43 protein-coding genes (2 of these 43 cut by a window edge) are annotated in these 57,671 nt (G+C 71.8%); 28 read left to right on the top strand and 15 right to left on the bottom strand.

The genetic code is table 11. The features are described from left to right. The 5 genes from IPG72_11210 to IPG72_11230 all read right to left on the bottom strand — a co-directional run. On the bottom strand, positions 1-680 hold the 5' end (the start) of the coding sequence (locus IPG72_11210; protein ID MBK6769552.1) for a VWA domain-containing protein. 2,578 nt of this gene lie to the left of the window's left edge; only the first 680 of its 3,258 coding nucleotides appear in the window; the start codon lies at positions 678-680; its stop codon lies beyond the left edge, outside the window. Beyond that, entirely contained in the window at positions 677-3,196 is a 2,520-nt protein-coding gene (locus IPG72_11215) for a VWA domain-containing protein (protein ID MBK6769553.1), read from the bottom strand. Before IPG72_11215 ends, IPG72_11210 begins: the two co-directional genes overlap by 4 nt. A gap of 244 nt (positions 3,197-3,440) precedes the next feature. Further along, positions 3,441-4,163 (bottom strand): cyclase family protein, encoded by a 723-nt coding sequence (locus IPG72_11220; protein MBK6769554.1) that lies wholly within the window; start codon positions 4,161-4,163, stop codon positions 3,441-3,443. Then, positions 4,160-5,680 (bottom strand): PD40 domain-containing protein, encoded by a 1,521-nt coding sequence (locus IPG72_11225; GenBank protein MBK6769555.1) that lies wholly within the window; start codon positions 5,678-5,680, stop codon positions 4,160-4,162. Before IPG72_11225 ends, IPG72_11220 begins: the two co-directional genes overlap by 4 nt. Positions 5,681-5,892: 212 nt before the next feature. Then, complete coding sequence (locus IPG72_11230; protein ID MBK6769556.1) at positions 5,893-6,069, bottom strand: hypothetical protein; 177 nt, start codon at positions 6,067-6,069, stop codon at positions 5,893-5,895. Here IPG72_11230 and IPG72_11235 point away from each other — a divergent pair. The 6 genes from IPG72_11235 to IPG72_11260 all read left to right on the top strand — a co-directional run bounded on the left by IPG72_11235 (position 6,056) and on the right by IPG72_11260 (position 14,111). Then, complete coding sequence (locus tag IPG72_11235) at positions 6,056-9,364, top strand: O-antigen ligase family protein (protein ID MBK6769557.1); 3,309 nt, start codon at positions 6,056-6,058, stop codon at positions 9,362-9,364. The genes IPG72_11230 and IPG72_11235 overlap by 14 nt on opposite strands. 19 nt (positions 9,365-9,383) lie before the next feature. Beyond that, positions 9,384-10,424, top strand: coding sequence for an undecaprenyl/decaprenyl-phosphate alpha-N-acetylglucosaminyl 1-phosphate transferase (locus IPG72_11240; GenBank protein MBK6769558.1), 1,041 nt, complete (start codon positions 9,384-9,386; stop codon positions 10,422-10,424). A gap of 41 nt (positions 10,425-10,465) precedes the next feature. Further along, entirely contained in the window at positions 10,466-11,851 is a 1,386-nt protein-coding gene (locus tag IPG72_11245) for a nucleotide sugar dehydrogenase (GenBank protein MBK6769559.1), read from the top strand. Positions 11,852-11,988: 137 nt separating this feature from the next. Beyond that, positions 11,989-12,399, top strand: coding sequence for a hypothetical protein (locus tag IPG72_11250; protein MBK6769560.1), 411 nt, complete (start codon positions 11,989-11,991; stop codon positions 12,397-12,399). Positions 12,400-12,536: 137 nt separating this feature from the next. Further along, positions 12,537-13,142: a peptidylprolyl isomerase gene (locus IPG72_11255; GenBank protein MBK6769561.1), complete on the top strand. Its 606-nt coding sequence runs from the start codon at positions 12,537-12,539 to the stop codon at positions 13,140-13,142. Between the two features lie 33 nt (positions 13,143-13,175). After that, positions 13,176-14,111, top strand: coding sequence for a calcium/sodium antiporter (locus tag IPG72_11260; protein ID MBK6769562.1), 936 nt, complete (start codon positions 13,176-13,178; stop codon positions 14,109-14,111). A gap of 58 nt (positions 14,112-14,169) precedes the next feature. Here IPG72_11260 and IPG72_11265 read toward each other — a convergent pair whose 3' ends face one another. From IPG72_11265 to IPG72_11285, 5 genes are all read right to left on the bottom strand, one after another. After that, on the bottom strand, positions 14,170-15,006 hold the full coding sequence (locus IPG72_11265; protein MBK6769563.1) for a hypothetical protein: 837 nt from the start codon (positions 15,004-15,006) through the stop codon (positions 14,170-14,172). 1 nt (position 15,007) lies between these two features. Further along, on the bottom strand, positions 15,008-15,712 hold the full coding sequence (locus IPG72_11270) for an ABC transporter permease (protein MBK6769564.1): 705 nt from the start codon (positions 15,710-15,712) through the stop codon (positions 15,008-15,010). Further along, positions 15,709-16,569, bottom strand: coding sequence for an ABC transporter ATP-binding protein (locus IPG72_11275; protein MBK6769565.1), 861 nt, complete (start codon positions 16,567-16,569; stop codon positions 15,709-15,711). Before IPG72_11275 ends, IPG72_11270 begins: the two co-directional genes overlap by 4 nt. A 199-nt stretch (positions 16,570-16,768) precedes the next feature. After that, positions 16,769-17,221 (bottom strand): PIN domain-containing protein, encoded by a 453-nt coding sequence (locus tag IPG72_11280; GenBank protein MBK6769566.1) that lies wholly within the window; start codon positions 17,219-17,221, stop codon positions 16,769-16,771. Beyond that, positions 17,190-17,465 carry a hypothetical protein gene (locus IPG72_11285; GenBank protein ID MBK6769567.1) on the bottom strand — a complete coding sequence of 92 codons (276 nt, stop codon included), beginning with the start codon at positions 17,463-17,465 and terminating at the stop codon, positions 17,190-17,192. The genes IPG72_11280 and IPG72_11285 overlap by 32 nt, the downstream gene beginning before the upstream one ends. A 226-nt stretch (positions 17,466-17,691) precedes the next feature. Between IPG72_11285 and IPG72_11290 the strand changes: the two genes are divergently transcribed. Beyond that, the gene (locus IPG72_11290) at positions 17,692-20,403 is read left to right on the top strand and encodes a valine--tRNA ligase (GenBank protein MBK6769568.1); all 2,712 of its coding nucleotides are present in this window, start codon (positions 17,692-17,694) and stop codon (positions 20,401-20,403) included. A 35-nt stretch (positions 20,404-20,438) separates the two neighbouring features. Here the strand turns inward: IPG72_11290 and IPG72_11295 are convergent, their stop codons facing one another. Further along, a complete protein-coding gene (locus IPG72_11295; GenBank protein ID MBK6769569.1) occupies positions 20,439-22,121 on the bottom strand; it encodes a cation:proton antiporter in 1,683 nt (560 codons plus the stop codon). A gap of 350 nt (positions 22,122-22,471) precedes the next feature. Here IPG72_11295 and IPG72_11300 point away from each other — a divergent pair, with 350 nt between their 5' ends. The 4 genes from IPG72_11300 to IPG72_11315 all read left to right on the top strand — a co-directional run bounded on the left by IPG72_11300 (position 22,472) and on the right by IPG72_11315 (position 29,896). After that, positions 22,472-23,332, top strand: a complete 861-nt coding sequence (locus IPG72_11300; protein MBK6769570.1) for a hypothetical protein — start codon at positions 22,472-22,474, stop codon at positions 23,330-23,332. Between the two features lie 261 nt (positions 23,333-23,593). Beyond that, positions 23,594-24,235 (top strand): hypothetical protein, encoded by a 642-nt coding sequence (locus IPG72_11305; GenBank protein ID MBK6769571.1) that lies wholly within the window; start codon positions 23,594-23,596, stop codon positions 24,233-24,235. 243 nt (positions 24,236-24,478) lie between these two features. After that, positions 24,479-27,826 (top strand): tetratricopeptide repeat protein, encoded by a 3,348-nt coding sequence (locus IPG72_11310; GenBank protein MBK6769572.1) that lies wholly within the window; start codon positions 24,479-24,481, stop codon positions 27,824-27,826. A gap of 108 nt (positions 27,827-27,934) precedes the next feature. Then, a complete protein-coding gene (locus IPG72_11315) occupies positions 27,935-29,896 on the top strand; it encodes a hypothetical protein (GenBank protein MBK6769573.1) in 1,962 nt (653 codons plus the stop codon). Between the two features lie 12 nt (positions 29,897-29,908). Here IPG72_11315 and IPG72_11320 read toward each other — a convergent pair whose 3' ends face one another. Beyond that, the gene (locus IPG72_11320; protein MBK6769574.1) at positions 29,909-30,856 is read right to left on the bottom strand and encodes an MBL fold metallo-hydrolase; all 948 of its coding nucleotides are present in this window, start codon (positions 30,854-30,856) and stop codon (positions 29,909-29,911) included. A gap of 233 nt (positions 30,857-31,089) precedes the next feature. Between IPG72_11320 and IPG72_11325 the strand changes: the two genes are divergently transcribed. The 12 genes from IPG72_11325 to IPG72_11380 all read left to right on the top strand — a co-directional run bounded on the left by IPG72_11325 (position 31,090) and on the right by IPG72_11380 (position 47,301). Further along, entirely contained in the window at positions 31,090-32,778 is a 1,689-nt protein-coding gene (locus tag IPG72_11325) for a hypothetical protein (GenBank protein MBK6769575.1), read from the top strand. A gap of 8 nt (positions 32,779-32,786) precedes the next feature. After that, positions 32,787-33,608, top strand: coding sequence for a dienelactone hydrolase family protein (locus IPG72_11330; protein MBK6769576.1), 822 nt, complete (start codon positions 32,787-32,789; stop codon positions 33,606-33,608). A 434-nt stretch (positions 33,609-34,042) separates the two neighbouring features. After that, complete coding sequence (locus IPG72_11335) at positions 34,043-34,738, top strand: hypothetical protein (protein MBK6769577.1); 696 nt, start codon at positions 34,043-34,045, stop codon at positions 34,736-34,738. 1,233 nt (positions 34,739-35,971) lie between these two features. Further along, positions 35,972-36,838, top strand: coding sequence for a VWA domain-containing protein (locus IPG72_11340; protein ID MBK6769578.1), 867 nt, complete (start codon positions 35,972-35,974; stop codon positions 36,836-36,838). A 496-nt stretch (positions 36,839-37,334) separates the two neighbouring features. After that, entirely contained in the window at positions 37,335-39,902 is a 2,568-nt protein-coding gene (locus tag IPG72_11345) for a hypothetical protein (GenBank protein MBK6769579.1), read from the top strand. After that, positions 39,902-40,528: a signal peptidase I gene (lepB, locus tag IPG72_11350; protein ID MBK6769580.1), complete on the top strand. Its 627-nt coding sequence runs from the start codon at positions 39,902-39,904 to the stop codon at positions 40,526-40,528. Before IPG72_11345 ends, lepB begins: the two co-directional genes overlap by 1 nt. After that, positions 40,525-42,024 carry a magnesium transporter gene (gene mgtE / locus IPG72_11355; protein ID MBK6769581.1) on the top strand — a complete coding sequence of 500 codons (1,500 nt, stop codon included), beginning with the start codon at positions 40,525-40,527 and terminating at the stop codon, positions 42,022-42,024. Before lepB ends, mgtE begins: the two co-directional genes overlap by 4 nt. A 27-nt stretch (positions 42,025-42,051) precedes the next feature. After that, positions 42,052-42,897: a hypothetical protein gene (locus IPG72_11360; GenBank protein ID MBK6769582.1), complete on the top strand. Its 846-nt coding sequence runs from the start codon at positions 42,052-42,054 to the stop codon at positions 42,895-42,897. 114 nt (positions 42,898-43,011) lie between these two features. Next, positions 43,012-43,380 (top strand): hypothetical protein, encoded by a 369-nt coding sequence (locus tag IPG72_11365; protein ID MBK6769583.1) that lies wholly within the window; start codon positions 43,012-43,014, stop codon positions 43,378-43,380. 3 nt (positions 43,381-43,383) lie between these two features. Beyond that, positions 43,384-44,928, top strand: a complete 1,545-nt coding sequence (locus IPG72_11370) for a DUF4147 domain-containing protein (protein MBK6769584.1) — start codon at positions 43,384-43,386, stop codon at positions 44,926-44,928. After that, on the top strand, positions 44,925-46,118 hold the full coding sequence (locus tag IPG72_11375) for a glycosyltransferase family 4 protein (GenBank protein MBK6769585.1): 1,194 nt from the start codon (positions 44,925-44,927) through the stop codon (positions 46,116-46,118). The genes IPG72_11370 and IPG72_11375 overlap by 4 nt, the downstream gene beginning before the upstream one ends. A 49-nt stretch (positions 46,119-46,167) precedes the next feature. Then, positions 46,168-47,301, top strand: a complete 1,134-nt coding sequence (locus IPG72_11380) for a glycosyltransferase family 4 protein (GenBank protein ID MBK6769586.1) — start codon at positions 46,168-46,170, stop codon at positions 47,299-47,301. Here the strand turns inward: IPG72_11380 and IPG72_11385 are convergent. Continuing rightward, positions 47,285-48,034 carry a hypothetical protein gene (locus IPG72_11385; GenBank protein ID MBK6769587.1) on the bottom strand — a complete coding sequence of 250 codons (750 nt, stop codon included), beginning with the start codon at positions 48,032-48,034 and terminating at the stop codon, positions 47,285-47,287. The two genes, IPG72_11380 and IPG72_11385, sit on opposite strands and share 17 nt — an antisense overlap. Positions 48,035-48,099: 65 nt before the next feature. On the opposite strand from IPG72_11385, the gene IPG72_11390 reads away from it, so the two are divergent. The 4 genes from IPG72_11390 (at position 48,100) to IPG72_11405 (ending at position 53,546) form a co-directional block, all read left to right on the top strand. Next, positions 48,100-50,091 carry an AMP-binding protein gene (locus tag IPG72_11390; protein ID MBK6769588.1) on the top strand — a complete coding sequence of 664 codons (1,992 nt, stop codon included), beginning with the start codon at positions 48,100-48,102 and terminating at the stop codon, positions 50,089-50,091. Between the two features lie 53 nt (positions 50,092-50,144). Beyond that, entirely contained in the window at positions 50,145-51,464 is a 1,320-nt protein-coding gene (locus tag IPG72_11395; GenBank protein ID MBK6769589.1) for a glycosyltransferase family 4 protein, read from the top strand. Further along, positions 51,461-52,909, top strand: a complete 1,449-nt coding sequence (locus tag IPG72_11400) for a sugar transferase (protein ID MBK6769590.1) — start codon at positions 51,461-51,463, stop codon at positions 52,907-52,909. Before IPG72_11395 ends, IPG72_11400 begins: the two co-directional genes overlap by 4 nt. 145 nt (positions 52,910-53,054) lie before the next feature. Then, positions 53,055-53,546, top strand: coding sequence for a zinc ribbon domain-containing protein (locus IPG72_11405; GenBank protein MBK6769591.1), 492 nt, complete (start codon positions 53,055-53,057; stop codon positions 53,544-53,546). Here IPG72_11405 and IPG72_11410 read toward each other — a convergent pair. Then, the gene (locus IPG72_11410) at positions 53,503-53,808 is read right to left on the bottom strand and encodes a hypothetical protein (GenBank protein ID MBK6769592.1); all 306 of its coding nucleotides are present in this window, start codon (positions 53,806-53,808) and stop codon (positions 53,503-53,505) included. The genes IPG72_11405 and IPG72_11410 overlap by 44 nt on opposite strands. Positions 53,809-53,949: 141 nt before the next feature. Between IPG72_11410 and IPG72_11415 the strand changes: the two genes are divergently transcribed. After that, positions 53,950-56,730 (top strand): hypothetical protein, encoded by a 2,781-nt coding sequence (locus IPG72_11415; GenBank protein MBK6769593.1) that lies wholly within the window; start codon positions 53,950-53,952, stop codon positions 56,728-56,730. A gap of 195 nt (positions 56,731-56,925) precedes the next feature. On the opposite strand, the gene IPG72_11420 is transcribed toward IPG72_11415, so the two are convergent. Next, positions 56,926-57,671, bottom strand: partial view of a hypothetical protein gene (locus tag IPG72_11420; protein ID MBK6769594.1) — the 3' portion only. The gene runs 544 nt beyond the window's last position; only the last 746 of its 1,290 coding nucleotides appear in the window; its start codon lies off the right edge, out of view; it ends in the stop codon at positions 56,926-56,928.

Here is a 57,671-nt window from a genome sequence, read left to right on the forward strand (position 1 = left end):
ACACCCTGGAACGTCGAGGCCGTCGTGGCGAGCAACGTGCCGTCCGGGTCGAACGCCTTGACGGTGTAGCCGCCGATGCCGCCGCCGCCCGTGGCGACGTCCGCCACGTAGATCCGTTCGTCGCCCCCGGCTGCGACGCCGCGCGGCGCGCCGAGCCGGTCCGCGCCCCAGCGGTCGACGATGATGCCGGCCGTGTCGAGGACGACGATCTCATGGGGCGTCGCCAGCGAGACGTACAGCCGGCCCCCCCACTCGGCGATGCCCATCGGCGTGCCGGGCACGCTCCATGTGGCCCTGAGGGCGCCGCCGTCGTCGAGCAGATGGATCTGGTCGAGATCCGGTTCGGTGACGTACAACGTGCCGTTCGTCGCGGCGACGTCCTGCGGCGCGCCGATCCGGCCCGCCCCCCAGACGGCGCGCGGATCACCGGCCGCCGTGAGGACGTGGACGACGCCCTGGCCGCGGTCGGCGACGTAGATCGTGCCGTCCGGCCCGACGTCGATGCCCTCGGGTTGGCGGAATTGCCCGGGGCGGGCGGGCTGGACGGCGGAGCGCCACATCGCCACCTCGTGCCAGGCCTCCGTGAGGGGGGACTGCGCAAGGGCTGGGCGAGGGGCGGACGACGCGGTGAGCGATGTCGCCACCGTCAGCACGCACAGGAGGCATCGCTTTCCGTTCATCGACACGGCTCCAACGGCAGGCTTGGCTCGGTCGGCGCGGCCGCGGGTGTCGGGCGGCCGCAGCCGGCCCAGAGCGTGAAGCCGACGCGGACGTACCGGTCGGCGCCGACCTGGGCGCCCGTGACGAGGCGGTCGGGCGGGCTGTTCGGGCAGCTGACGTAGCCGAGGGGCATCTGCGCGAGGCGGACGTGCCACGGCGGGGGCGTGCACAGGACGACGTACGCCTGGCCGGGCGATGCGGGGGCGGCCTTCACCGCGCCCACCCAAAGGGTCGTGCCGCCCGCGTCCGTGACGACGACGGCGCCGGGCTGCTGCCAGGCATCGTGCTCCCAGCGATCGCCGGCCTGCCAGATGCCGTTGCAGCCGGGGCAAGCGTAGCCGCCGTAGCCGACCGCGTCCGGGAACACGTCGATCGCGAGCCGCCAGGACTGGCCGCGGGCGCACGAGGCGTCCGGCGGTGCGGCGGGGAGCGTGGCCGTGGGCGGCGGGCCGGCGGTGGGCGCGGGCGTCGGTGCGTTCGAAGTCGGGCCGGGGGTGGCGACCTCGCGGATCGATTCGAGTACGGGCTCGGGGAAGGCGGCCGTGCGGCGCGTGCCGTCGGCATCCGTGTAGAGGACACGGGCGCGGCCGATCGGCGCCTTGCCGGGCAGGTCCGCCTTGAGCGTCCACGTCAACGCCAGGCCGTCGACGGGCAGGAGCGGGCGGGTCCACTGCAGGCGGTCGCCGACAAGGAGGGGCGGTTCGCTGTTGGTTCCGGGTACGTAGCGGACGAAGGGCGACGCCGGGACGTCTTCGATCGTGAGATCCGTCACGCCGATGGACTGGACGACGCGCAGGATCACGGCGTAGATCCGGTCGAGGTCGACGGTGTTCGGCGAGTAGAAGAAGTCCGCTTTGGAGCTGGCGATGTTCTCCATGAGGAGCGAGTCGATCGTCCGGCCGAGGCCGATCGTCAGGACGTACGCCCGGCGGGCGCGGGCGCGCTCGGCCTGGGCGAGGGCGGCGGTGACGGGCTCCGGAACGTACGGCCGGTTGGGGGCGCCGTCCGTGAGGAGGACGACGACGGGCAGCGCGCCGGGGCGGCCGTCGGTCGTGAGGTGCTGCATGCCGACCGCGAGGGCGTCGGCGATGTTCGTGCCGCTCTCGCCCTGGTCGGGCTCGAGCGCGCCGACGATGTCGTCGAGCGCCTTGGCGTCGTCCGTCAGCGGCTGGCGGACGCGCGCCGCGGCGCTGAACGTCACGACGCTGGCGCGGTGGTGGCGCAGGTCGAGGCCGGACAGGAAGCGCCGGGCGGCGGCCTTGGCGCTCTCCATCCGCTTCTCCTGATACATCGAGGCGCTGGTGTCGATGATGATCGCGACGTCGGCGCCCGAGACGGCGTCCGGGGGACAGCTGGCGGACAGACGGAGCGTGACGACCGCGTTCGAGCACCGCGTGACGACGGGCGGGTCGACGGTCCGCTGGGCGGTGACGGTGCACGAGCCGCGTGCGCGGGGCGGGTCGGGCGGGACGGGCGTCGGCGCGGGCGGCGTGCCGGGCTCGTACACGCGGACGGAGCGGCTGTGCTCGTCGAGGACGTAGAGGATGCCGCCCTGGCCGACGGCGATGTCGGCCGGGTCGCCGGCGGCGAAGAAGCGCGCCAGCAGCGTGCCGTCCGGACGATGGACGCGCACGAGGCCGTCCGAGAAGAGGACGGCGACGACGACCTCACCGTCCGCCTGCAGCCCGGCGCCGATGCGGAACGGTCCGCTGGCCTCGAGCATCGACCACGTCTGGTAGTCGTTCGGCAGATAGGGCGGCGGCCAGGCGAAGACGCTGCCGCCCATGAGATCCGTGGCGAACAGCGTGCCGTCCGGGCTGGCGGTGACGTCGGCCGGGAAGCCGGCCTGCGCGGCGCGCGGGATCAGCTGACCCTCCACGCGGCCGTCGACGTTGCCGAGCCAGTGGAGGGCCTTCTTGGAGGGTTCGGTGAGCCAGATCCGGCCCGGCGACGCTGCCACGCCGCTGCCCGTCGCGCAGTCGCAGCGGCGCATCCAGACTTCCGTGCCGGCAGCATCGAGTCGGCCGGCGCTGAACATCGGCTGGCCGGCGCGGGGCAGTGGGTTGAAGCGGCCGAGGTAGAGGCTGGTGTCGTCACCGACGGCCAGGTCGAGGGCATCCGTCGGGACGGTGCGCTCCTCGGCACGGCTTCCGTCCGGCAGCAGGGCAACGGCTTTGCCGGACGGGCCGTCGAGCAGCCAGATCCGGCCATCGGGCGCCGCGGCCAGGTTGGCCGGCGCGGCGAGGCCGTGCGCGGAGGCCGGCCACTCGGCCGCCAGACGATAGCCCGGGATCGGGGCGGCGGGTGCGGGCGACGTGAAGACGGCCAGCGCGGCGGCGACGGCGCCGAGCGAGACGGCGGCGCGGGCGAGGCGGCCGGGGCGCGCGAAGCGGCCGATGTCCGCGAGGCGGAAGAGCATCGGGCGAGGATGTTGCATACGGCGAACGATGATGTCGTCGAACGGGTAGCGGTTCACGGCAGTGCTCGCTGGTGGGATGGATGGCGGCCCAATCGTACAGATTAAGTGTCCGACGCGCACTTGCGTCGCATTGCGCCGGTTGGGCAGTCGGGCGGCGGACGCAACACCGCCGTGCCCCTTCCTGACGCCGCCGACGCCTGCGATCGGCCCTCGCCGCAGCTGGGTGTACAGAACACCGAACGTTCGTCTGCGGCTGCCCGATGGAACGCCGCCGCCCGCTGGCTCGTGACGGCGGGCGAGATCAGCCGGGGGGATGGCGAGCGTCCGCACCGGTCGCCTCGGCCTCGACTGGAGCGCCGCCGTCGCCCCCACCGGCGAACCAGACGGCCCGCGCCGGCGCGCCCTCGACGCCTTCGATCCGCAACGGCAGGCAGACGAGCACGCCGTGCCCGGGTGGCGCCTCGGCCATCGCCAGCCCCTCGACGACGACGACACCGGCGCCGAGGAGGACGACGTGCGGTGTGTCCGTATCGTCCCACGGGGCGATGGATGGGCCGTCGATCCCGACAAGGCGCACGCCGAACGCCACGAGGAACCGCGCGCCGCCGGCGGTCACGGCCACGAAATCGCGCCGGAACGGCCCTTCGTCACGCCCATCGACGAGGTGGGCGGAGTTGCGGGTGCGGAAAAGTACGCGTGTTGTGCCGGCCGGCAGCCCGCCGGCGGCTGCCAGCCGCTCGAGCCACGGCGCGTCGATCGCCCCGACGTCGTCCGGCACGGCGACGACGAAGGCCGGGCCGATGAGCGCGGCGAGCGGGACGGCGTCGACGGTGGCGCCGTCCGGGATGAAGTGGCGCGGCGCGTCGATGTGCGTGCCGAGGTGGAGGGTGGCGGACAGGTGCGACAGTGCGTATCCGTCGCCGGCGGCATGAGACGCCACGGGGGTGACGACGGGCGGCAGGTCGCCGGGCCAGACCGGGAGGTCGGGGGTGATCCGGCGGGTGAGGTCGATGGGGCGGGTCATCGCGATGTGGGGGAGTGGGGGTGGATGCGGGAGCGGCCGGGGGAGGCTTCTGCCGTTGGCGTCGGCTCCGGCGCTCCCAACGGGAACGCCGACAACCCGATCGGCAGGAACACGCGCCCGTGCGGCGATACGGTCGGCACGTTCGACGTCGCGGTGGCGGGCGACGTGCGCGTGGCGCTGGGCGGGGTGGTCGCCGTCGGGCTTGGCGTGTGTGTCGCGGTCGGGAGCGGCCATGTCGGGGCGCTGGGCGGAAGGGTCGGTTCGAGGGGCGGGAGGGTCGGGAAGGGATTCAGGGTCGGGAACGGGGTGAGGCCGGGGATCGGTGGGGGAGTGGGCGTCGCGGGCGCGACGGAGGGGGATGGGGTGGGCGAGGTGGCGGGTGACGGGCCTTCGGTGGGTGTCGGGCTGTCGGATGTGGAGATGGCGGTGGGCGACGGGAGGAGGGGGCGGCGGGCCCAGTCGGGCTCGCGGCCGTTCGTGAGGGCGGCGCGGGGAGTGGGGGCGGCGACGTCGAGGACGAAGAGGCGCGAAACGTCGTTCAGCCATGGCCCCTCGACCACCAGCTGGCGGCCGTCGGGCGACCACTTCGGGCGGTAGAAGTCGAAGTCCTCGTTCGACTGCCAGAGGACGCCGGTTTGGCCGGTTGCAGGGTCGAGGAGCCAGATGCCCTCGCCGGGCAACGGCTTGAAGCCCGAGGTCCGCAGATGGATGCTGTCAAAGGCGATGTACCTGCCGTCCGGCGACCACGACGGGTTGAGGTCGTCCCAGCCGGGCCGCGCCAGCAGCCGCCGCGCGCCGCTGCCGTCGGCGTTCACGATGTAGAGCTCGCCGCCCTCGTTCGGACGGGACGGGTCGGCCGGCGCCTGCGGCCTGTCGACCCGCACGACGAACACGAGCCGCCGCCCGTCCGGCGACCAGCGGGGCTGTTGGATGATCGCGTACGGGCTGGCGAGCGGCGTCAGGAGGAGCTGCTGTTCCGCGCTGCCCGGCACGATGATGTTGATGGACGAGATCTGGCCAGGATTGCCCCGCTCGAGGATGCTGCTGAACGCGATCCGCGTGCCGTCCGGCGACCAGTCCGGGTTCGTGTCGTGCGGGCCGAATGTGAGCGGGATCCGGATCGGCGCGCCGGCCGCGTCGTTGGCGAGGACCCAGATCGCCTCGTCGGCACGTACGGGACCGTCGGACCGCGAGGCGACGAACGCCACCTGGGCACCGTCGGGGGACCAGTCGGGCAGGCGTTCGGTGAACCGCTCGGACGGCACGCCGGCGCCGCCGGTCAGCGAGCGGCGGCCGGTGCCGTCGGGGAGGATCGACCAGAGGTCGACGATCGGGTTGTCGTGGGCGAAGACGATCGCATCGGGCACCTCCAGCCCATCGGCGGGTGATTGGGCGGCTGGCGCGGCACCGGTGGGAGTGCTGAGGGCTGCGAGGGCGGCGACGGTGAAGGCAGCGAAGGCGCAAACGGCGGCGCACAGGACGGGGGGGGAAGAGCGGGGCGATGGGTGGGAGGGCATCAGGGCCTCACGGGGTGGGAAGGGCGGGGCGAAGCGAATGATACGGTTTCGCGGCGAGGTGCGCTTGGTGCGGTCGCCCGCATCCAAGTGCGATGTCCTGGAAATGTGGGGGCGAAGTCCGAGGACGAGGGAGTCCGATGGAGTGTCGGTCATTCTTTGCGCCTGCGAAGGCAGGCGCGTGGTGGCGCGCAGCGCCACCCTCAGCGACGGCTTCAGCCGTTGCTCCACTGGCCGTTGATCTTCTGGCCGCCGATCCACTGGCCGCCGATCCACCGGCCGCCGATCCAGTGGCCGGATGCGCCAACGCACGCCGATCCGCACCCCGGCGTATAATCGCACCCTGAAATTTCTGGACGGACGGAAAGGCCCTTCGACATGGGTTCGCGCATCGGAAACTTCGCCGCCCGGCTGGTCGAGACGGGCTGGTTGGCGGCCGTGATGGTCGTGCCGATCTTCTTCGACGTCTGGTCGAGCCGCGTGTTCGAACCGGACAAGCTGACGCTGCTGCGGTCGCTGGCGCTGCTCATCCTGGCGGCGGCGTTCGTCGTATGGGGGCAGTCCGGCATGCCCATGCCGACGTTGGCGCGCATCCGCGCCTGGCTGGCGACCCCCCTCGTCGCCCCGGTCGTGGCGATGACCGCCGCGATCGCGCTCTCGACGGCGCTCTCGCGGCTGCCGGCGCTCAGCGTGTGGGGCTCGTACAACCGACTGCAGGGGCTGTACACGTGGTCGGCGTACGTCGTGCTGTTCGGGGCGATCGTCCTCTTCCTGCGCGACCGGGCGCAGCTCGAGCGGCTCGTGCTGGCGATCATCCTGCCCAGCCTGCCGATCGCGCTCTACGCCGTCGTCCAGCGCTTCGGGCAGGATCCGATGCCGTGGCTCGGCAACGTCACGCGCCGCGTGGCGAGCACGATGGGCAACTCGATCTTCGTCGCGGCCTACCTGATCATGGTCGTCCCGCTCACCTGGGTCCGCCTGGTGCAGGCCTACCGCCGGCTCGAAGCGGACGAGAGCACGGCGGCGGTGCTGCGGCTGGCCGGCTACATCGTGATGGCCGTCGTCCAGATCCTGGCGATCGTCCTGTCGCAGAGCCGCGGGCCGTTCCTCGGGCTCTTGGCCGGCCTCGCGCTCACGCTGCTCCTCCTCCTCGGCACGCACCGCCGCGCGCTGCGCGCGCTCCTGGCGGTCGGCGCCGTGCTCGCTGCGTTCCTCATCGTCTTCAACCTGCCGGGCAGCCCGCTCGCCCCGCTGCGCGACGTGCCGTACATCGGCCGACTCGGGCAGATCCTCCAGACCGAGAGCGGCACCGGCAAGGTCCGCGTCCTGATCTGGGGCGGCGCCAAGGACCTCTTCCTGTCCGACCCGACGCGGATGATCATCGGCCACGGACCCGAGACGATGCACATCGTCTACAACCCGTTCTACCCGGCCGAGCTCGGCAGCCTCGAGTCGCGCAACGCCTCGCCCGACCGCTCGCACAACGAGACCTGGGACACCCTCGTCCAGACGGGCGCCCTGGGACTGCTGGCCTACCTCTTCCTGTACGCCAGCGTGTTTTATGTCGCGCTCCGTGCGCTCGGCCTCATCGCCGGCGCCGCGGACCGCAACCGCTTCCTCCTGGCGTGGTTCGGCGGCGGCGCGGCGCTGGCCGGCGCGTTCGTCGCGCTCGAGGGCGTGGCATGGTTCGGCGTGGCGCTGCCGCTCGGGATGGTCGTCGGCCTCGGGCTGTTCGTGGTCTACCGCGTCGTCTTCACCAGCTGGACCCCGCCGGACGATCCGACGCGCCGGCTCCTTCTGATCGGCATCCTCGGCGGCATCGTCGCGCACTTCGTCGAGATCCACTTCGGGATCGCGATCGCCGCGACGCGGACGTTGTTCTTCACGTTCCTCGGCCTGCTGGCGGTCGTCGGCACGATGGCGGATGCCCGTCCGGCGCTCCTGGCCGAGCCCGCGCCGGTCGGCGCCACGTCGGTGGCCGCGGCGCTGCGCGCGGGCCAGCGAGGGCGCGGGCGGATGGGTGGGGCGCGGCGGCCGGGCAGCGCGCCGACCGGCGGCGGCGGGGCATCCTCCCCGGCGCACGACTGGTTGGCGGCGGCGATGCTTCTCCTCGTCACGCTCTGCACGCTGGCCTTCGACTTCATCGTTCGCGCGCCGGCCGGCGACAAGATCTGGATCCTGCTCTGGCTCCTCTCGCTGTCGTGGCTCCTCGGCGGGCTCGTCGTCGGCAGCGAGGCGGCGACGCTCCGTGGCGCCGGAGGGCGCGGGATGTGGTCGTTCATCGGCGTGACGCTGGCGGTCTATCTCGGCTACATCTTCGTTCATCGGAGCGTCCTCGGGAGCGCCGCCACCGCCGCGCCGGGCATGAACACGAGCGTCGTGCTGCTCCTGCTCTACTACGGCATGCTGCTCGCCCTTCTCGTCGCCTGGGCGGCGATCCTCAGCCGCGAGCTGCCCGTCGAGGACGAGCGCCAGGCCGCCACGCACCGCCATCGCCCGGTCTACCTCTATCCGCTGGCCGCCATCGCGGCGCTCATCCTCGTCTTCCGCACGAACGTCGACGTCGTCCGGGCCGACATCTGGTACAAGAACGCTTTCCAGGGCGAGCACGAGCGCGCCACGGGCCAGGTGAACGGCGGCCAGTGGGACGAGGCCGACCAGAGCTTCCAGTCCGCCGTCGCGATCTACGACCGGGCGATCGACCTCGCGCCGCACGAGGACTACTACTTTCTCTTCAAGGGCAAGGCGCTCCTCGAGCGGGCGGACGCCAAGGCGAACCGCGTCGCGAACCAGATGGCGCTCGAGGGACGCGGCCCCGGCGACGACGAGTACGCCGATCCCGAGATCGGCCTGGACGCCCAGGGTCGCGACCAGGCGTTCGAGGAGGCGCTGGACGTCCTGCTGACGGCATACAGGATGTCGCCGTTGAACACGGACCACTCCGCCAACCTCGGCCGCGCCTATCAGATCTGGGGCGATCGCACGTTCAAGCCGGACCTGCGCTCGCAGCGGCTGGCGGAGAGCGTGAAGTGGTTCGAGGGCGACGGCGCCGACATCCCGGGGGCGATCAAGCTCACGCCGACGAACGCCGGCCTGCTGCGCGAGCTGGCGACGACGTACTACCTGGACGGTCAGGACGAGAAGGCGCTGGCCACGATCGACCGCGCGATCGCTGTCGATCCGAGCTACACGGCGCCGCTGCGCCTCCGCGCCACGATCGCGGTCGAGCGCGCCACCGCCAAGGTCCGCACGGACAAGGCGGCCGCCAGGCCCGACTTCGAGGCGGCGCAGAAGGACTACGAGGCCTACCTCGAAAGCCGCGACGGACGCGGCGACCCGACGGCGTGGTCCGGGCTCGCCCTCGTCCGCGCCCAACTGGGCGACGCGGACGGCGCGCGCGAAGCGAACCTCAAGGTGCTCGAGCTCGCCCCCGGCGACCTCGACACGCTGCGCAACCTGGCGATCCTCGAACGCGACGCCGGGAACATCCCGGCCGCGTGCGAGTTCGCGACACAGGGTCTGGCGTCCAACCCGTCCGACGGCGGCCTGCAACAGCTCGCCGCCACGCTCGGCTGCCCGATGGAGGGGGATGACGCCGGCGGCGCCGGTTCCGACGGTGCAGCCGGCGAAGGGGCAGGTCTCGGCGACAGCAGCGGCGTGACGGAGACCGCGCCGGCAGCTCCCTGACCGGCGCACACACCCCACGATGCTCACCCCGACGCTGCTCGTCTTCGCCCTGGCGCTCGGCGTCTCGTCCATCGCGACGCCGGCGCTCCGCCGCGCCGCGCCGCGGATGGGCTGGATCGATGTGCCGGCCGGCCGGAAGGCGCACGGCGAGCCGACGCCGCTGCTCGGCGGCCTGGCGATCATCGCCGCCGTCATCGGCGCGCTGGCGCTGACGGGCGATCCGGGCGCCGCGACGCAGCTCGCAGGCATCCTGGCCGGCGCGACGATCGTCGGCGTCGTCGGCGCGGCGGACGATCGGCGGCCGCTGCCGCCCGCGGTCAAGCTGGCGGGGCAGGCGATCGCCGTTGGCGTGCTCGTCACCAGCGGCGTCCGGACGCAGCTCGTCGGCGTGACGGCGGGCGATCTGGCGCTGACGGCGGTGTGGATGCTCGTCGTGACGAACGCGATGAACTTCCAAGACAACATGGACGGGCTCGCCGGCGGCCTGGCGTGCATCGCGGCGGCGTGGTTCGTGCTCCTGGCGGTGGCGAACGGCCAGTTCCTCGTGGCGCCGCTGGCTGCCGCGATCGTCGGCGCGTCCCTCGGGTTCCTGCTCTACAACTTCAACCCGGCGACGATCTTCATGGGCGACGCCGGCAGCCAGTTCCTGGGCTTCACGCTGGCCGCGCTCGGTCTCAAGCTCCGCTTCCCGGACCAGATCCCGTCCGTGACGTGGCTCGTCCCGCCGCTCGTGCTGGCGCCGATGCTGTTCGATCTGGCCCTCGTGACGGTCTCCCGGATCCGCCGGCGCGTGAACCCGTTCACGACCGCCGGCCGCGACCACCTGTCCCACCGCCTGCTGGCGCTCGGCGCGACGACGCGCGAGGTGGCGCTGGCGCTCTACCTTGTGGCGTGCGCCGCCGGCGGCCTGGCGCTGCTCACGAGCTACGCCTCACGCGCCGAAGCGATGGCCATGCTGCTGGCCGTCGTCGCCGTGGCATCGTACGCGCTGTGGTGGCTCGAGCTGCGCCGCGGTGCGCCGCGCGCCGCGGGAATGGCCGATGGGAGACCAGCCGAGTGAACGCCGCTTCCAACGAGAGGGCCGGCGACGCCGGCGACGCGATCGCCCGCTCGGCTTCCGGTGAAGAGGCGACCGCGGCGCACGCGGCGCTGCTGCTGGCCCGCATCGCCGACCGGACGGCGCGGATCGGGGTCGTCGGCCAGGGCTACGTCGGGCTGCCGCTGGCGGTGGCGCTGGCCGAGCAGGGCTTCCCGGTCCTCGGCATCGACGTCAGCGAGGCGCGTGTGGCGACGATCAACACCGGCCGGAGCCCGATCGGCGACGTGTCGGACGCGCGGCTCAGCGCCCTCGTCGCCGCCGGCCGCTTCCGCGCGACGACGGACGCCCAGGGTGCGGCGGACTGCGATGTCCGGTTCGTGTGCGTCCCGACGCCGTTCGACCGGAACAAGACGCCCGACCTGACCTACGTCCACGCTGCGGCCGACGGGATCGCCGCCACGCTCCGGCCCGGCCAGCTCGTCGTCCTGCAGAGCACGACGTACCCCGGCACGACGGACGAGGCGGTGCGGCCGCGGCTGGAGCAGGGCGGGCTGGCCGCCGGGCGCGACTTCTTCCTGGCCTTCGTCCCGGAACGGATCGATCCGGGCGATCCAGAGCACACGGTCGAGACGACGCCGAAGGTCGTCGGCGGGATGACGGCGCACTGCACGGCGGTGACCACGGCCGTCCTGGCGACGCTCGGGGCCACGGTGATGGCGGTGTCCTCGCCGCGCGTGGCCGAGCTGACGAAGCTGCTCGAGAACGTCTTCCGCGCCGTGAACATCGCCCTCGTGAACGAGCTGGCGGTGCTGTGCGAGCAGATGGGGATCGACGTCTGGGAGGTCATCGGCGCGGCCGCCACCAAGCCGTTCGGGTTCATGCCGTTCTGGCCGGGCCCGGGCGTCGGCGGGCACTGCATCCCGGTCGACCCGTGGTACCTCAGCTGGAAGGCGCGCGAGTACGACTTCCCGACGCGCTTCATCGAGCTGGCGGCCGAGGTGAACCAGCGGATGCCGGCGCACGTCGTCGATCTCGTCGTGGGGGCGCTCAGCGGCGACGGGAAGCCGCTCGCCGGCGCCGACGTCCTCGTCATCGGCGTCGCCTTCAAGCCGAACGTCGCCGACCCGCGCCTGGCGCCGGCCGAGCGCGTGATCGCCCTCCTCCTGGCCGGCGGCGCGCGTGTCCGCTACCACGATCCCCACATCGCCCGCTTCCACGTGGGCGGCGACGTCTTCCTGCCCGAGCCGACAACCCTCGATTCCGAGCCGCTCACGGACGACGGCCTCGCCGCCGCCGACACCGTCGTCCTCCTCGTCGCCCACCGCGCCGTCGACATCGGCCGGATCACGCGCCATGCACGGCTGGTGGTGGACGCGTGCAATGCCACGGCGGGGCACGTCGGGGGGGCGCGGGTGGTGCGGCTGGGGGCGCCGGCACCGGGTCCTTGACGGCGTTCGATTGAGGAAGGACGGCCACGGGGGGCCGCCCTTACACTTGCGCCGGGCGGGCCCGGTTCATATCATCGCCCCCTGTTGTCGTCCCGCCCATCGTGCGCCCGCCGCCGGGGCATCCCAGGAGCTTCGCCATGCCAAGGCCCACCCGCCGCACCCGCTTCACCGAACGCGCGCGGCCGTCCCGCGAGGCGGCGCGCCGCGACGAGGGCGAGGCGGCCGAGATCGGCGGCTGGACGAACCCGGCGGTGGTGCTGGCGCTGTTCGGTCTGGTGATGAGCGCCATCTTCACGATCCACATGATCAGCACGGCTGAACCGGCGACGCCGGCGACGGCCGCCGACGCGGCGGCGACGGCGGCGGCCGAGGCAGCGGCGATCACCGACACGCTGGGCATCACGGACACGCTCGGCCTCGACGACACCGCCGGCCTGACGAACACGCTGAGCCTCACGGACACGTTGGGGCTGACGGACACCGTCGGGATCACGAGCACGCTGCCCCTGACGGGCACCGGCGCCCTCACCGACACGGGCGCGCCATAGCCGGCCGGGCGGCGCCCAACCGAACGCAGCGGCGCGCCGTTCGGGCGCGGCCGTCGTCGCGGGGTGTGCCGGGCGCGGCGGCGATCGTGACCGCGGCCTTGCTGGCCGCCGCGACGGCGTGCTCCGGCGGGGGCGGCTTGGCGCCGCTCGAGCGCACGGACACCGCGCCGGCGGCGCCGGCCGAGCGCGACGGATACTACGCGGCGGGGCCAAAGGACCAGCAGCTCGATCCCGCCAACCACAGCTACTTCGCGACGGTGGCGACAGCCGACGGCGACATCGAGTTCGAGCTCTGGCCGGCCCTCGCGCCGCAGAACGTGAACGCGTTCGTCTTCCTGGCCCGCGCCGGCTTCTACGACGGCCTGCCCTTCCACCGCGTCATCGCCGACTTCGTCGTACAGGGCGGCGATCCACTGGGCACCGGCCTCGGCGGCCCCGGTTTCGGCCTGCCCGCCGAGCTGCACGCCGACGACCCCGTCCCGATGCGCGCCGGCGCCGTGGCGATGGCGCGCGTCAGCTCGCTGCCCAACTCGGCCGGCAGCCAGTTCTTCATCGTCACCGGCGACGGCCAGCCGGTGCAGAATCTGACCGGCTTGTACACCGTCATCGGCTGGGTGACGGACGGGCTGGAGGCGGCGCGCGCGGTGGCGCAGGGAGACGTGATGCGGTCGGTGACGGTGACCGCAAAGGGAGTGGGGGCGAGCGAGGTGTCGGCGGATGGGGTGCGGGGGGACGTCCGCTAGCGGCCGAAGTACCCTCCGGATGAGGAGCACGCCATGTCGGACTGGCTCACCCTTGGCCTAGGCGTCGTCGCGGCCGGCATCGGCGGCGAGCTGTTCGTGCGCGGGTCCGTCGGGATCGCGGCGTGGTGGCGCGTGCCGGCCGGGATCATTGGGCTGACGATCGCCGCGTTCGCCACCTCCAGCCCGGAGCTCGCCGTCTCCGTCATCGCCACCTTGAACGGCGATGCGTCCGTTGCGCTGGGCAACGCGCTCGGCAGCAACGTGGTGAACATCGGCCTCGTCCTCGGCATTGCCGCCTACCTCGCGCCGATCGGCGTGCCGGCCGATATCGTGCGGCGCGACTTCCCGCTGGCGGTGCTGGCACCGATCGTCACGGCGGCCCTGGCGCTCGACGGGCGGCTGTCGCGGTTGGACGGCGTCGTGCTGCTCGCGATGTTTGCCGCGTGGCTCTACTTCGCGGTCGTGACCGCGCTGCGCCACCGGGCCGACGCCACGTCGGCCGTGCTGGGCGAACGCCGGCACGGGCGCGCGCTGGCCGAGGCCGCCGCGGGCCTGGCGATCCTGTTCCTCGCCGGTCGCTGGATCGTGGCCGGCGCGGGCGGGATCGCCGCCGCCTTCGGCCTCCACCCGTTCGTCGTCGGGGCGACGATCGTGGCCGCCGGGACGTCCGTGCCGGAGCTGGCGACGGTCCTCGTCGCGCGCTGGCGGAAGCACGACGAGGTCGGGCTGGGCACGGTGCTCGGCAGCAACCTGTTCAACGGGCTGTTCATCATCGGGCTCACGATCCTGATCCGCCCGGTGGACGTGCGGCTGGCCGAGATCGGGTCGAGCGTGATCTTCGGCGCCCTGCTCGTCGGCCTCGTCCGGCCCGGCCGCGGCGGCGCGCTCGACCGGCGCCGCGGCGCGCTCCTGCTCGTGCTCTACGCGGCGTACGTCCTCGTCGTCGCGCAGGCCGCCGGCGCCCCGTAGCGCGAGCTGCCCCGGCGGGGTCGATGGCGAGCGGTGCCCGCTGACATCGCAGCGCAACTCACGACGTCATCGCGCGCCGGAAGCGTCCGAGCAGCCACGCGATCACGAGCGCCTGCCAAGCGACGCCCACGATCAGGACGACGGCGAACGGCGCCCAGCCGGACGACGAGCCGATCGGCACGCCGGTCGATGCGCCCGCCACGCCCGCCCGGAGCCACAGCGCCTTCACGGGCCAGAACGTCGGCATCACGCCGAACGCCCACTGCCACGGCGCGTGCACGAAGTACGCGAACACCGGCGGCAGGAACAGGATGCCCGCCGCCTTCGTCAGCGCGAACCCCTCGACCTTGTTGCGCGCGAACGCCGCCAGGAACAGCGCGAACAGGGGCGCGAGCGGCGCCGCACCGAGCGCGACGGCGACGAGGGTCACCGGATGCACGTCCGCCAGGCCGACGAGGGGCACGCTCACGAGCGTCATCGCCACGCTGAGCGCCATCGGCGCCGCCAGCCGGTAGGCCAGGAACCCGCCGAGCGTCAGCGGCGTGACCTGGAGCGCGGCCAGCGTGCCGTCGTCGCGCGCGTCCAGCAGCAGGAAGCCGACGACCATGCCGCACAGGACGGGCAGGAGCTCGAACACGAAGCTCACGATGAGGACGCCGTAATCGGACAAGGCGAAGCCGAAGCGCGCCTGCACCGGCACGTCGAGCGCCGCCACACCGAACCGCAGCAGCAGCGCCAGGACGATCGGGTAAGCGACGAGCCAGCGCAGGAGCGGGTCGCGCGCGACGCTGCGCGCGTCGATCGGCGCCAGTGCGCGCACGGTGCGTAGCGCCCGCTGGACGATCCGCGCGGGGGCGGATCCCGCGGTCGGCGTCACGCCGGATGTGCCCGCCACGTCAGGCGTCCCCACCGCGGGCAACGACGTGCCGTTCGTACGCGCGCAGGGCGAACCAGCCGAGGGCGACGGACGACAGGGCGCCGTAGCCGATGGCGTAGCCGATCCGCCACGCCGGTTCCGGACGGAAGGCCGCTTCCAGCAGGACGAGCGGCGCGCGGACGGGGTGCAGCAACCAGGCGGGGTGGGGCCAGATGCCGAGCACGTCGAACACGGGCAGGCCGAGCACGGCGGTGTAGACGAGGGACGGGAACAGGAAGGCGTTGATCGAGCTGTAGCGGGCGACGGCAACGAAGCCGTAGAGCGCGAACAGCACCGCCGTCAAGCCGACGCCGGCGGCAAAGAACAAGGCGTCGAACCGCGGTCCGTGGGTGGCGAGAACGATCGCCCCGGCCTCGAGCGTGCTGAGGAGCGCGAGCGAGGCGACCTTGGCGGCGATGTACTCCCACGGACGGAGCGGCGAGACGGCCAGCGCCTGCAGCGAGCCCTCCGCCTTCTCGAGGAGGACGAGCCCGCCGATGAAGTAGAACGTGTTCACCTGCATGTTGAGGAGTACGAGCGATGGGAGCACGGTGGTGAGCGTCGCGGCGGGCAGGAGGCGCAGGAGCGGGATCATGCACAGCGCCACGAACGCCGCCGCCGCGTAGAACCCACCCCGCACCTGCAGCCGGACGTCGTGGCGCGTTGCGGCGAGGAGGCGCCTCATGCCAGTGAGCGACCGGTCGTCGCGAGGAAGACGTCCTCGAGCGTCGCCTCCTGGCTGTGGATCGCGCGCACGTGCCCGCGGCGCAGCGCGGCGTGGAAGGCGGCGTCGTCGGCCAGGCCGTCGAGCGGGAAGTCGGCGGCCGTCGCATCGCCGGCCTCGTCCTCGCCCTCGACGCGCACGACGCGCCGCCCGTGGCGCAGCTTGAGGGCGCGCGGCGTGTCGAGGGCGGCGATCCGGCCGTCGACGAGGAGGGCGACGCGGTCGCACAGCGCGTCGGCCAGCATCATGTCGTGCGTCGTGAGGAAGATCGTCTGGCCGGCGGCCTGCTCGGCGCGGGCCAGGTCCTTCATCCGGCGCGCGTTCACCGGGTCGAGGCCGGCCGTCGGCTCGTCCCAGAACAGGAGCTCCGGATTGTGCAGCAGGCTGCGCGCGACGCTCAGCCGGGCCTTCATGCCCTTGGAGTACTGCGCCACGCGGACGTCGGCGTCGTCCGCGAGCGCCACGGCGGCCAGGAGGGCGTCGGGGTCGCGCGTCGGGCCGCCGTAGAGCGCGGCGAACGCGTGGAGGTTCTCGCGCGCGGTGAGCTTCAGGAAGTGGTTCGGGAACTCGAACGAGACGCCGATCCGCTCGTAATAGTCCGCGCCCCACGCCTTCGGCGGCCGGCCGAACACCCGGACATCGCCCGTGTAGCCCTGCAGGAGCCCGATGAGGATCCGCTGCGTCGTCGACTTCCCGGCGCCGCTCGGGCCGAGGAAGCCGAAGATCTCGCCCGGCGCGATCGAGACGTCGATCCCGTCCAGGGCGGGCCGATCGCTGCGCGGGTAGGTGAACGAAACGCCCTCGACGTTGACAACCATCGGTCTGCAACCACCTCGTCGCTCGGCCGGCCGTCGGGCCGGCATCGTACCCGAGCCGCAGCACCTGCACCGTACGTCGGATGATACAGCGGGTCGCCCGCGACGTGCCGAACGCACGATGTCGCATGGTCGCCGTATCGAATTCGGCGGTCGGGCCATCGAGCCCGATCGGGCCTTCGCACGCGCGCCCGCAACGGCGCTACACGTCGAGTTGCAGCAGGTCCAGTCCGTCGAAGCGGGTGAAATCTCGGTCGAAGGACACCAGCCTGTGTCCGCCAGCCCTGGCGAACGCGGCGAGGTAGGCATCGGTCCAGAGCCGAGGCGTGACGATCCCGCGGCCGGCCCAGTCCGCGAGGAGCACGTCGCAGCCATCGGGCTCGCTGGCGACCCACACATCGTCGAGTTTGCGCCACGCACTGTAGGCTGCCCACGCCTCTGCGGCGGTGAGCGGCAGCCCGCCCATGACGGTAGCGTTGGTGGTCAGGCGGAGGAAGCCGAGCACGGTGACCCGGCAGAACGCGAGCCGTTCACCCGACTCGACTTGCCAGAAGTGCTGGGCGCGCGCGTGATGCGGATGCTCGCTCGTGCTCAGCGCCACCCACACGTTGACGTCGAGCAGGTCAACCTGTGCGGCCAAGCCCGGCCTCGGCATCCTCGGCGTCGAGAAGGGCCTGAATCGCGGCGTTGGACAGCACCGGTATCCTTCGACCACGCGGTGGGATGATCTCGGGGAGATCCCCGCGGCGGGGTCGCTCGGCCGGCGTCGGCTGGTCACTCAGTTGCAGACCGCGCTCCACGAAGCGCGCAATCAAATCCTTGAGGCTCACGCCAGACGCCGCGGCTCGCACTTTCACCTTGCGGAACAGCTCGTCGGGGAGATCGATCGTCGTTCTCATAAAAGCATTTTGATGTCTTTGTGCGAAAGCGTCAAGGCTGAATCGATTGGGAGAGCGAGGAGAGGTTCGTCGGTCGTCACGGCCGACCGCGCCATGCGCTCGCCCTCTATAATCCTCTGCCCACCGCCCCGCGTGCGGCGTGGTGGACGATTCGGCGCGGCTCGATGGTCGCGCGACGAGCCGAGGGAACACGATGCCCCCCAAGAGCCCCATCCACCGCGGCCCCATGGCCAAAGCCTACGACCCCCACGCCTTCGAGGCCGCCGTCTACGACTGGTGGGAGCAAAGCGGCTACTTCCGCCCGGAGGCGCAGGCAGCGCTCGGGCAGACCGAGCCGGACGCCAAGCCGTTCGTCATCTCCATGCCGCCCCCCAACGTCACCGGCCAGCTCCACACCGGCCACGCGCTGACGGCGTCGATGGAGGACCTGATGGTCCGCCACCACCGGCTGCGCGGCCGGCCGACGCTCTGGGTCCCGGGCACGGACCACGCCGGCATCGCCACGCAGAGCGTGGTGGAGCGCGTGCTGCGGCAGAACGGCGAGACGCGCCAATCCCTCGGCCGTGAGGCGTTCGTCGAGCTGGTGTGGGACTACAAGGCCGAATTCGGCGACATCATCAACCGCCAGCACCGCCGCCTTGGCGTGAGCTGCGACTGGACGCGCGAGCGATTCACGCTCGATGACGGGCTCAGCCGCGCCGTGGCGGAGTGCTTCGTGCGGCTGTACGACGACGGGCTGATCTATCGCGGCCTCTACCTCGTGAACTGGGACTGCCAGTTGCAGAGCGTCGTCAGCGACATCGAGGTCGAGTACCACGAGACGACGGGCACGCTCTACACGTTCACGTATCCGCTCGAGGGCGGCGGGTCGATTCCGGTGGCGACGTCGCGCCCCGAGACGATCCTCGGCGACACCGCCGTGGCGGTCCACCCGGACGACCCGCGCTACGCCGCCGTCATCGGCCGCACCGCGCTCGTGCCGATGCTCGATCGCCCGATTCCGGTGATCGCCGACCCGTACGTCGACATCGCGTTCGGCACGGGTGCGCTGAAGGTGACGCCGGGCCACGACCCGAACGACTACGTACTCGGGCAGAAGCACGCCCTGGCGCAGATCAACATCCTGAACCCCGACGGCACGCTGAACGCGAACGCCGGGCCGTACGCGGGGCTCGATCGCCTCGAGGCGCGCAAGCGGATCTGGGCCGATATGGATGCCGCGGGGCTCGTCGTCGGGACGAAGCCGCTGCAGCACGCCGTCGGCCACAGCCAGCGCTCCGGGACGATCGTCGAGCCGATGCTCTCGACGCAGTGGTTCGTGAAGATGGGCCCGCTGGCCGAGGCGGCGATCGCATCCGTGAACCGCGGCGAGGTGCAGTTCGTGCCGGAGCGGTTCACGAAGGAATTCCACCACTGGATGGAGAACATCCGCGACTGGGTGATCAGCCGCCAGCTCTGGTGGGGCCACCGGATCCCGGTGTGGTACGGCCTCGACGGCGTCGCCTTCGCGGGCCGGGACGAGGCCGAGGCGCGCGCGCGGGCGGCGGCGCACTACGGCGTGGCGGGCAGCGACATCGTCCTGACCCAGGATTCCGACGTGCTGGACACGTGGTTCAGCTCCGGACTGTGGCCGTTCAGCACGCTCGGCTGGCCGGACGAGACGGACGATCTGAAGAAGTGGTATCCGACGACGGTCCTCGAGACCGGGTACGACATCCTGTTCTTCTGGGTGGCGCGGATGGTGATGATGGGCCTGGCGATGACGGGCAAGGCACCGTTCGAGGTCGTCTACCTGCACGGCCTCGTGCGGGACGCGTCGGGCCGCAAGATGTCCAAGAGCCTCGGCAACGCGCGCGACCCGCTCGAGCTGATCGACCAGTTCGGCTGCGACGCGCTGCGCTTCACGCTGGCCACGGGCTCGACGCCGGGCGTCGACATGAAGCTGACGGACGAGCGCCTGACGGACAGCCGGAACTTCGCGAACAAGCTCTGGAACGTCGGCCGGTTCATCCAGGGCATCCTGGGCCAGGACGCTTCGGGCACCGACTTCGCCCCGCTGTCGCTCGGCGACCTCGAGACGCGCTGGAGCGAACTGTCCCTGGCCGACCGCTGGATCCTCTCACGCGCCAGCGACGTGACGGTCAGCGTGACGCGCCTGTTCGACGCCTACCAGTTCGGCGAGGCCGGCCGCCAGCTGTACGAGTTCGCGTGGCACGAGCTGGCGGACTGGTATCTCGAAGCGGCGAAGGTGCGGCTGTACGGCGGGGACGACGCGGCGGCCGCGGCGACGCGCCAGGTGATCTGGCACGTCTTCGACCGCGCGCTCACGCTCCTCCACCCGTTCATGCCGTACGTGACCGAGGTGATCTGGGGCCACCTGCCCCGCCTGGACGGCAGCGCGCCGGCCCTCATGATCAGCCGCTGGCCGACGCACGGCGCGCGCGACGACGACGCCGAGGCGGACTTCGGCCTCGTGCAGGCGATCGTCAAGGGCATCCGCAACGTGCGCGCCGAGCACGACGTCGAACCGGGGCACAAGGTGGCGGCGACGATCCAGGCCGGGAAGCATGCCGCGATGCTGGCGACGCAGTCGGCCGAGATCGTCAGCCTGGCGCGCATCGACGCGGCGCAGCTCGTGATCGGCGCGGGCTTGGAGGTCGACGGGACGGCCGCCGAGCCCGCCGAAGCGCACGCCACCGTCGTCGCCGCCGAGGGCGTGACGGTCTGGCTGCCGATGGCGGGCCTCGTGGACGCCGACAAGGAGCGCGAGCGCCTGACGGCCGAGCTGGCGCAAGCCGAGGCGGACGTGGCGCGCCTGACGGCGATGCTGGCGAACGCGTCGTTCGTCGAGCGCGCGCCGGTGGAAGTGGTGCGGCGGGAGCGGGAGCGACTGGCGGAGGCGGAGGGGCGGGTGGGGGCGCTCAGGGGGCGGGCGTAGCGGATGTGGGGTAACGGCGGCGCCCCTCGCCGCCGTTACCCCTCGCCCCCCCCATACAGCGCCTCATGCACCTCGTCCGCCTGCTCGTCCACGACGGCGTCCGGCACATCGAGGATCTCCAGCGCCGCGCGCACCATCGCCACGCTGCCCTCGTACTCGGGCTGGACGACGTGGTCGACGCCCAGCAGGCGCAGGTCGTCGAGTTCCTGCACACCCATCGCGCGGGCGACGACCGGCAGGCCGGGGTGCTTGGCCAGGACGGTGCTGGCGATCGAGCGCACCGCGGCGGCGGACGCGAGGGCGGCGACGACGACGCGCGCGTCTGCGATCCCGGCTGCCGCAAGCACGGTCGGTGAGGCGGCGTCGCCGAAGATCGCGCGGCGGCCGGCGGCGTGGGCGGCGGCGACGCGGTCGGGGTCGATGTCGACCGCCACGTACGGCACTTGAAGCGAGTCGAGGACATCGGCGATGTGGCCGCCGACGCGCCCGAGGCCGAGCACGACGACGTGGGGCGGTGCGCCGGCCGGCGGCGGTGCGGCCAGCTTGTCGCGCTTCGATTGGGCACCGGCGTGCAGGCGCCGCACGAGCCGCGGCGCGATCCCCATCAGCTGCGGTGTGGCGACCATGCTCAGCACCGTCACGCTCAACGCCAGCGCGGCGTGCTCGGCCGTCAGCATGCCGTGGTGCACGCCCTCGCGCACGAAGACGAACGAGAACTCGCCCAAGCCGCACAGGCCGAGCGCGCACGGGATGGCGACGGCCGTGCGGTGGCCGGCACCGCGCACCGCCAGCCAGACCGCGAGCCCCTTGCCCACCATGATCGCCGCCGCCACCGCGACGATCGCACCGAGGTTGGACAGGACGAACGCGGGGTCGATGAGCATGCCGACCGAGACGAAGAACAGCATCCCGAAGATGTCGCGCAGCGGGAGGATGTCGCCGAGCGCCTGGTGGCTGTAGACGCTCTCGCCGATGACGAGGCCCGCCAGGAACGCCCCGAACGCAAACGACAGCCCGGCCCGCCACGTCCCGTACGCCACCCCGAGCCCGATGGCCGTCACGGCCACCAGGAACAGCTCGCGCGACTGCCAGCGCCCGATCTGCGCCATCAGCCGCGGGATGAACCGCCCGCCGACGAACACGAGGACCGCCACGAGAACGACGCCGCGCAGCGCGACGACGCCGAGGGCCGCGGCGCCGCCGGCCAAGTCGCCGAGGCGCGGCAGGAGGATGAGCATCGGCACGGCCAGCAGATCCTGCATGATCAGCATGCCGATCATGACGCGCCCCGGCCGCGTGTCCGTGTCGCCGCTTGCCGCCAGCACCTTGAGGACGACGAGCGTGCTCGAGAGCGCCGCCGCGCCGCCCAGCCACGCCGCTGCCGGCCCCGGCCAGCCGAGGAGGCGACCGATGGCGAAGCCGAGGAGGGCCGCCAGCGCGACCTGCAACGGCGTCCCGAGGAGGGCGACCCGACCGACGGCCACGAGCTCGCGCAGCGAAAACTCGAGGCCGAGCGCGAACAGGAGGAGCGCAACACCGATCTCCGCCAGGTGCTCGATCTGTTGCGGATCGGACAGCGTGACCCCGCCGGTGTACGGACCGATGGCGATGCCTGCCAGGATGTAGCCGAGGATGAGCGGCTGCCCGAGGCGCTGCGCCAGCCATCCGCCGGCGAACGCGGCGACGACGACGACGGCGATATCACCGGCAATGCCCATGGTCGGACTCCTCTCCGGGCTGGGCTGCGACGCGCCAAGGCGTCGCGTGCATTGTATGGTGTACATCTGCCGCCGGCCTCTTCGCCTGTCGTCCGCGCTCGCCCAGAGCGCTCCAACGCTGGCCCCGGTCGCCGTCCTCAACGTCACGCTGGGCCAGGTGGTCCGCTTCGACGGACGTGGCGGCGGGGTGGGCGGAGCGGTGGGGGGTGGCGGATCGGCGGTAGCGTGGGTGCGATGGGCGTCGCCCTGCGGTGTAACGCGCCCGTTATGGTCACGCAACGCCCGCGCCATAGGCTGCGGGCCCCGGCAAGCGGTCGGGGACACCGTTTCTGCTTGAAACGGCCTGATCGATGTTCACACCAAGCTCCAGCGTCCGCATCGGCCACCATTCGTCCCGCGTCAGGGCACGCCTGTGCTCAGGCATCGCGGTCCTCGCGGCCGCGTTCCTCCTCGGCCTTGCCAGCCAGCGCCCGACGCCGGTTGCGGCACAGCTCGCCAACGGCGGCGACTGCTGCAACCGGCTCGAACTCACGGTTCACACGAACGCTCTCAGGCCGGGGGCCAGCATCGTTCCGCCGGCACAGATCGCGTGGAAGTTCGACGGCGGCGAGTCCGTGCCGATCTTCTTCGAGGCGCTGTACCGCCGCGACGATGGCGGGGCCGGCGCGGACGTCAGGGTCATCGGCTTCGTCGACGTGTTCGGCGACGTGCACCAGCTGGGCTGGAAGATCGGCCAGGGCGTGCAGCACGCGGAGGACTGGCCGGAGCCGGACCCGAGCTGCTTGGACTGCGAGGGCCTGCCCGTCGTGACCCACAACGGCTTCCTGTCCAGGCTCGAGAACGAGTCGGCGCTGCAGTGCCAGACCGGACCGCTCGCGACGGCGCCGTGCTTCGCGGACGTCGACCACTACTTCAGCATCTGCCAGAAGCTGAGGGTGGACTACTCCGGCGGCGCGAACGCGTACCGCTTCAAGTCCTTCGTCTACTGGTTCGAGGGCGCGAACTCGAGCCAGGGTATCGTGGGCAGCGTCGACGGGTTGCTCGACCAGGTGAACCTGCCGTGCGCACCCGGCCCCGATGCGTACCGCCTCTTCAGCGATCCGACGGCGAAGAAGGTGATCCCGCTCTCGCGCTGGAGCCAGGAGCCGTGCGCATCGTTCCCGCCGATGGTGGAGGACTGCGCGAACATCATGTTCGTCCCGCTCTTCTGATGTCGGATCGAAGGGCGCGCCCGCACGCCGTGAGCCGTGCGGGCGCGCCCTTCGGGCTCCGTTCTCGACTCCCGCGGCGCCCCAGACGCCACCGCGACAGGCGAAGGCTCGACTTGTAACGTTTGCGCAACGGCCCGCTGGTAAACTGTGTCACACATCAGCTGTCGGGGCCGTCATCGCGGTCCCAACACTCCCAGGCCCCGGCAGCTGGCGTGGCCAATCTCGACCGCAATCCATGGACGAAACCGTAGGAGTTCCCCCGTGAAGAAGCACTTGCCCCTTGCTATCGCCCTCGGGGCCGGGTTGATGGCATTCGCAACCGTGGCCACCGTTCGGGCGGAGCCCGGCGCCCCGGATCTGCCGCGCTGCCAGTACTGCCCGATCTTCGTGTTCAAGGACACGGTCGTCGAAGGCGCCAACGACGGCATCTACGACACCCGCGTCGTCACCCCTCCGAATCCGGGCGCGCCGGATACGCAGACGGACTCGTACGGCCTGTGGCAGATCGGGTCCAACCTCCTGCCCGCCGAGGACCTCTACATCGTCATCCGACCGACGTTCGAAGTAGGCGACCTCCTGATCGGCGGCGACCTCAAGAAGAACGGCACGTATCCCGCCGGGACCGCGCTGAACGGCATTCCGACGAAGCTGTGGGAGGACACGAGCCTGCAGAAGGGGATCTTCGGCGACGCGGGCGACAACCAGTACGACAACGACATCAGCACGTGCTTCTGGCGCCCGGCCTTCTGCGGCGACTACCGCCTCTGGACCCGCACCACGGTGAACCCGAAGGCCATCGTGCTGCACGTCGACAACCGCAGCGCCGGGTTGAACAGCCTCTGGGGCTTCATCTGGCAGCAGAAGCCGATCGACAAGCAGCAGCCGAACCAGCCTGTCCCGTAGCGGACTGCACCGCGGCGGCGCGACGCTCGGGCAGATTGGATTCAGCCCGAAGCGGCGACGACATGCGGAGGAACCGATTTGCGGAGCGGGTCGCCCTTGCCGGGCGACCCGCTCTCTTGTTTGTGAGCAGCAAGAGGAGCGTGCCCGATCGCCTTCCGTCCCGGGCTGGGACGACTCGCTGGTTGGTGCTTGGAAGCACAACTAGAATGTTGGCGGTCGCCGTCTCCCCCGGGAATCGCCGCCATGCTGCAGGTTCGGCTTTTTGGTCGATTTGAAGCCCACACGGCCGCGGCTCCGGTGCCGCTTCCCGCGCGTCGGGATGCGCTTCGGTTGTGGCAATACCTTCTCGTGCACCGCTCTGTGCCGACGTCGCGCGACGTCGTCGCGTCCGCGCTCTGGCCGGACGCGCCCGCCGACAAGGCGCGCGGGTATCTCCGGATCAACCTGCACGCCCTGATGGCCGTGCTGTCCGACATTGATCCGGCGGCGACATGGCTGGTTCGAGATGCAAAGTCGCTGCGGTGGAACGAAGCGGCACCGGCATGGGTGGACCTGGACGAGTTCGAGTCTCTTGGGCGCCAGGTCGCGGTGATCGGCGGGCGGGACGGGGACAACCACGTTAACGTCCTGGCGCGGATGGTGGAACTGTACCAGGGCGATCTGCTGGGCGACGCGCAGGACGAATGGATTGCTCCCGCCCGCAGTCACGCCCGGGCCGAGGTCATCCGCGCGCTCGATCGACTGGCAGAAGTCCAGCGGGGTGCAGGAGAACTCGAGGCGAGCGCCACGTCGCTGGACCGGCTGCTGGCGTTCGATCCGCTCAACGAGTCCGCTGCGTGCCGGCGGATGGAGATCCATGCCGCAGCGGGGAATCAGTCGGCGGCCATGGCTGTATACCAGCGCCTGTCTGCGGCGCTGAGGTCCACGCTCGACATCGACCCGTCCGCAGAAACCGCCGCGGTGGTCGCCCGGATCGCCACCGACGCCCAGCGCACCGACCCGAGCCCGCAAGCAGCGCCACCTGTTACCCCGCGCCTTCCGACCCCGATCAGCCGCTTCATCGGTCGCCAGCGCGAGCTCCAGGCGATCCTCGGGCTCGTGCGGACGGAGCGGCTCGTCACAGTGCTCGGCACGGGCGGTGCGGGCAAGACACGGCTGGCGATCGAGGTCGCGCGGGGCGTGGGGATCGGGTTCGAGGACGGCGTGTGCTTCGTGGATCTCACCCGGCTCACCGTCGGCGACGATCCGTGGGCGGAAACGGCGCGGAGCCTCGGCATCTCGCTTTCCGGTGGCCGGTCCCCGGCAGAGCAAGTCTGCGCGCACCTTCATTCGCTGGGTATGCTGATCGTACTCGACAACTGCGAACACGTGCTCGTCGGCATTGCCCAGCTCGCGGCCCAGCTCTTGGTGACCGCTCCAAGCGTGCACATCTTGGCGACGTCGCGCTCGCCTCTCGGTGTCGACGGCGAGTTCCGGTGGCCGATCCCCCCACTTGGACTTCCGGGTGCCCGTCGATTGGGCAACGACGTGTCCGAGGGCCCGGCCGAAGCGGTGGAGCTTTTCGTCGAGCGCGTGCGCTCGATCCGTTCGCGCTTTACCCCTTCTGCGGAGGAGTTCCCCTTCATCGAGGCGATCTGTCATCGATTGGACGGGCTGCCGCTGGCGATCGAGCTCGCCGCCGCCCGCGCCAACGTCCTCTCCATCCGCGACCTGTCGCAACGGTTGGAGAGCGGGTTCCGGCTTCTCCGCCTCGACACGGCGAGCCTGCCCGAACGGCATCGAACAATCGACGCCTGCATCGACTGGAGCGTGCAACTGACGGGTGCCGGCGAGCAGGGACTTCTGGCCCGGCTGTCCGTGTTCCCATCCACGTTTACGTTGGAGGCCACAGAGGTCGTATGTGTTGACGACTCAGCCGCCAAGGGCTCCGTGCTCGACGGGCTGGCACGCCTCGTCGACGTCGGTCTGGTCAGTGTGATCGATGATCCGGTCAGCAGCCGGCGCTTCCGGTTGCTGCAACCGATCCGGGCCTACGCTGAGGTGACCGTGGAGGCAGAGGTTCGGCACCTCTCGCAAGAGCGACATGCCGCATATTTCCTCGAACGTGCGGAGCGCGTGGAACGTCACCTGCTCGAGCAACGGGACGAAGGGGTCGATCACGACCTCGACCTCGAAGTTCCGGACTTCAGAGCTGCGCTCGACACGCTGAGCCGCGCTGGGGACGCGGAACCCGCCCTCCGCCTGTGCGGTGCGATCTGGCGACTGTGGTACGAGCGCGGCAACTGCACCTATGAGCGCCGCCACCTCGACGATTTGCTGGCTGCGACGCCCGGGACCGTTTCTCGGCTCACCGAAGGGCGTGGGTGGATGGCGGCGGGCGCCCTCGCTTATGGCCAAGGCGACCAGGCGAGCGCCGAACATCACTTCGCGCGCGCGGTCGACGCGCTGTCGCAGGCATCCGACGTGAACTCGCTCGCGCGCTCCCTCGAATACCTCGGGATCGTACGCATGGTGAGAGGCGAGCCAGAGCAGGCCCAACGGTCCTTTCAGCGTTTGGTCGAAGTGCTCGGCGACCACGCCGAGCCCAGTCGCCTGGTCGGCGCACGCCATCGCGTGGCGCAGATCCAGGCATCGCAGGGCGACCTTCCCGCGGCGCATGCAACGTTGAACGAGTGCATGGCTACGACGGAAGTGCTTCCGTTCGAGTTGACGCTGGACATTCGGGAGAGCCTCGCTCGCGTCCTCTACCTCCTCGGGAACTTCGCTGTCGCCAAAGAGCAGGTGGAACAGGGTCTGCTGGATGCACGCGGAATCCACCGAAAGCGAAAGGTTCTGCTTTGGCAGATCCTCCAAGGGCTCGTCTCGTCGGCGTTGGGAGAGTACGAAGCGGCGAACACCACGCTGCGCGATGTTGCCGCCGCTTGGCGCGCCGACGGAGACTTGAGAGAAATCGCCCGCGCCTATCACAACCTGGCGGAGGTCGCGCTCGCCCAAGGCGACCACCCCACCGCTCGCACCTATCTCAACGAAAGCCGCCGCCGAAAGGTCGAAGCCAACGACCTATGGGGCCTCGTGTTCACCGACATCGGCCTCGCCACCCTTTCCCACGAAACCGGCGCCTTCGCCGAGGCCCTTGCCACTGCCACCGGCGCGACGGCCGACGCCCGCGAGCGCCAGGACAAGTGCCTCATCGCCTGGGCCCTTCAGACCGCCGCCCGCGCCGCCATCGCGCTCGACCGCATGGACGAGGCGGCCGCGGCGCTCGGCGAGTGCGCGGCGCTCCTGGCCATCACGTGCGAGCAGCGCCGGATCGCGATGGCCCTCGAGCGCGCCGCCTTGTTGGCCAATGCCCGCGGCGAACACGCCGCCGCCGCCCGCCTCCTCGGCGCGGCCGAGGGCATCCGCACCGCCATCGGCAGCCCGCCCACGCACGGCGAGGCGGCCGACCGGGAGGCGTGCGGCGCGGGCGTGCGCGAGGCCATCGGCGACGCGGCGTTCGACGGCGAGGCCGACGCCGGGCGGCTGATGTCGCAGCCGGAAGCGCTGGCGATGGTCGCGCAGCTGTGCGACGACCTCGCGCTCTCGGCATGAGGCGGTCGCAGCGCGAAGCGGGCGCGCCGCGATCCGACCAGGCGTTCATCCCGTCGCATCGCCCGCCTGCTGCCCGGTGCGCCGTCCGCACCCTGACCCGGCCGCGCCGTGCGCGCTGATCCTCGGCCGCTCGGCCGCCTCGTCGATCTGCCGGGCCCGCTGCCCCCGCCCCACCCCCTCGAAGCCGCGCGGCTCCGCATTCGCCTCTTCGGCCCGCTCGTCGCCACGTATGACGGCACGCCGGTGCGGCGTCCGTCCCGCATCGACACCGAGCGCCTCTGGATGCGGCTCCTCCTCGGCGGCGGCGTGCCGACCCCGCGCGCCACGATCGCCGCCGACCTCTGGCCGGACATCGACGCCGGGCCGGCGCGCTTCAACCTCCGCTTCAACCTCCACCACCTCCACTCCGCCCTCCCGCCGCACGACACCGTCCCGTGGATCGTCGCCGGCGACGACGCGCTCCACTGGAACGCGGACGCGCCCGCCTGGATCGACCTCTACGCCTGGGCCGACGCGCTCGCCCGAGCGGCGGCACTCGTCCGGGACGAGGGGCGCGTCCACGGCGCCGACGCCGCTCCGCTGCCCCCCGAGGCGGCCGACGCCCTCGCGCGTGCGATCGACCTCCAGACCGCCGTCCTGCTGCCCGACCACGACGGCCCGTGGGCTGCCGCCTGGCGCGACGCCGCGTCCTCCGCCCACCCCATCGCCGTCGATCGGCTCGTCGCCCACCTCGCGTCCGCCGGGGCGACGGACGCCGCCCTCGCCGTGTCCGCACGCGCCGTCGACCTCGACCCGCTCGACGAGGCCGCGCACCTCCGCCTGATCACCGCCCACGCCGCCGCCGGCAACCGCACCGCCGCGCTGCAGGCATACGCCCGCGCCGTCGACGTCCTGCGCGACGAGCTCGGCGACGAGCCCTCGGACGAGCTGACCGCCCTCGCGCTGTCGCTCCACCACGAGTCGGAGTCCGGGCTGGTCGAAGCCGCCTCGACGGGTGCCGACGGACCGGCGGCCCCATCGTCCGCCGGCGCGCGCGTCCGCTCCGCGGCCGACCGTCGGAACGCCGCCGCGCAGCTCCAGGGCCGTGCCTCGGACGTCGAGCACATCGTCGCCCGCCTCGCCACCCATCGCCTCGTCACGATCACCGGCCCGGCCGGCGTCGGCAAGTCCGCGGTGGCGGAGGCCGTCGCGGCGGCGCTCGAGGACGCGGGCCGCCCGATCGCGTGGCTCGACCTGGCGATGTTCGCCCCGGCCCATCCCCTCGACCGGGCGCTGGACGATGCGATCCGCGACACCGCGCCCGTCGCGGACGGTCCGTCCGCCGCCGAGGGCGCACCCGACCGCGTCCTCGTCCTCGACAACGCCGACCGGTTCGTCGAGGCGCTCGGCCGGCATGCGCCGGACGTGATCGCCCGCGCGCCGGACGTGCGGCTGCTCATCACGACCCGGCGCCCGCTCGCGTTGATCGGCGAGACGCGCTGGTCGCTCCGCCCGTTCGGCGGCCCTTCCGTCGACCGCGCATCGACGGACACCGACGACGTCACGCGCGCCGTCTTCTTGGCGGCGTGGTGGGAGGGCGCGGCCGCGACCGCTCGCCCCGCGCCGTCGCATGCGCAGCGCGCCGCGATCGACGCGATCGCCCAAGCCGTCGATGGCCTGCCGCTCGGACTTGTCGTCGCCGCCCACGCCGCACGCACCCTCGGGCTCGAAAGCGTCGCGGCCAGCATCGCGGCGGATCCCCTGGCCGTCGTCGACCCGGTCACGGACGACCCCCGCCACGGCAGCCTGGCCGCCGCCCTCGCCTGGACGATCGACCTGCTCGATGCGGGCGACCGCGGTTGGCTGCATCGGCTCGCCGCGCTCCACGGACCTCTCGCCGCGGCCGACATCGAGGCCGTCGCCGAAGCGGACGGTATGGACCCGATGGACGCCCTCGACGCCCTTGGCCGGCTGGTCGACGCCGGATGGCTGCTCCCGGACGGTGTGGGCGACACCGCCGCCGAGCGCGCGAAGGGTTACCGTGTACCGGCTATCGTGCGCCGTCTCTGCGCATCCACACCGACGTCCTGAGCACGCCGCCCCTCAGATCCCCCATCGCCACCCCTCCACCCCGATCCCAACCCCCCGCTCCCGCCCCCACCTCGCCGCCGCGCCCGCATCGTCCAGCAACCCGTTCGTGTGGTTGAAATGGATCAACCACGCCTCGCCCCCCCATCCCGCCGCGCGCGCCGCCCCCACCGCCGCCACCGTGTCGCCCGCCAGCGGGTGCGGCACGTCGCGCATGTCCCGCCCGCCCAGCTCGCCCGCGTCCAGGAACGTGGCGTCCAGGCACGCGAGGTCGACACGGTGATCGATCAACAGCCGCCGCAGGCCGCCGTCCAGATCGTCCCAGCGGTCGATGTCCGGGCACCACAGCAGCCGGCGCGTCGGCCCGCGGACGACGAACGCGTGCGCGTCGCTCCACTCGGCGCGGTGCGGCACGGCGACGGGCGTCACGGACAGGCGGTCGGACAACGTCAACGGCTCGCCCGCATCGAACACGCGCAGCTCGATGTTGCCCAGCTCGACGAGCTGCCGCCACGGCGCGTTGACCGTCAGGAACGCCGCCATCGACGCCGAAGCGTACACCGGCACGCTGCGCACGCCCATCGCTTCGCGCCCGAGGTGGATCAGGCCGGCGTAGTGGCCGATGTGGGCGTGGGTGAGGAGGATGCCGACGAGGCGGCGTGGCGCGGCCGCATGGCCGTGGGCATCGACGTCGATGTCGTCGTCGGCGTGCCCTTCGACGTCGTACCCCCGGTCGACGCTCAGCAGATCGCGCAGCTGGCTCGGGAAGTCCGGCGTGGCGTCGATGAGCCAAGCCTGGCCCGTGGCGCCCTCGACGAGGCCGAGGCAGGCCGGGCGGAAACGGCGAGCGGGGTCGGCCCAGGCAGCGGCGCAGCGGGCGCAGGCGCAGCCGGCCTGCGGTACGCCGGCGTCCTGGGCGCGGCCGAGGAGGATCGCGTGGACTGCGGCGGGCGTGGTGGGCATGGCGGTCGAGGATAGCACGGCCCATCGCCCCGTTCCTCCGTCCGTGGCATCCTTGTGCCCGCGGTTGCGGCGAACACGACGATGCGCGAAACGAAGGGTGCGCGACGGGCACGTCGCGGGGATCCGTAGCGGCATCGACAACGGGGGGAAGTGCGATGGGCACGATGGGTCGAAGAAAGTCACGAACACACGAGCGGCGCGGGACGGTTGCGCCCGGCACCGCGGGGGTCGCTTTGGCCTCCGCCGCGGCGCTCGTCGCTGCGCTGAGTGCGGCGTTCGTCGCGGTTGCGCATGCCGCGCGCGCCGCCGCGCCGTCGCCGATCATCCCGCTGGCGCCCGGCCATCTGATCCACGGCGAAGGCGCCGACACGCGCCTCGAGGTCTCGGCGGTGGGCGACGTGAACGGGGACGGGGCGGACGATCTCTTCATGACGCACTGGCGGGAGCGGGGAACGCGCCGGGCGAACCAGATGACGGTCGCGCTCGGCCGGGCGGCGTGGCCGGACGGGATCGACCGCGACAAGCTCGAGCAGCAGTACGATCTGGGCTTCCCGGACCGGAACGTCGATCAGCTGAACGACGACACGTTCGAACTCGAGGACGTCCGCGACTACGACGGCGACGGACTGGCCGACATCGCGATCGAGGTGAACGAGCGCAGCCAGGGCGAGACGGATGCCGTCGAGGTGCGCGTGTTCAAGGGCAAGGCCGACTTCGCCTCGATCAACGTCCAGACCGGCCGGCCGGACTTCGAGGTTCGCCAGGGCTCGCCGCCGCGCAACCCGCAGCAGGAGAAGACGAACGCGATGCCGGACAGCGTGCTCGGCGGCGACTTCGACGGCGACGGCGACCATGACCTGGCGGTGTCGAGCTGCGCCGCCGGCGGCGTGCGCTACGAGGAGGACCAGGTCGGTGCGCTCCGGATCTACTGGTCGGACGCCGGCGGCCCGCGGACCGTCGATCTGAAGCGCGGCCCGGACGTGGCGATCCACGGCCAGCCCGGCCTCCAGCTCGGCTGCTTCGGCGCCGAGGTGGCCGATCTCGACGCCGACGGCAAAGACGACCTCGTCCTGTTCGGCAGCGCGCTGGCCACGTTCGGCGGCTCGCACGGTGCCGTGATCTACGGCCGCTCGACGTGGCCCGCCTCGGCCGAGGTCGAGGATCTGGCCGATCTGACGCTGAACCACGACACCGCCGACGGCGGCCTGCGGATCGTCGACCTCGTCCACGCGAACGGCGACGCTCGCCCGGACATCCTGGCCGAGTTCGGCACGGTCCGCACCGTCGAGGGCGAGTGCCTGTGGTACACCCCGGCTGCCCGCGCCACCGGCCGCCGCGCGACGGACAGCTGCGACGTGCGATTCACCGGCCTGCCGGCCGACCACTTCGTCGATCTCGACGCGGACGGCAACCCCGACCTGATCCACCACGCCCGCCGCCCGCAGGGCCAGTCGACGCCGTTCGCCTGGCGTGTCTACTTCGGCCCGCTCGCCCGCGCGGCCATCTTCCTGAACGGCCTGCCCGACGACGGCGATGCCACCGTCACCCAGCCCTACGGCATCGGCCACCCGCCCGACTGGCGCTTCGGCGACGTGAACGGCGACGACAAGATCGACCTCATGCAGAGCATCCTACAGGCTCCCGCACCCGACGGCGCCGAGAACGCCGGCTCCGTCGCGATCCACCTCGGCCCGCTCGTCGACCGCGCCGCCCTGCCGACGGCCGCCGCACCATCGCCGTCGCCGCCGCCGACGACCGCCTCGACGCCGGCGACCGCCGTCCCGACCGCCACGGCATCGGGCGCGACGACGCCGGAACCGACGTCGGCCACACCGGCGGTGCCGGCGCCGACGGCGACGGGCCACGACGGCGGACCGACGTCGCGACTTTATCTGCCGGTCGGGAAGACCGGTCGCCCATGACCCGCGGCGTGCCAGCACTCCTACGTCGACTCGCCCTCCTCGTCATCGCCCTCCTCGCCCTGGCCGCAGCCGTGCTCGTGGCGTTCAACGCCTGGGCCGCCGCCACCGGCCCGCGCGCGGCAGACGTCGCGAACAGCCGCTTCGAGAGCGGCCCGTCGACGCGCGCCGCACCCGGCATCGAGGTCGTGGCCTACATGGCCAAGCCGGAGCGGCGCGTGCTGCGGCCGGGCATCGTCCTGGTACACGAGTGGTGGGGCCTGGACGCCGAGACGGCCGCCAAGGCGGAGCGGCTGAGCGCGCTGGGCTACGCCGTCTTCGCGCCGGACACGTACCGCGGCCAGGCCGCCGAGTACGTCAGCCGCGCGCTCTGGCTGCGGCTGACGGTGCCCGAGGACCGCGTGATGACGGACCTCGACGGCGCGGTGCGGCACCTGCAGGGCGTGGACACCGTCGACCCGGAGCGGATCGCCGTCGTCGGCTTCTGCTACGGCGGCGAGATGGCGCTGCGCTACGCGACGACGAACGACCGCCTGGCCGCCGTCGCCGTCTTCTACGGCCGCCCGATCGACGACCCGGCGGCGCTGGGCGCGATCGCCGACCGGAAGATCCCGGTCCTGGGCGTCTTCGGCGCCGACGACCGCCGCCTCGGCCCGGCCGTCGCGGACCGGTTCGACGACGCGCTGACCGCGGCCGACGTGCCGCACACGGTGACGGTGTACCCGGGCGTCGGGCATGCGTTCGTGAAGACGGGGGCGCTGGATGCGCCGGGGGCGGCGGCGGATGCGTGGGCGGAGTTGGAGGGGTGGTTGGGGGCGGTGTTGCGGCCGTGAGAGAGCCGAGAGTGATCGGTGCGTGCAGTGCGCACGTGGGCCTTCCACCCATGGGCACCGCATGGTCACCGTTGAGGTTGCGCCGCGGGGATCAATCGTTCACATGTGCAGATTCGAAGGATTGACAAACAGTCAACGTTCGGATAGCTTGTTTTCGGAGCGCAAGTTGCGCTTGCCCGAACCTCTCATCAGGAGTTGCCGTGCCAAGGACTCATCAAGCGCCCCCTTCGAGTCATTGTGTGCTTCTATCGACAATAATGGGCTGGCCAGCCGCTGGAACGACCGGCCAACCCTAACGCGAGGCGCCTGATTCGCCTCTGCTGGCATGTCCGAGCTTGCCACGGTCTCGCGTTGTCGGCAAGCCAACGGGCGGACTTAGGCCCCTCCCGCCAGCGCGCTGGATCCCCCACCGCGCGTTGTATCAGGAGGATACGATGTCACTGTTGACTTCCCCCCGCCGCATCAGGCACGTCCTTCGCCGCCGTTCCGCGGCGCTGAGCCTCGTCTTCGTCTCGGCTGTAGTTGCCGGCGGCGTTGCCACACGCTCAATCGTTGTGCCGGCGCCGGTGTATGCGGCGTGCCATGGGGCAAATGCTGGATGCTTCATGGACAACACCAAAACGGCCGCCGTCGATGTGTACTACTACGTTCCAGCCGGCGGATCGTCGATCGTCCCAGTGGAGCCAGACAGCGCCACGTCTTACACCATCACTGCGGTCTGGAGTCCGACAGCTCCGCTGAGCTGCAACGATACCACTGAAAATGCGACGGTGGATATCACATGGAGCGCAACGGGTTGGGTTGTGTCGAACTTCGTTGGCACAACCAACATCTTCGGCGTTGGCGTATGCTCGTTGTCGCCGTGCGAAGCCGAAGATATGCACGCATATGCGTATCGTATGTACGTAGATGTCAGTGACCCCACGATTGGTAGTGGAAAGAACCTGAACTACGTGACGTTCACAGCCACTACTGTGCCCGATGGCCATGAACTCAATCCAACCCCGTGCGAGCTCGGGAGCGCTACCACCCCGACAGCCTCCAGCTTCAACGCGACGGACAACAGTACGTTTGAGTGCCCATACAATTGCAGCGCCACTGGTACCACGCTGAACATTACGTACAACTGATCAGGGCGGGTCATGGTCGCGTGACCGTGTTCGCGCGACTATGACCCGCCATTGGCGCCCCTGCAGTCATCAAATGAACGGGGTTCGAACACGCATATCATGGCATGCAGTACCTGCAGATCGACTCTACGAGAGAGATGTCATATGAGATGCGTTGCCGCCTTCCTCTTAGCGTCGATTGCATTGTTTTGCGAACTTACCGTTGACGTCAAAGCACAGACAGTCGATCCGCTCGATATGTTGTTTGTAACCGATGACGATGCGCGAAACTGGCCGGGATGTGATAGAATTGTGGTCGTAGATGCCGCGAACGGCAGACACGTCGCAGAAGGTGATTATAGACCATCTCCGGGGCGATTATCCAGCACTTCAGATGGACGGATCGTGGTCTCTACCAATAACAATAATGCCGCCTTTGTAACGGCACTTCTCGGTACGTCAGATTTTCGAACACGATGGACTTCATTCATTATCTCTCGCCCTGTCCTGGTCGGTGGTCCGGTATCTTTTTCACCAAACGATGAGATGCTACTAGTGGCCCGCCCAACAGGCATCGGGCGTTACTGGGTACGGCAATTTGACCGAACGACGATAGGACGGGAGGAGGGTCGATTCGAATTGAGTAGCAACGTTTCTTCTATCTTGTTTACGAGCGATTCAGCGACGGCTGTACTGATTCGAGTGGATGGCGAAGTAGACTTCATCGATCCAGTTACGATGTTGGCAAAACTGTCATCCTTGACCTACTCGCCAATTCCGCGACCTGACGAGAGCAAGCTACGAAAGACCTTTGCTGCCATTAGCCCCGACGATCGATACATAGTAATCAATTCTGGTTCGAGCCGGATTTCAGTCCTTGATCTTACCACGCACACATCTTTTTCAGTCGACCTCGAAGGAGTGACGGCGACTTACGGCGTCGGGTTCAATCATCGCTCGTCATCGAACCTACTTGCAGTAAATGGCCGTAGCGCCGTCGCAGTTTACGACTTCGATCCAAATACTCAAGTGCGTCTTCTGGCTCGTATTGGAATACCACCTCAAGATCCGGACGACCTCGACGCGACGAATGACTATATGGATAGGCCGTCATCGCTCACTTGGACAGGACGCGGTGACGGGGTCGTAGCCGCGATCGGTGGACAGCAAGAATTTCGCATCCTCGACTTTCGGGAGGAGGATGTAAGTTCATCGCTCACCAGACGCTTGGACTTTGATGGATGTAAAGTACCCATGGACTCCTGGCAGACCGCGCTCGACGTTGTCTCCCTCAACGACCGCTACCACCCACCACCCCCTTCGTCCACCCCATCACCCCCTCCCGCCGACACCCCACCGCCCACCGCCACCCCCACGCTCCCCGCCACCTCGTCCCCCACTCCTACCCGCTCCCCGTCCCCGACGGCCACCCCCATCCCCCCCTCCTCCACCCCCACGCCCACCCCACCCCCCTCCCCCATCTACCTCCCCCTCGCCCTCCGCGAATCCTGCCCCCGCGCCCAACGCCGCGCCGACGTCATCCTCGTCGTCGACGCCTCCACCAGCATGCTCGACCGCGACGCCGCCGGCACCGTCAAGCTCACCGCCGCCGTCGAAGCCGCCCGCACCTTCCTCGGCCTCCTCGCCCTCGACCCCGCCGCACCCACCACCGACCAAGCCGCCCTCGTCGCCTTCAACGCCGATGCCACCCTCCTCCAGCCCCTCACCGCCGACCGCGCCGCCCTCGACGCCGCCTTCACCCGCATCGCACCGTCCGTGCAGACCTGCCTCGTATGCGCCGTCGAAGCCGCCGCCACCGAGCTGGCCTCGTCCCGCCACCGCACCGCCAACACCCCCGCCGTCGTACTCCTCACCGACGGCCGCGCCAACCCCCGCCCGGCCTCCGAAGCCGTCGCCGCCGCGGCCACCGCCAAGGCCGACGGCCTGATCTTCTTCACCGTCGCCCTCGGCGACGACGTCGACGCCGAAGCGCTCGCCGCTATCGCCGCGCCCGCCGGCCGGTTCTTCCGCTCCGCGGACGGCAGCGGGCTCACCGATATCTATGCGGAGGTGGCGGTGTCGATTCCGTGTCCGGTCGGGTCGTACTGGGGGAAGCGGTAGCCGTGTTGGGGTCAACGGCGAGGTCAACGGCGAGGTCAACGGCAAGCAAGGTCAACGGCAAGCAAGGCCAACGGCTGAAGCCGTCGCTGAGGGTGGCGCACAGCGCCACCACGCGCCTGCCTTCGCAGGCGCCAAGACCAGTCGGGCACCTCGGGCACTTACGGCATCTACCTGGCCATCGCTTTTCGATGCGCCCGACCGCATCAGGCTGCGGCACCCGGTACGTCGCGTGCCGGCACTTCCGATGCGGGGGGTCCAGGGGGGCGCTACGCCCCCTGGCCGGGGTGCAGGGGCCAGGCGGCCCCTGCGGAAAGAGTGCACGAACCCAAAATGCCCCGACCCCAACCAGCCCCGCCCGCCGGCCCTGCACCTCCGTTGACCCACTCCCCCCCCGCGCTACAATAGCCGCCCGCGCGCATCGCCCACGCTCCCCGCCACACCCCGTGCTGCCCGCCCCGGCCCGGCCCAGCCCCCGCACAGCCCACGAGGAGGCGCAATGTCGCGCTCGCCCATCGCCGCGCCCATCGCCGCGCCTACCGCCGCTCCCATCGCCGCGCCCGCCGCCCTGCTGGCGGTCGTGCTGCTCGCCGCCGCCCACACCCTGTCCGGCGCCCCTGATGCGCGCGCCGCCCGACTGGCCGACGTATGCGGCGCCCTCGCCGGCAACACCACCTGGACCGCCGCCGGCGGACCGTACGTCACCACGTGCGACATCGCGATTCCCGCCGGCGCCACGCTGACCATCGAGGCCGGAACCATCGTCCAGCTCGGCACCAGCCACAAGATCGACGTCAGCGGCGTCCTGAACGTCGCCGGCACCTCCGAGCAGCCCGTGCGCTTCGAGAAGGCCGGCACACAGCCGTGGGGCAGCATCCAACTTCGGACCGGCAGCGGGCCGTCGACCATCACAAATGCGGACATCGGCGGCGGCGGCGCGCTGCGCAAGGAGATGCTCGGCATCGAAACCGACCTCGCGACGATCACCCGCACCAACATCCACGATACCGCCGGCGTCGGCGTCGAAATCCGTACCGGCGCATCGCCCACACTGCTGGACAACCTCTTCGTCCGCGCCAGCACGCCCAGCGCCCAGCCCAGCGCCGCGCTGCGCATCCTCGGGGCATCCAAGGCCGAAGTGCGCGGCAACCGCTTCGAGAGCAACCAACAGTACCCGATCTACCTCGACGGCGCCGCCAACGCCCTCCTATCGGGCAACCGCTTCGAGTACAACGCCTACAACGCCGTCCTCGTCGCCGGCCACTTCACCGGCCAGACAACCCTCCACAACCTCGGCCCGCGCCGCTACGCCTACCACGTCCGCAACCCGCTCTCTGTCCGCAGCGGCGCAGAGCTGACCATCGCCCCCGGCGCAACCCTCCACTTCTTCAGCGGCAGCGGCCTCGCCGTCGAAGGCACGCTCCGGGCGATCGGGCAGCCGGGCCGCGAGATCCTCTTCAGCGGCGTCGGCGACCCCGGCCCACCCGGCAAGTGGGGCCAGCTCCGCTTCGCCGACAGCAGCACGGACTTCGACGCACCTTCCTCCACCGGGTCCCGCCTAGAGCACGCCATCCTCGAATGGGCCGGCTTCGACCCCAGCGGCGCCCTCCTCATCCAGCGCAGCTCGCCCCGGATCGCCTACGTGACCGTCCGGAACAGCGGCAGCCGCGGCGTCACCGTCGAGGGCGACGGCGCGCAGCCCGAACTCCTCGGACTGCACATCCACGACTGCATCGCCGAAACGAGCGGCATCGGCCTGCAGGTGCGGGCCGGCGCGCGCCCGACGCTCCGCTTCTCGACGATCGAGGGCAACTGGCTGGGCGTCGATGTCCGCGCCGGCGCCGTCCCGAACCTGAACGGCCACAACCGCCTGATCGGCAACGCCACGTTTGCGGTCCGCGCCGACGACATCGACACCGTCTGCGTCCCCGCCCGCGCCAACGACTGGGGCGCGCCCGATGGCCCCCGCGACGGCTCGACGCGCCCCGACGCCTGCGACGCCGCCGGTGCGGACCATGCCGGCGCCGGCCAGCTCGTGACGGACGGCGTGGACTACACGCAGTGGGTCGGACAACTACTTACACCCTCCATCACCAGCCCGCGCTGCGGCCAGATCGCCGACCCCCGCCCCACCCTGTCCGGCGACGGGCCGGCGGACAGCACCGTCATCCTCTTCGACGGCGGCGCGGAGATCGGCCGCACGACGACAGCCGCCGTCGGCGCCGAGGGCGTCGCCCCGTGGACCCTCACCCCGACCCGCGACCTCGCCCCGGGCGGCCACGCGCTGCAGGCCCGCGCCGAGAACGCCGCCGGCGGCAGCGCGCCGTCCGAGGTCCTCGGCGTCGTCATCGACCCGGAGTCCATCCTGCTCGGCGACCGGATCGCGATGCGCCAGACGCTCGAGGGCACGCGCTACAGCCAGCCGTACGCCAGCGGCGGCGGCTGCGCCGTCGTCAGCGACGACAGCGCTTGGCAGGTGTCCATGCACCCCGGCGCGCCGCTCGAACTCCAGTTGGGCGCCCGCTGTCCGTCCGGCGGCACCGTTACGGCGCGCTACCGGGACGCGGACGTGCCGCTCCAGCCCGGCGACAACGGCCTCTGGACCGGCACGCTGGACATGGCCGACGGGGGAGCGCTCCAGGTGACGGCCACGTGCGGCACCCGGCGCCAGAGCGTCGACCTCGGCACGGTGCAGGTCGCCCTGAACGGCTTCGTCCACGACGCGTTCTACGGCGTCGACCGGCGCGTCCAGGGCGCCAAGGTCACGCTCTACCGCTTCGATGCGGCCATCAACAACTTTCGGGTCTGGAAGGCGTCCGACCACGGCGATCAGACGAACCCGCAAACCACCGGCTTCCTCGGCTGGTACGGCTTCTACCCGCCACCCGGCCGCTACCGCGCCGTCGTCAGCGCGTCCGGCTACGCCCAGTTCATCGCGCCGGAAGTGCCGCTCGTCGGCCAGCCGTACCACGTGAACGTCGCGCTGCAGCCGCTGGCGACGCCGCGCCCGAAACCGGCGGCCATCGTCTACCTGCCGCTCGTGCAGCGATTGGCCACCCGGCCGTGATGAGCCCGATCGCCCGTCGCTTTTTCGGCTGCGGGCTGCCGTTCGTCCTCGCCGTCGGAGCGCTCGCCACGTGCGGCCTTCTCTTCTTCAGCAGCCGCGTCGTCATCCACATGGTCACGATGCCGGACGACGGGATGGCGCCGCTGCTCGAGAAGGGCGACGAGGTCTTCACGACGAACACCCTGATCTGGTCGTCCGAACCGCTGCGCGGCATGGTCGCATGCCTCGACCGGCCGGAAGGCTTCACGTTCCGCCGCATCGTCGCGCTGCCGGGCGACCGCGTGGCCGTCGCGGGCGGGATCGTCCTCGTCGACGGCGTGCCGCACGACCCCGCCCGGAACAAGCGCGGCACCGGGCCCGACCAGCCGGAGATCACGCTGGCCGCGGGGCAGTACTTCGTCGTCGCCGACGACCGTGATGCCGCGGACAGCCGGCAGTGGGGGGCGATCGCGCGGAGCGACCTCGTCGGAGAACCGCAGTACTACAACCGGAGCGGCGTCGGCAATCGGATCCTCTTGGGCCGCACCGGGGGCACCGGCATCGACCGCGACTGGCTCGTCGGCCCCGAGCAGGTCAAGCGCAGCGCCGCCGCCACCGCAACCGCCGAGGCCGAGCGCCGCCCGTGACGGCCGCCCTTCACCGGCCGCCGCCCCGCCACCTCGACGACACGCTGGCCGCGCCGCCGACCCTGGCCGAGGCCGCGCGCGCCGACACCGCCGCCCAGGTGAAGGCGGCGGCCGAGTCGGGCGACATGGACGAGGCGTTCCGGCTCGTGGCGACGGCGCTCGAGGCGCGCGACATCGAAACCGTCGCGGCGTCCCTCTCCGCACTGCGCCCGCCGGACCGCGTCGACGTCTTCGAGAACTTCGACCTCGACGACCAGCGACAGATCATCGACGAGCTGGACGACGAGGAGGCGGCCGAGATCCTCGAGGAGCTCGACGACGAGGAGGCGGCCGAGGTCGCCGAGGGCCTCTCGACGGAGCAGTTGGCGCCGATCCTCGACCTCATGGAGTCCGACGAGGCGGCCGACCTGCTGAACGACCTGCCGCCGGCCCAGATGGCCGAGTTGCTCGAGGGGATGGACGACGCGGCCGAGGCCGAGGTCCGGACATTGCTCGGGCACCTGGACGACACCGCCGGCGGCCGGATGACGCGCGACTTCGTCGCGCTCGCCGCAGACGACACCGTGGCGGCGTCGATCGAACGGCTGCGCGCGCTCGAGCCGGGCGAGGAGGCGGCGTACTACCTCTACGTCGGCGACGCCGAGGGCCTTCTCGTCGGGATCGTCAGCTTGCGCCAGATCATCGTCGCCCCGCCGCGCGCGCGGATCGGCGATCTCATGCATCCGGACGTCATCCGCGTGCACGTCGGTGACGACCAGGAGGCGGCGGCGCAGCTGATGCAGCGCTACGACCTGCTGGCGCTCCCGGTCGTCGACGCGCACGATCGCCTCGTCGGCGTGATCACGCACGATGACCTCGTCGACGTCCTCGCCGAGGAGGCCACGGAGGACATGTTCCGCCTCGTCGGCCTCGACGAGGACGAGCGCGCGGACGACGGCATCTTCACGTCCGTCAAGAACCGGCTGCCGTGGCTCGCGCTCAACCTCGTGACGCAGCTGGCGCTCGTCGCCGTGCTCGCCGGCTTCCAGGGAACGCTGGACAAGGTCGTCATCCTGTCCCTCCTGTTCCCGCTCGTCACCGGCAACGGCGGCAACGTCGGCGCGCAGACGACGACGCTCGTCGTTCGTTCCCTGGCCCTCGGCGAGATCGATCGGCAGCAGATCGGGCGGTTGCTGGGCAAGGAGGTGGCGCAGGGGCTGATCAACGGCATGGCGATCGGCCTGCTGGCGGGCGTCGTGGCGCTGCTGATGAACCACTTCGTCGTCAGCACGCCGGTGTCGCCCGCGCTGATCGGCGGCGCCGTGTTCCTGGCGATGGCGCTCAACCTGGCCGCCGGCGGCCTGGCCGGCGTCGTCATGCCGCTCACGCTCGAGCGCCTCGGCATCGACCCCGCCGTGGCATCCGCCGTGTTCGTGACGACGGTCACGGACACGATGGGCGCGCTCCTCTTCATCGGCATCTTCAACCTGCTATCCGCCGCGCTCGGCCTCGCCTGAGGCCGGTCCCGCCCGAATCGACGAGCCATGATCCTCTCGACCTACGACTACGGCGACGAAACCCCCGCCACCCAGCTCACCCCCCGCCAGCTCCGCGCCGCCCTCGCCGACCGGGGCGGCACGCTCTGGGTGGACGTCCGCGCCCCGACGGACGCGGACGCCGCCGTCCTGGCCACGTCCCTCCGCCTGCCGCCGCCCGTCGTGGCCTGGCTGTGCCACGCCGCCCCGCGGCCGGACGTGCCGCCCGCCGACAACGTCACCGTCGCCACGCTCGTCGACGTCGGCGGCGAGCTCGACATCGTCCTCGGCCCCAACCTCGTCGTGACGCGCGACCGCGGCAGCCGGAGCCACGCCGAGCACCTCGCCCCGGCCGGCGCGGCGCCGCCGCTCCAGTCCGGCGCCGACGGCTTGGCGGCCCATCTCGTGAGGCTCGGCGCCGCCAACCTCGAAGCGGCATCCGCCACGCTCAGCGGCACGGTCGCCGCCGCCCTCACCGACGCCGCGCGCCGGCCGGGCGAGGCCGGCACGGCGCTGCACACCGTCCAACGCCGCGCCGCCGCGCTGGCCGACGCCGTCGCCGCCGACCAGGCGGCGGCCCATACGCTGCGGGCCGCCGGGCAGGTGCGCGACGCCGCGCGCACGGCGCTGGACGGCGTGCTGGTCGAGCTGGCGGACACGGCGTCCGACGTCCAGGCCGCCGTGGATCGGGTGCGGTCGGCAGCGCCGAGCGCGGAGTTGCTGGCGCTGGCGGCGATTGCGCGGGACATCGCTTTCATCAAGTGGGCCATGATCATCCGGTTCGTGCTCCGGATCGTGGTCATCATCGGCTTGGTGGGGTGGTTCCTGAACGGAATGCCCGGCTGGCCGCGATGAGTTTGGTATAACATTGGCCGGCAGCCACTGCATGGGCCGGCAGCCACCGGCGCGACCGATCCCGGCCGGCTTCGACCCACGGAATCGTCCTTCCCCAACCCTTCTGGAGACAGCATGTCGACCGACTACGCCCTCCGCGACCCAAGCGACTACGTCCACGAGCAGAAGTACCTGACGGCGCGCATGCTCGAGATCGAGGCCGGCCTCGGCCGCGTGGCCGCCGAGACCGGCACGCCGACGCCGATCACCGAGCGGCTCGACACGCTCGACCGGGCGCGCGAGCTCGTGGCGGACATGTACAAGCAGGTCCAGATCCGCTCGCTGGAGGCGGCCGTCGCGGCGCAGATGACGTGGCTCGACGGCGTCGACGCGCGCCAGACGCGCACGGACGGTGAGCCCAAGAACGTCATGACACGCGTCGAGGTCGACCGGGCGCTGTTGAACGACATCCTGGCGGGGTGGCGCGCGTCTCAGGCACGCTAGGGCGTGCTCGATCGCATCCGGCGGGACGCCGCGCGCGACATCCTGGCGGCGGCGCTGCGCGCGGTGGATGCCGGCGACGCGGTCCGGCGCGCGCTGACGATCGACGGCGACCGCTTGCACGTCGGCGGGCGACCGCCGCACGGGGCGCACGTCACGCCGGACGGGCGCACGGACGTGGGCCGTCACGACGTCCACGACACGGCCCACGTCCAGGATGGCCGGCGGGACGAGGCTGGCCATCCGCTCCGCGACGTCAACGACGTCGGCCGACTCACCCACGACCCCACCGCCATCGACCTTGCGGCAGTCGACCTTGCGGCAGTCGACCGCATCTTCGTCGTCGCCGCCGGCAAGGCGGCGCGGCCGATGGTCGAGGCGGCAGAGGACGTCCTGGGCGGCCGGGTCCACGCCGGCATCGGCGTCGGCGGGTCCGACGCACGCGGAACGACGGCCTCCACGACGTTCTACAGCGGTGGCCACCCGCTCCCCAACCCATCCAGCCTGATGGCCGCGCGCCACATCCAGCGCCTCCTGGCCGACACGACGGCGCGCGACCTCGTCCTCGTCCTCCTCTCCGGCGGCGCTTCGGCGATGCTCGAGCTGCCGCCCGGCCGGCTGCCGCTCATCGAGATCGCTGCGGCCGCGAGCACGCTGCTCTCGTGCGGCGCCGCCATCGACGAGGTGAACGCCGTCCGCAAGCACCTCTCGGCCGTCAAGGGCGGCGGCCTGCTGCGCCTCGCCGCCCCGGCCCGCGTGATCACGCTGGCCATCAGCGACGTGATCACGCCGCCCGGCGGCGACGAGGCGGCGACGATCGGCAGCGGCCCGGCGTCACCCGACCCGACGACGTTCGCCGACGCCGGCGCGGTCCTGAGCCGCTACGACCTCTGGGGAGCGCTGCCCGCCGCGCTCGGCGACCACATGCGCGCCGGCATGGCCGGCCACATCGCCGACACGCTCAAGCCCGGCGACCCGCTGGCATCCCTGGCCGCGTACCGCGTGATCGCCGACGGGTCGACGGCCGTCGCCGGGGCTGCCGCCCATGCGACCCACCTCGGCTACGCCCCGCTCGTCGTGACGACCCGCCTCACGGGCGAAGCGCGCGAAGTCGGCCGCGTCCTCGCCGCCATCGCCCTCGAGTGCCGGGCCGACGCGCGGCCCGCCCGCCCGCCGGCCTGCCTGATCGCTGCCGGCGAGACGACGGTCACGCTGCGCCGCCTCGGCGGCACCGGCGGCCGCAACCGCGAGGTCGCGCTGGCCGCCGCCCTCGCCCTCGACGGCGCCGACGGCATCACGCTCGCCACGCTCGCCACGGACGGCACGGACGCCACGCCCGGCGCGGCCGGCGCCGTCGTCGACGGCACGACCGCCGCCCGCGCCGCCGCCCTCGGCCGCGACGCCCGCGCCGCGCTCGATCGCCACGACAGCGGTCCGATCCTGGCCGCCCTGGACGACGCGATCGTCACGGGACCGACCGGCACGAACGTCGGCGACGTCACGATCGTCCTCGTCGACGCCAGGCCTTCGTCGCTCGACGCCGCGCCGTGAGCGTGCCGTCGCCCGTACGACATCGCACCGCGGACGCGCTCCCCGGCGGCCCGGCCGCTCGCCGCAGCGACGGCCCCCGCGTCCTCCTGTCCGGCTGGTTTGCCGGCCAAACGTTCGGCTCCGGCCAGTACGCCGACCAGCTCGTCGCCGCGCTCGAAGCGCTGCCCGACCCGCCCACCCTCGACGTCCGCCGCCCCCGCGCCCGCGGCGCCGTCGCGAAGGTGCGCTTCGAGCAATGGGCGATCCCACGCGCCTCCGCCCGCTGCGACCTCCTCCACGTCCCGTACTGGGCGCCGCCCGTGCACCAGCCGGTGCCGACCGTCGTCACCGTCCACGACCTCATCCCCCTCCTCCTCCCGGCCTACCGCACGGACCCCCGCGTCCGGATCTACACCCGCCTCGTCGCCCTCGCCACCCGCCGCGCCGCCGCCGTCCTGGCCGACTCGGCGCACACCGCGAGCGACGTCGCCCGCCACCTCCGCGTCCCGCTCGATCGGATCCACACCGTCCCGCTCGGTGTCGCGCCCCGCTTCACCCCGCAGACGCCCGACGCGATCGCGCGCGTCCGCCGGACGCTTGACCTGCCGCCCCGCTTCGGCCTGTACTACGGCGGCTTCGACCCGCGCAAGAACCTGCCGACGCTCATCGCCGCCTGGAAGCGCGTCTGGGACGAGCACGCCCTGCCGCTCGTCATCGCCGGCCGCCCGCCGGCGCGCGAGCACGGGTCCGTCCGCGGCGGCCGCCTCGCCGCGGACGGATCGCGTCGGCCACCCAGCGCCCCTTTCTTCGCCGACCCGCTCGATCTCGCGCACACGATGTCGTTGCCGCCCGAGGCCATCCGCACCGTCGGCCACGTCGCGGACGCCGACCTCCCGCCGCTCCTCGCCGCCGCCGATTTCTTCGCCTACCCCTCGACGTACGAAGGCTTCGGCCTCCCGCCCCTCGAAGCCATGGCGTGCGGCACGCCGGTCGCCGTCGCGGACGCGACGAGCCTGCCGGAGGTCGTCGGGGACGCGGGGCTGCGGATCGCCGCGGGCGATGTGGCGGCATGGGCGGCAGGCCTTGGGGCGTTGGCGGGCGACACGGAACAGCGCGCACGCCTGGCGGGGCTCGGCCTGGCGCGGGCGGCGACGTTCACGTGGTCGCGCGCAGCCGCGCAGACGCTCGACGTGTACCGGGCGGTACGTTGACCGGTCCCGCGCCCCCCGGTCGCACCCGCAGTTGCAGTACCATCCCCCCATGCGCGTCGCCATGCTCTCCAAGGCCCTCGTCGTCGGCGCCTACCAGCGCAAGTGCGCCCTCATCGCCGCCCACGACGACATCGACCTGATCGCCCTCGTGCCGCCGTTGTGGCGCGATGACGGGGTGGAACGGCGGCTCGAAGCGGTTGAGCCTGACGGCTACCGGCTCGAGGTTCTCCCGATCCGCCGACCGGGCGACTTCCACCTCCATCACTACCCCGACCTCGCGGCCCGACTCCGCCGCCTCCGCCCCGACCTCGTCTACCTCGACGAGGAACCCTACAACCTGGCGACGTTCCTCGGCGTGCGCGCCGCGTCCCGCGTCGGGGCCAAGTCGATGTTCTTCACGTGGCAGAACCTGAACCGGCGGTACCCGCTGCCGTTCCGCGCCTTCGAGCGCTACGCCTACCGCACCGCCGCCGCCGCCATCGCCGGGTCCGCGACCGCCGCGTCCGTCCTGCGCGCCAAGGGCTTCGGGTCCGACGTCGGCAAGCCGATCTGGACGATCCCGCAGTTCGGCGTCGATGCGGAGGCGTACTGCCCCCCCGCTCCCCCCCACCCGCTGCGCGACGTCGTCGCCGGCCACCTCCACATCGGCTACGCCGGCCGCCTCGTGCCCGCCAAAGGCGTCGCGGACGTGCTCGACGCGATGAAGGCGCTGCCCGAAGCCGTGACCCTCGAGATCGTCGGCGCCGGCCCCGACTTGGCGCGGCTCACGCGCCAAGTCGATGCGCTCGCCCTCGCCCACCGCGTCACCTTCACACCGTGGCTCGCCAGTGCCGCCATGCCCGCGTTCTACCGGCGCATCGACGCCCTCGTCCTTCCGAGCCGATCGACGCCCCGCTGGGTCGAACAGTTCGGCCGCGTCCTGACCGAGGCCATGGCGTGCGGCGCCGTCGTCGTCGGTTCGGACTCGGGCGAGATCCCGCACGTGATCGGCGACGCGGGCGTCGTGTTCCCGGAGGGCGATGTCACCGCGTTGTCCGCGGCGCTCCGACGCCTTGCCGACGACGTCGACGAACGCAGCACCCTCGCGGCCGCCGGCCGACAACGCGTCGTCGACCGGTTCACGATGCAGGCCGTCGCCGACGCGACGGTGGCGGCGTGGCGGGCGGTCATGGCGGGGGCGTGAGGCCGTACGAGCGATCGGGCGTCCGCGACAACTCGACCCAGTCCGACCCATCCGACGCCGACGCGAACCGCGCGCCGTCACAGGCCAACGGGTGAGCATCACGCTCCGCCCGCCCGATGATCAGCGCCGCACGGGCCCCAACGCCGCGCGCCGCGAGCGCGGTGAACGCCGCATCCCCCATTGCCTCGAACGCCGAGACCAAGCGCCGCCCGTGCGGCACGGATGCGCCTTCGACCTCGACCGCCAGATCGGACATCGTCTCGTCGCTGGCGTGGAAGCCCAGCGCCTGCCCAGCCCGTACGACGACCCCCTCGTCCACACCGACTTCCCGTCGCACGTGGAACACGACGACGGTGTAGCGCGGGTCCACGGCCGACCGAATGCGAATCTGATCACCCGCCCACTCTTCCGTCACGCCCACGACGAGCCCGTCCAACGGCGACACGACCTGGACCGTCGTCCACGGCGGCCGGTGCGGCCGGCCCGGCTCGCCGCCGGTGAACTGGAAGTAGTGCTTCATGCTCCGGCAGCGCTCGATGCCGTCGCTGTAGTCGTGGCCGACGCCGGACCGGAAGCGGCTGATCCGGGCGACGCGGTCGAGCGGCACGTGGAGCTGGGCGACGATGACGTCGTGCCGGGTCGCCACGTCCCGCCGCCCACAGCCCAGGGCGACGATCGCCCCCGCCGCGAGGACGGCAACCCGCATGAACCGCTTGGCACAAGCGCCGTGCATCGGTACCCTCTCTCCCAGCGTGCCGTCCGCGCAACGAGCGCCCCCGCCCCGGATGAGATTACCAGATGTCCGACCCCTTCACCTTCGGCGGCCCGATCGTCTGGCGTCCGACACCCGCGCACATCGCCCGCGCGAACCTGACGGCCTTCATGGCCGCCAACGGCATCGTCGTCGACGGCGCCGACAGCGGGGACCGTGTGAGCGACGCCTTCGACGCCCTCATGCGGCGCAGCACGGACGACGTCGCCTGGTTCACGGACGCCGTCCTCCGCTGGCTCGACATCCGCTTCGCCACGCCGTACACCGACGTCGTCGACCTCGCCCGTGGCATCCAATGGCCGGACTGGTGCGTCGGCGGCCGGATGAACGTCGTCCACAACTGCTTGGACAAGCACGCCGGCACGGCCACCGATGCGCAGCCCGCGCTGATCTTCGAGGGCGAAGAGGGCGCCGAGCGCACCCTCACCTACGCCGAGCTGCGCGCCGAGGTGAACCGCGCCGCCAACGCCCTCACCGCGCTCGGCCTCGGCAAGGGCGACGCCGTCGGGATCTTCATGCCGATGGTCCCGGAGATCGTCGTCGCGTTGCTCGCGATCGCGAAGATCGGCGCGATCGCGCTGCCCCTGTTCAGCGGCTACGGCGCCGAAGCGATCATCGGCCGGCTCGTCGACGCCGACGCCAAGGCGATCCTCACCGCCGACGGCGCCTTCCGCCGCGGCAAGCCCAGCCCGATGAAGCCCGTCGCCGACGATGCCGCCGCCTCGATCCCGACGCTCCGGCACATGATCGTCCTCCGCCGCACCGGCCAGGAAGTGGCGATGACACCCGGCCGCGACCACTGGTGGCACGACCTCGTCGCGTCCCAATCCGACGACGCGCCGACGGCCGATACCGCCGCCGAAGACCCGCTCATGCTCATCTACACCTCCGGCACCACCGGCAAGCCCAAGGGCGCGCTGCACACGCACTGCGGCTTCCCGGTGAAGGCCGCCCAGGACATGGCCTTCGGCACGGACGTCCACGCCGGCGACCGGATCTTCTGGATGACGGACATGGGCTGGATGATGGGCCCGTGGCTCGTCTTCGGCTCGTTGTTGCTCGGTGCGACGTGCGTCCTGTACGACGGCGCGCCGGACTTCCCCGGCCCGGACCGCATCTGGTCGCTCGTCGCCCGCCACACCGTCGATGTCGTCGGCCTCTCGCCCACATGGGTCCGCGGCCTCGTCCCGCACGGCGACGCGCCGCACGCCGCGCACGACCTCAGCCGCGTCCGCGCCTTCGCCTCGACCGGCGAGCCCTGGAACCCCGACCCCTGGCACTGGCTCTTCGAGCGCGTCGGCCAAGGGCGGGTGCCGATCATCAACTACTCCGGCGGGACCGAGATCTCCGGCGGGATCGTCATGGGGAACCCGATCCTGCCCCTCAAAGCGTGCGCCTTCAGCGGCCCGTGCCCCGGCATCGCCGCCGACGTCGTCGACGAGGCCGGCCGCTCGGTCCGCAACGCCGTCGGCGAGCTCGTCATCCGCGCGCCGTGGATCGGCATGACCCGCGGCTTCTGGAAGGACCCCGACCGCTACATCGAGACCTACTGGTCCCGCTTCCCCGACGTCTGGGTGCACGGCGACTTCGCCGCGATCGACGAGGACGGCCTGTGGTACATCCTCGGCCGTTCGGACGACACGATCAAGATCGCCGGCAAGCGCCTCGGCCCGGCCGAGGTCGAGTCCGTCCTCGTCCACCATCCGGCCGTCGTCGAGGCGGCGGCGATCGGCGTGCCGGACGACGTGAAGGGCAGCGCCCTGGTCTGCTTCTGCGTGCTGCTCGCCGGCGTGGAACCGTCCGAAGCCCTCCGCGCCGAACTCCGGGCCGCCGTCGTCGCCGCCATGGGCAAGGCGCTCGCCCCCAAGGCCGTTCTCTTCGCCGCGGACCTCCCCAAGACGCGCAACGCCAAGGTCATGCGCCGCATGGTCCGCAGCGCCCACCTCGGCCTGCCGCCCGGCGACACGTCGTCCCTCGTGAACCCCGACGCCGTCACCGCCATCGCCCACGCGTCGTGATCCCACCCCCAACGCATTGCCCCCCCGCCCCCACCCCCGTATAGTTCCCCCCCATGTCCCGCTCGCCAGCCCGGCTCCGCGTCGGCCTCAACGCGCTCCTCCTCTCGCTGTCCGATGATCACCGCGCCGCCGGCATCCACCGCTACATCGTCGCCCTGTTGGATGCCCTCGGCCGTCGCGGTGACGTCGCCGTCACGGCGTTCACCGCCGACGCGCGGGCCCGTCGCGTCCTGCCGCCCGCCATCGACATCCACCTGGCGCCCGCCTGGACGCGTCGGCGGAGCCTGCGGATCGCCTACGAGCAGCTCGCGCTGCCGCTCGGCCTCCGTCGGCGGCACGTCGACGTGTTTCACAGCGCCGCGTATGCCATGCCCGCACTCGGCGCTCCGCCGGCCGTCGTCACCGTCCACGACCTTTCGTTCGTCCGCGTGCCCGAGACGTTCCCGCGCCGCCAGGCCCGCTACCTGACGGCCGCCACGCGCCACGCCGTGCGCCACGCCCGCGCCCTCATCGCCATCTCGGACTTCACCCGCCGCGAGCTCATCGACGCCCTCGGCGCCGATCCGAGCCGCGTCCACGTCGTCCCCAACGGCGTCGACGCCGCTTTCGCCCCGCCCCGCCCGGCCGAGATCGCCGCCTTCCGCCGGCGGACCGGGCTGCCGGAGCGGTACGTGCTTTCCGTCGGGACGATGCAGCCGCGGAAGAACTACGGCGTGTTGCTGGAGGCGTATGCGCGGCTGCGGGGGGCCGAAGGCGGCGTGGGCGGAGCATCAGCAAGTGGGGTCGACGCTCCGCCCGCCCTCGTCATCGCCGGTGCGCCGGGCTGGGGGAACAGCGACGTTGCCGCCGTCGCCGACCGCCTGGGCATCCGGGGGGACGTCGTGCTGCCCGGCTTCATCGACCAAACGGACCTGCCGCTGCTCTACGCCGCGGCCGACGTCTTCGCCATGCCAAGCCGCTACGAAGGCTTCGGCCTGCCGGCGCTCGAGGCGATGGCCTGCGGCACGCCGGTCATCGTGAGCGATGCCGGCAGCCTGCCCGAGGTCGTCGGGGATGCCGGCCTCACGGTTGGGCCGGACGACGTCGCCGGGTGGTCGGCGGCGCTTCTGGCGCTTCTCACCGACCCAGCGCGGAGAGCGTCGATGTCGGCGCGCGGCCAGGCGCAAGCGGCACGCTTCAACTGGGACCGCACCGCCGAGCTGACCGTCGACGTCTACCGGACAGCCCTCGAACACCCGACCGGGCAGTTTGGTGCCCACCCGCCAAGCATACTCCCCCTCCCCCAGTCTTGGGGGAGGGGGTCGGGGGGAGAGGGCCTTGGGCCGCGGGCTGGGGACCTCCGCAGCCGACCCACCATCGACGGCCGTCAATGACATCCCCCACCCCCGCATCCTCCCCCCGCCCGTGGCTCCGCCGCCGCCTCGTCCTGCCGCTGGCCGACTTCGCCGCCGTCCACCTCGGCTGGTACCTCGCTTACGTCGTCCGCTACCGCTTCGAGGTCGGCGGCGACATCGGTCCGTCCAACCTCCTGCCATGGTCCGTCTACCAGCCATGGGGCATCGTGCTGGCGGCGATGATCGTCGTGCTGTGCGCGCTGGAGGGGCTGTACACCCGCCGCCGCAACACACCGTGGTTCGAGGTCGTCTACGAACAGGCCACGAGCACGATCGTCGGTGTCGCGATCCTCACGATCGTCCTGTACGGCGTCCGCCCGCTCGCCCAGTCCCGCCTCATGCTGCCGTACGCCGCGGTGGCCACGGTGCTCGTGTTGGCGCTCGTGCGCGTCGGCGACGGCGCGTGGCAGCGCTGGCAGCGGCGGCGCGGGATCGGCGTGCAGCGCACGCTGATCGTCGGGGCGGGCGAGGCCGGGCGGGCGGTCATGCGCAACCTGCTGGCCCGGCCCAGCCTCGGCTACGACGTCGTCGGCTTCCTGGACGACCATCCGGACAAGCTGGACAAGGCGATCGGCCGGTGGGCGCCGCTCGGCAGCACGCGCCAGCTCGGGCGGCTGCTGCGCGAGGGCGGCGTCGACCTCGTCATCCTGGCGCTGCCGTGGACGGCCAGGGAGCGGATCGCGCACATGGTGGCGGACTGCGAGGCGCGCGGCGTCGGGGTCCGGATCGTCCCCGACCTGTTCCAGCTAAGCTTGAACCGGGTGGACAGCGACGCGCTGGGCGGCGTGCCGCTCCTGGCCGTCCGCCAACCGGTCATCCAAGGCTGGCGGCTGCGGCTTAAGCGGGCGATCGACGTCGGCTTTTCGCTCGTCTCCCTCACGCTCACGGCGCCCGTGCTGGCCCTGACGGCGCTCGCGATCCGTCTCGAGGGCCCCGGCCCGATCTTCTTCCGCCAGACCCGCGTCGGCCGGCACGGACGCGACTTCACGTTCTTCAAGTTCCGCTCGATGGTCCCGGGCGCCGAGGAAGTGCTGCCGGACCTTCAGGCCCACAACGAAGCCGAGGGTCCGATCTTCAAGATGCGCGCGGACCCACGCGTGACCCGCGTCGGGCGCTGGATCCGCCGGCTGTCCATCGACGAGCTGCCGCAGCTGCTGAACGTCCTGAGGGGCGACATGAGCCTCGTCGGCCCGCGGCCGCCGCTCCCGTCCGAGGTCGCCAGCTACCAGCCGTGGCACCGTCGCCGGCTGGACGTTGCGCCCGGCATGACGGGCTTGTGGCAGGTCAGCGGCCGGAGCAAGCTCACGTTCGACGAGATGGTCATGCTCGACCTCTACTACGCCGAAAACTGGTCGCTCATGCTGGATCTGCGGATCCTGCTGCGCACCGTGCCGACGGTCCTCCTCGGAACCGGGGCGTACTAGTACTCTGTCACTGCGGAATCTCCGGCCTCCTTACTCTGCCGGGCACCCCAGGCACGTCCGGTGGCGGGGCACCGGCGCGTTCCACAATCGCGCGACCCGGCTACAATCCATCGTCCGAAGACCGACGATCCGGAGCGGGGCGACGATGCCGACCTACGAATACGTGTGCGACGCCTGCCAAGCCGAGTTCGAGCGCGTCCAGCGCTTCAGCGAGGACGCGATCCGCGACTGCCCGGTCTGCGGCGCGCCCAAGGCCCGCCGGCGGATCTCGGCCGCCGGCATCGTGTTCAAAGGCAGCGGCTGGTACCTCCACGACAGCAAGCGCTCGTCGGCCGGCAAGCCGGCGGCGTCCAAGGACGGCGGCAAGTCGGGCGATGGCGACGGCAAGCCGGATGGCGGCGCGAAGGGCGACGCTGCGGCAGGCGACGGCGTCGCGAAGGGCGAGAACGCAGCCAAGGGCGACGGGGGCGGCAAGGCCGATGGCTCGTCGTCCGGCGGCTCGGGGCCGTCATCCGGGGACCCGTCGCCGCCGACGGCACCGTCGTCCCCATCCGGTGCCGGGCCGGCGGGATCGTCCGGATCGGCGGGGAGTCCTACATCTGGAACGAGCTCTCCCACGGCACGATCCGCGACGTAAAGTCGGTCACGTGCTCCTCGAGCTTGTCCCGCAGCGTCGCCCAGCCGTCCGAGGCCAGCGCCTGCTTGATCACCTCGGCGTCCTCGGCCACCCAGCCGACGATCACCTGCGGACCCTCGCCGTACATCGTGAACCACGAGTCGACCGGGTGCAGGCCGAAGGCCATCAGGCCCGGGACGAACTCCTTGGCGTGAAAGGCCACGTATGCCTGCTCCTGGCCCCGGATGATGTTCCAGGTCATGAGGAGCTTCGAGAACTGCATGCGCTGCTCCGGGCAGAGGTCGTCGGGACGGTCGATTATAGCCCTCCGGCGGGGCAGGCGGCCATCCCGCCCCTCTATCCTCCGCCCGCCGCGCACGGTTCAACCCGATAACGACGTCCCGTCCGCCCCGGAGAGCGACGCATGATCCCCCCACCCCAACGTCCTCGCCGCACCGTTGCCGGCCCCCCCATGGCCGCCGCCATCGCCGTCGTGCTCGCGCTTTCATCGGCGAGCCCGTCCGCGCCGCCCGCGCGCGCGCAGACCCAGCCGCCGCACTTCGAGGACGTCACGCTCCTCTCCGGCGGCCACCACGTCTTCGCCAAGCTCACCGGCGTCGACGAGAGCACGCCGACCCGATGGGTGGAGGCGGCCCTCCTGCCCCGCCCCGGCGCGTGCACGGCACCGGCGTGCGATCCCGACGCCCCCCGCGCCACGGCCCACGCCGCCACGATCTACGACGGCAGCCTCGAGTTCGCGTTCGTCACGGCCGGCCCGTTCCAGCGCCGCCCGGTACGGCTTTCCCCGGGCGACCGCGTCCGCCTGCGCACGATCGACGTCGGCGCGCCCGCCGAGGCCGTGCCGACCGTCGGCGACCTGACGGTGACCGCCGTCGACGCCGCCGCCGACCGCCTGACGGGCACCGGACCGGCCGGCGCGCGCGTATCGATCACCGCCAACCGGCCGGACGGCGCGTTCTCGTTCACGAGCGCAATTGTTGGCGCGGACGGCACGTGGACGGCCGATCTGGCCCGCAAGCTCGACCTCGTGCCGGGTGCGAGCGGGGCGGTGACGGCCACGGCCGAGGGCGTCGTGACGCAGGCGTCGTGGAGCGTGCCGCGGGCCGTCGTGCGGCTGGGCGACCCGGTGATCGAGGTCAGCGGGCAGTCCGGGGACCGGATGGATGCCGCGCTGAGCTGTCACAGTGCGTGGGCGCAAGCCACCGGCACGGCCATCGCATGGCGCGGCGGCAGGGCGCCGACGAACCTCGTGCTGCGCGTCGACGACGGCGACGGCTGGCCCAGGGTCTTCCCGGTGCGCGCCGGCTGCCGACAGTTGACGTTCGCGCCCCCTGCCCCCGCGTCGCCTCTTGTCGCCCCGCTGCCGGCGTATCTTGCGTTCGACGTCGGTGCCGATGTGCTCCGTTCGCACGGACCGTGGCCGAGCGGACGGTATGCGATCTCGGCCGCCGGTGTCCGGCGCACCTTCGAGGTCCCGGCCGGGGCGTCGGATTGGGAAGTGTCGCTCGCCGGCAGTGTCGACCTGACCTCAACCCTGCCGGTCGACGTCGTCACCGACGACGAGACGGCGCCCATCGCGTGGTCCGTGCGCGCCATGCCGTGGGAGGTCGACGCCGTGGACCCGGCCATCGTACGCGTCCGCGGCCGCGGCACGGCCGGCACCGGCGTCTGGGTGGACGTCGATGCCGACGATGAGGTCGACGGAGCCGGCGTCGTCGCCGCGGACGGCACCTTTGAGATCACCGTCCGCTCGGGCTCCGGCGCGCCGATGCCTCTCCGCGCGCGCACCGTCATTCGCGCCGGCGTCTCGCAGGAGAGCGAGTCGCTGCCCGGCGGCTCGCTCGCCGTCACGACCTTCACCGCCGCCCCCCTCCGTGCCGCCGCCCTCGCGAACCGCGACACCGTCCACGGCACCGCGCTGCCCGGCGCGCGGATCACCGTCCGCGTCGGCGGCGACGGCGACGGCCGCTCCATCGACGTCGCCGCGGGCACCGACGGCGGATGGGAAGCCGACTTCACGGACATCGCCGACCTTGCGCCCGGGCTACCCGTGGCCGTCGAGGCGACCGCCGGCGACGGCTACCGCTCCACGCTCAGCTTCCCGGTCTTCCGCGCCAGCGCCCAGGTCGGCGGCGACCGCGTCGTCGTCGAGGGCCATCCCGGGCTCGCGGCCACCATCGAGGTCGCGCGCGGCGGCGAGATCATCGGCGGCGCGATGTGCACCGTTGGCGATGACGCGGCGCCGTGCATCGCCCGCGTCCGTGCATCCGACCTCGCGATGCCGCTCGCCCTCCGCCCGGACGACGAGGTCGTCGTGCTGCCGAACGAGGGCGCGACGGCGAGCTTGCGGCTCGTCCCGTTCAGCGCCCACGTGGACACGAGCGCCCGGAGCGTCGTCGGCAACTGCCCGCCGAACGGCAGCATGCTCGTCCGCTTCCGCGCCCCCGAAGGATCGCTCGCGCCGTTCGACTCCTCGACGACGGCCGACGGGAACGGCGTCTGCGACTACGAACTCGCCCGCGGGGAGTGGGAGCTCATGCAGCCCGGCCTGACCGCCGAGCTGATCCATCCGCTCGCCGACGGCCATCGCCTGTTCTCGACGGGGGTGTACGAGCACGTGCGCCTGGTCCACAATGGCCCGATCGAGGGCCTGGCCGAGCCCTTCAGCGTCGTCACGGTGACGCTCAGAAGCGCTGCCGGCGTCGACCGCCGCCTCTACTCCGTCCGCGCCGACGGCGACGGCCACTGGACGTCCGACTTGCCCGGCGCGAACCGGACTGCCCATCGCCCTGAGCCCGGCGGAGCGCTCGTCGTCGACGACGGTCGCCGCCGCCACGTCCTGCCCTACACGCCGCTCGTCGGTTGGTGGGACGATCGAACCGGGTCCGTCGTCGGCCTGACGTCCCCCGACCAGCCGGTGAAGATCGTCCACGATCTCACGGCACAGGCGGACGGGCGGTACGGCTCGTGCCACGGGCCATCCGACTTCAGCACGGCCGCCGACGTCGCCGACCCCCTCGGCACGTTCGCCTTCACCGCCCCCCCCGCCGACGCCTGTGCCGTCGGCCGCGCCGAACTCGCCGCCGTGCTGCCGTCGGGCGACGAGGTGCGATTCCGGCTGCCGACGGACGTCCGGCCGGGCGGGCGGTTGTACCTGCCGATCGGACACGCGGCGCGGCCGTGACTGCCGCCCGCGAACAACTCTTCGACCGCGTCCTGCATCCGGTCCGTGTCGAGGCACGGCACGCCGGGCCCATTCGTCCGACAACGCGCCGTTCTTGGTCTTGGTGCGTTGGGGTTCGCCGGCCAGGGAACGGCACGCCGTGCCCCTACCATCGGTTGCGGCGTGGCCGCAGGACATCGCGCCACGAACGCCGGCTCACGGCACGACCACCGGGGTCGCCACCCGAATCTCCCGCTCCCGCCGCAGACGGCCGGGCCAACGCGGCTCAGCCTCCACCGAGGGCACCTCGTCCGGAAGCGTCAGCACGGCTCCGTCCGATGCCCCCTCCGGCACTGACACCGGCACCTCGGGCGTGATCTCGGACCGCCACCGATCGACGAGCGTGATCATCAGGCCATCGTTCTGGACGTCCCTCGGAAACAACTCCGGCCGCGGGTTCGTCGTCACCAGGAACGTCTCGCCGGCGTCGCCGCGCGCGGTGGGCAAGCGGACGACGAGGCCGCCGCGCCCGTCCGACGGTCCGGTGCGCAGCGCCTGGCGGAAACGCCAGCAACCGCTGGGGTACACATCGCCGCACGCACCCGCACCACGCCGTTGCGTGTAAAGGACGATCTCGAGCCGCGTGTCGGCCGGATATCCCGCCAACGAGACCGTCACGTCCTCTCCCGCCACGACCTCGTTCGGAGCGACGACGAGCCGCGGGCCGTCCGGCTGCGCGACCGGCACGGGCTGGAACGCCTCGACGTTGCCGTCCGTTGCGTACGCCATGTAGTCGCCGACCGGGCGCTCGGGTGAGACGATCCATCGACCGACGGCACAGCCGTTCCCATCCGCCGCGAGGTCGACCGCAGCCGCCTCGTCGCCGTGCGGATCGGCGACCCGCACATCGATCCGCGCGCCCGGCGCGAACCCGAGCGCCGCGACGAAGACCCGCGTGGCCA

Origin of the sequence: Candidatus Avedoeria danica (assembly GCA_016703025.1) — a bacterium.
GTDB lineage: Bacteria > Chloroflexota > Anaerolineae > Epilineales > Epilineaceae > Avedoeria > Avedoeria danica.

Bases quoted from the DNA above. Each gene is read 5' to 3' on its own strand.
- IPG72_11220 (MBK6769554.1), bottom strand. From the start codon at position 4,163: ATGACCCGCCCCATCGACCTCACCCGCCGGATCACCCCCGACCTCCCG.
- IPG72_11225 (MBK6769555.1), bottom strand. From the start codon at position 5,680: ATGCCCTCCCACCCATCGCCCCGCTCTTCCCCCCCCGTCCTGTGCGCC.
- IPG72_11235 (MBK6769557.1), top strand. From the start codon at position 6,056: ATGGGTTCGCGCATCGGAAACTTCGCCGCCCGGCTGGTCGAGACGGGC.
- IPG72_11230 (MBK6769556.1), bottom strand. From the start codon at position 6,069: ATGCGCGAACCCATGTCGAAGGGCCTTTCCGTCCGTCCAGAAATTTCA.
- IPG72_11240 (MBK6769558.1), top strand. From the start codon at position 9,384: ATGCTCACCCCGACGCTGCTCGTCTTCGCCCTGGCGCTCGGCGTCTCG.
- IPG72_11250 (MBK6769560.1), top strand. From the start codon at position 11,989: ATGCCAAGGCCCACCCGCCGCACCCGCTTCACCGAACGCGCGCGGCCG.
- IPG72_11260 (MBK6769562.1), top strand. From the start codon at position 13,176: ATGTCGGACTGGCTCACCCTTGGCCTAGGCGTCGTCGCGGCCGGCATC.
- IPG72_11270 (MBK6769564.1), bottom strand. From the start codon at position 15,712: ATGAGGCGCCTCCTCGCCGCAACGCGCCACGACGTCCGGCTGCAGGTG.
- IPG72_11275 (MBK6769565.1), bottom strand. From the start codon at position 16,569: ATGGTTGTCAACGTCGAGGGCGTTTCGTTCACCTACCCGCGCAGCGAT.
- IPG72_11280 (MBK6769566.1), bottom strand. From the start codon at position 17,221: ATGCCGAGGCCGGGCTTGGCCGCACAGGTTGACCTGCTCGACGTCAAC.
- IPG72_11285 (MBK6769567.1), bottom strand. From the start codon at position 17,465: ATGAGAACGACGATCGATCTCCCCGACGAGCTGTTCCGCAAGGTGAAA.
- IPG72_11290 (MBK6769568.1), top strand. From the start codon at position 17,692: ATGGCCAAAGCCTACGACCCCCACGCCTTCGAGGCCGCCGTCTACGAC.
- IPG72_11295 (MBK6769569.1), bottom strand. From the start codon at position 22,121: ATGGGCATTGCCGGTGATATCGCCGTCGTCGTCGTCGCCGCGTTCGCC.
- IPG72_11300 (MBK6769570.1), top strand. From the start codon at position 22,472: ATGTTCACACCAAGCTCCAGCGTCCGCATCGGCCACCATTCGTCCCGC.
- IPG72_11310 (MBK6769572.1), top strand. From the start codon at position 24,479: ATGCTGCAGGTTCGGCTTTTTGGTCGATTTGAAGCCCACACGGCCGCG.
- IPG72_11320 (MBK6769574.1), bottom strand. From the start codon at position 30,856: ATGCCCACCACGCCCGCCGCAGTCCACGCGATCCTCCTCGGCCGCGCC.
- IPG72_11335 (MBK6769577.1), top strand. From the start codon at position 34,043: ATGTCACTGTTGACTTCCCCCCGCCGCATCAGGCACGTCCTTCGCCGC.
- IPG72_11340 (MBK6769578.1), top strand. From the start codon at position 35,972: ATGGACTCCTGGCAGACCGCGCTCGACGTTGTCTCCCTCAACGACCGC.
- IPG72_11345 (MBK6769579.1), top strand. From the start codon at position 37,335: ATGTCGCGCTCGCCCATCGCCGCGCCCATCGCCGCGCCTACCGCCGCT.
- lepB (MBK6769580.1), top strand. From the start codon at position 39,902: ATGAGCCCGATCGCCCGTCGCTTTTTCGGCTGCGGGCTGCCGTTCGTC.
- IPG72_11360 (MBK6769582.1), top strand. From the start codon at position 42,052: ATGATCCTCTCGACCTACGACTACGGCGACGAAACCCCCGCCACCCAG.
- IPG72_11365 (MBK6769583.1), top strand. From the start codon at position 43,012: ATGTCGACCGACTACGCCCTCCGCGACCCAAGCGACTACGTCCACGAG.
- IPG72_11380 (MBK6769586.1), top strand. From the start codon at position 46,168: ATGCGCGTCGCCATGCTCTCCAAGGCCCTCGTCGTCGGCGCCTACCAG.
- IPG72_11385 (MBK6769587.1), bottom strand. From the start codon at position 48,034: ATGCACGGCGCTTGTGCCAAGCGGTTCATGCGGGTTGCCGTCCTCGCG.
- IPG72_11390 (MBK6769588.1), top strand. From the start codon at position 48,100: ATGTCCGACCCCTTCACCTTCGGCGGCCCGATCGTCTGGCGTCCGACA.
- IPG72_11395 (MBK6769589.1), top strand. From the start codon at position 50,145: ATGTCCCGCTCGCCAGCCCGGCTCCGCGTCGGCCTCAACGCGCTCCTC.
- IPG72_11400 (MBK6769590.1), top strand. From the start codon at position 51,461: ATGACATCCCCCACCCCCGCATCCTCCCCCCGCCCGTGGCTCCGCCGC.
- IPG72_11405 (MBK6769591.1), top strand. From the start codon at position 53,055: ATGCCGACCTACGAATACGTGTGCGACGCCTGCCAAGCCGAGTTCGAG.
- IPG72_11410 (MBK6769592.1), bottom strand. From the start codon at position 53,808: ATGCAGTTCTCGAAGCTCCTCATGACCTGGAACATCATCCGGGGCCAG.
- IPG72_11415 (MBK6769593.1), top strand. From the start codon at position 53,950: ATGATCCCCCCACCCCAACGTCCTCGCCGCACCGTTGCCGGCCCCCCC.